This window comes from Pseudomonas rustica, assembly GCF_018336155.1.
Lineage (GTDB): Bacteria > Pseudomonadota > Gammaproteobacteria > Pseudomonadales > Pseudomonadaceae > Aquipseudomonas > Aquipseudomonas rustica.
Genome location: NZ_JAGYHF010000002.1, coordinates 1 through 56,113, shown reverse-complemented (window position 1 = coordinate 56,113; position 56,113 = coordinate 1). Strand labels below are relative to the sequence as shown.

At 58.1% G+C, this 56,113-nt stretch carries 53 protein-coding genes and 3 pseudogenes (1 of these 56 cut by a window edge); 29 read left to right on the top strand and 27 right to left on the bottom strand.

Annotated features, from left to right (window positions below; genetic code table 11):
* The 12 genes from KFS80_RS03375 to KFS80_RS03320 all read left to right on the top strand — a co-directional run.
* A protein-coding gene (locus KFS80_RS03375; protein ID WP_159813800.1) for a CheR family methyltransferase crosses the window boundary here: on the top strand, positions 1 to 103 show its end. 1,169 nt of this gene lie to the left of the window's left edge; the window shows 103 of its 1,272 coding nt (coding positions 1,170–1,272); its start codon lies off the left edge, out of view; its stop codon occupies positions 101 to 103.
* Complete coding sequence (locus KFS80_RS03370; protein ID WP_212543977.1) at positions 100 to 783, top strand: chemotaxis protein CheW; 684 nt, start codon at positions 100 to 102, stop codon at positions 781 to 783. The genes KFS80_RS03375 and KFS80_RS03370 overlap by 4 nt, the downstream gene beginning before the upstream one ends.
* Positions 780 to 3,050, top strand: coding sequence for a hybrid sensor histidine kinase/response regulator (locus KFS80_RS03365; RefSeq protein ID WP_212543976.1), 2,271 nt, complete (start codon positions 780 to 782; stop codon positions 3,048 to 3,050). Before KFS80_RS03370 ends, KFS80_RS03365 begins: the two co-directional genes overlap by 4 nt.
* The gene (gene cheB / locus KFS80_RS03360; protein WP_212543975.1) at positions 3,047 to 4,057 is read left to right on the top strand and encodes a chemotaxis response regulator protein-glutamate methylesterase; all 1,011 of its coding nucleotides are present in this window, start codon (positions 3,047 to 3,049) and stop codon (positions 4,055 to 4,057) included. Before KFS80_RS03365 ends, cheB begins: the two co-directional genes overlap by 4 nt.
* A gap of 48 nt (positions 4,058 to 4,105) precedes the next feature.
* Entirely contained in the window at positions 4,106 to 5,107 is a 1,002-nt protein-coding gene (locus KFS80_RS03355) for a response regulator (protein ID WP_053117527.1), read from the top strand.
* Positions 5,108 to 5,316: 209 nt separating this feature from the next.
* A protein-coding gene (prfB, locus tag KFS80_RS03350) for a peptide chain release factor 2 (RefSeq protein WP_102358477.1) occupies positions 5,317 to 6,412 on the top strand; the annotation gives its coding sequence in 2 pieces (ribosomal slippage) (positions 5,317 to 5,388 and positions 5,390 to 6,412; 1,095 coding nt in all).
* 112 nt (positions 6,413 to 6,524) lie between these two features.
* Positions 6,525 to 8,027: a lysine--tRNA ligase gene (lysS, locus tag KFS80_RS03345; protein ID WP_053117529.1), complete on the top strand. Its 1,503-nt coding sequence runs from the start codon at positions 6,525 to 6,527 to the stop codon at positions 8,025 to 8,027.
* Between the two features lie 105 nt (positions 8,028 to 8,132).
* Positions 8,133 to 8,846, top strand: coding sequence for a TetR/AcrR family transcriptional regulator (locus KFS80_RS03340; protein ID WP_159813794.1), 714 nt, complete (start codon positions 8,133 to 8,135; stop codon positions 8,844 to 8,846).
* 159 nt (positions 8,847 to 9,005) lie between these two features.
* Positions 9,006 to 9,560, top strand: a complete 555-nt coding sequence (locus KFS80_RS03335) for a hypothetical protein (RefSeq protein WP_212543974.1) — start codon at positions 9,006 to 9,008, stop codon at positions 9,558 to 9,560.
* Between the two features lie 60 nt (positions 9,561 to 9,620).
* Positions 9,621 to 10,871 (top strand): flavohemoglobin expression-modulating QEGLA motif protein, encoded by a 1,251-nt coding sequence (locus KFS80_RS03330; protein WP_172680080.1) that lies wholly within the window; start codon positions 9,621 to 9,623, stop codon positions 10,869 to 10,871.
* Positions 10,872 to 11,025: 154 nt separating this feature from the next.
* The gene (locus KFS80_RS03325) at positions 11,026 to 11,931 is read left to right on the top strand and encodes an alpha/beta hydrolase (RefSeq protein WP_212543973.1); all 906 of its coding nucleotides are present in this window, start codon (positions 11,026 to 11,028) and stop codon (positions 11,929 to 11,931) included.
* Positions 11,928 to 12,257, top strand: coding sequence for a PA3694 family proteiin (locus KFS80_RS03320; RefSeq protein WP_212543972.1), 330 nt, complete (start codon positions 11,928 to 11,930; stop codon positions 12,255 to 12,257). Before KFS80_RS03325 ends, KFS80_RS03320 begins: the two co-directional genes overlap by 4 nt.
* Positions 12,258 to 12,492: 235 nt before the next feature.
* Here KFS80_RS03320 and lptF read toward each other — a convergent pair whose 3' ends face one another.
* The 3 genes and pseudogenes from lptF to KFS80_RS03305 form a co-directional block, all read right to left on the bottom strand.
* On the bottom strand, positions 12,493 to 13,281 hold the full coding sequence (gene lptF, locus KFS80_RS03315) for a lipotoxin F family OmpA-related lipoprotein LptF (protein WP_053117547.1): 789 nt from the start codon (positions 13,279 to 13,281) through the stop codon (positions 12,493 to 12,495).
* A 55-nt stretch (positions 13,282 to 13,336) separates the two neighbouring features.
* Positions 13,337 to 13,741 (bottom strand): DUF4398 domain-containing protein, encoded by a 405-nt coding sequence (locus tag KFS80_RS03310; protein WP_034154861.1) that lies wholly within the window; start codon positions 13,739 to 13,741, stop codon positions 13,337 to 13,339.
* 378 nt (positions 13,742 to 14,119) lie between these two features.
* Positions 14,120 to 14,218, bottom strand: a pseudogene (locus tag KFS80_RS03305) (pilin assembly protein); the annotation flags it as partial.
* Positions 14,219 to 14,397: 179 nt separating this feature from the next.
* On the opposite strand from KFS80_RS03305, the gene KFS80_RS03300 reads away from it, so the two are divergent.
* The 4 genes from KFS80_RS03300 (at position 14,398) to KFS80_RS03285 (ending at position 19,975) form a co-directional block, all read left to right on the top strand.
* On the top strand, positions 14,398 to 16,053 hold the full coding sequence (locus KFS80_RS03300) for a hypothetical protein (RefSeq protein ID WP_246541607.1): 1,656 nt from the start codon (positions 14,398 to 14,400) through the stop codon (positions 16,051 to 16,053).
* Positions 16,046 to 17,038, top strand: coding sequence for a hypothetical protein (locus tag KFS80_RS03295; protein WP_246541604.1), 993 nt, complete (start codon positions 16,046 to 16,048; stop codon positions 17,036 to 17,038). Before KFS80_RS03300 ends, KFS80_RS03295 begins: the two co-directional genes overlap by 8 nt.
* A gap of 3 nt (positions 17,039 to 17,041) precedes the next feature.
* Complete coding sequence (locus tag KFS80_RS03290; protein ID WP_212543971.1) at positions 17,042 to 18,811, top strand: hypothetical protein; 1,770 nt, start codon at positions 17,042 to 17,044, stop codon at positions 18,809 to 18,811.
* Positions 18,812 to 18,907: 96 nt separating this feature from the next.
* On the top strand, positions 18,908 to 19,975 hold the full coding sequence (locus KFS80_RS03285; RefSeq protein WP_212543970.1) for a VRR-NUC domain-containing protein: 1,068 nt from the start codon (positions 18,908 to 18,910) through the stop codon (positions 19,973 to 19,975).
* A 33-nt stretch (positions 19,976 to 20,008) separates the two neighbouring features.
* On the opposite strand, the gene KFS80_RS03280 is transcribed toward KFS80_RS03285, so the two are convergent.
* Both KFS80_RS03280 and KFS80_RS03275 read right to left on the bottom strand, forming a co-directional pair.
* Positions 20,009 to 20,323, bottom strand: coding sequence for a hypothetical protein (locus KFS80_RS03280; RefSeq protein ID WP_200600393.1), 315 nt, complete (start codon positions 20,321 to 20,323; stop codon positions 20,009 to 20,011).
* Between the two features lie 137 nt (positions 20,324 to 20,460).
* Positions 20,461 to 20,721, bottom strand: a pseudogene (locus KFS80_RS03275) (pilin assembly protein); the annotation flags it as partial.
* A 213-nt stretch (positions 20,722 to 20,934) separates the two neighbouring features.
* On the opposite strand from KFS80_RS03275, the gene ppc reads away from it, so the two are divergent.
* From ppc to KFS80_RS03240, 7 genes are all read left to right on the top strand, one after another.
* Positions 20,935 to 23,565: a phosphoenolpyruvate carboxylase gene (gene ppc / locus KFS80_RS03270; protein WP_212543968.1), complete on the top strand. Its 2,631-nt coding sequence runs from the start codon at positions 20,935 to 20,937 to the stop codon at positions 23,563 to 23,565.
* A gap of 300 nt (positions 23,566 to 23,865) precedes the next feature.
* Positions 23,866 to 24,516, top strand: coding sequence for an adenylate kinase (adk, locus tag KFS80_RS03265; protein ID WP_053117556.1), 651 nt, complete (start codon positions 23,866 to 23,868; stop codon positions 24,514 to 24,516).
* Between the two features lie 93 nt (positions 24,517 to 24,609).
* Positions 24,610 to 25,284 carry a tRNA (adenosine(37)-N6)-threonylcarbamoyltransferase complex dimerization subunit type 1 TsaB gene (gene tsaB, locus KFS80_RS03260; protein ID WP_212543967.1) on the top strand — a complete coding sequence of 225 codons (675 nt, stop codon included), beginning with the start codon at positions 24,610 to 24,612 and terminating at the stop codon, positions 25,282 to 25,284.
* Positions 25,285 to 25,506: 222 nt separating this feature from the next.
* Positions 25,507 to 25,818, top strand: a complete 312-nt coding sequence (locus KFS80_RS03255; protein WP_159813042.1) for a hypothetical protein — start codon at positions 25,507 to 25,509, stop codon at positions 25,816 to 25,818.
* The gene (locus KFS80_RS03250) at positions 25,818 to 26,678 is read left to right on the top strand and encodes a DUF72 domain-containing protein (protein ID WP_212543966.1); all 861 of its coding nucleotides are present in this window, start codon (positions 25,818 to 25,820) and stop codon (positions 26,676 to 26,678) included. Before KFS80_RS03255 ends, KFS80_RS03250 begins: the two co-directional genes overlap by 1 nt.
* Positions 26,679 to 26,711: 33 nt before the next feature.
* Positions 26,712 to 27,548, top strand: a complete 837-nt coding sequence (locus KFS80_RS03245) for an isocitrate lyase/PEP mutase family protein (protein ID WP_212543965.1) — start codon at positions 26,712 to 26,714, stop codon at positions 27,546 to 27,548.
* A gap of 2 nt (positions 27,549 to 27,550) precedes the next feature.
* Positions 27,551 to 28,243, top strand: a complete 693-nt coding sequence (locus tag KFS80_RS03240; RefSeq protein ID WP_212543964.1) for an extensin-like domain-containing protein — start codon at positions 27,551 to 27,553, stop codon at positions 28,241 to 28,243.
* A 3-nt stretch (positions 28,244 to 28,246) separates the two neighbouring features.
* Here KFS80_RS03240 and KFS80_RS03235 read toward each other — a convergent pair whose 3' ends face one another.
* On the bottom strand, positions 28,247 to 28,867 hold the full coding sequence (locus tag KFS80_RS03235) for an energy transducer TonB (protein ID WP_212543963.1): 621 nt from the start codon (positions 28,865 to 28,867) through the stop codon (positions 28,247 to 28,249).
* A gap of 92 nt (positions 28,868 to 28,959) precedes the next feature.
* Here KFS80_RS03235 and KFS80_RS03230 point away from each other — a divergent pair, with 92 nt between their 5' ends.
* Positions 28,960 to 29,742 carry a class I SAM-dependent methyltransferase gene (locus KFS80_RS03230; protein ID WP_053117963.1) on the top strand — a complete coding sequence of 261 codons (783 nt, stop codon included), beginning with the start codon at positions 28,960 to 28,962 and terminating at the stop codon, positions 29,740 to 29,742.
* Between the two features lie 115 nt (positions 29,743 to 29,857).
* Here the strand turns inward: KFS80_RS03230 and KFS80_RS03225 are convergent, their stop codons facing one another.
* Entirely contained in the window at positions 29,858 to 30,493 is a 636-nt protein-coding gene (locus KFS80_RS03225; RefSeq protein WP_212543962.1) for a TetR/AcrR family transcriptional regulator, read from the bottom strand.
* Between the two features lie 94 nt (positions 30,494 to 30,587).
* On the opposite strand from KFS80_RS03225, the gene KFS80_RS03220 reads away from it, so the two are divergent.
* From KFS80_RS03220 to KFS80_RS03210, 3 genes and pseudogenes are all read left to right on the top strand, one after another.
* Complete coding sequence (locus KFS80_RS03220; protein WP_212543961.1) at positions 30,588 to 31,688, top strand: efflux RND transporter periplasmic adaptor subunit; 1,101 nt, start codon at positions 30,588 to 30,590, stop codon at positions 31,686 to 31,688.
* A 6-nt stretch (positions 31,689 to 31,694) separates the two neighbouring features.
* Positions 31,695 to 34,763: an efflux RND transporter permease subunit gene (locus tag KFS80_RS03215; RefSeq protein WP_212543960.1), complete on the top strand. Its 3,069-nt coding sequence runs from the start codon at positions 31,695 to 31,697 to the stop codon at positions 34,761 to 34,763.
* Positions 34,764 to 35,488: 725 nt separating this feature from the next.
* Positions 35,489 to 36,583, top strand: a pseudogene (locus KFS80_RS03210) (Fic family protein); the annotation flags it as partial.
* Between the two features lie 124 nt (positions 36,584 to 36,707).
* Here KFS80_RS03210 and KFS80_RS03205 read toward each other — a convergent pair.
* The 4 genes from KFS80_RS03205 to plsB all read right to left on the bottom strand — a co-directional run bounded on the left by KFS80_RS03205 (position 36,708) and on the right by plsB (position 41,170).
* Positions 36,708 to 37,397 (bottom strand): DUF4197 domain-containing protein, encoded by a 690-nt coding sequence (locus KFS80_RS03205; RefSeq protein ID WP_053117582.1) that lies wholly within the window; start codon positions 37,395 to 37,397, stop codon positions 36,708 to 36,710.
* Between the two features lie 40 nt (positions 37,398 to 37,437).
* Entirely contained in the window at positions 37,438 to 37,836 is a 399-nt protein-coding gene (locus tag KFS80_RS03200) for a YbaY family lipoprotein (RefSeq protein WP_053117584.1), read from the bottom strand.
* A 51-nt stretch (positions 37,837 to 37,887) separates the two neighbouring features.
* Positions 37,888 to 38,574 carry a hypothetical protein gene (locus KFS80_RS03195; protein WP_212543959.1) on the bottom strand — a complete coding sequence of 229 codons (687 nt, stop codon included), beginning with the start codon at positions 38,572 to 38,574 and terminating at the stop codon, positions 37,888 to 37,890.
* 97 nt (positions 38,575 to 38,671) lie between these two features.
* A complete protein-coding gene (plsB, locus tag KFS80_RS03190; protein ID WP_053117588.1) occupies positions 38,672 to 41,170 on the bottom strand; it encodes a glycerol-3-phosphate 1-O-acyltransferase PlsB in 2,499 nt (832 codons plus the stop codon).
* Positions 41,171 to 41,408: 238 nt separating this feature from the next.
* On the opposite strand from plsB, the gene KFS80_RS03185 reads away from it, so the two are divergent.
* A complete protein-coding gene (locus KFS80_RS03185; protein WP_053117589.1) occupies positions 41,409 to 41,618 on the top strand; it encodes a cold-shock protein in 210 nt (69 codons plus the stop codon).
* A 91-nt stretch (positions 41,619 to 41,709) separates the two neighbouring features.
* Here KFS80_RS03185 and KFS80_RS03180 read toward each other — a convergent pair whose 3' ends face one another.
* The 4 genes from KFS80_RS03180 to KFS80_RS03165 all read right to left on the bottom strand — a co-directional run bounded on the left by KFS80_RS03180 (position 41,710) and on the right by KFS80_RS03165 (position 46,916).
* On the bottom strand, positions 41,710 to 42,087 hold the full coding sequence (locus tag KFS80_RS03180) for a hypothetical protein (RefSeq protein WP_212543958.1): 378 nt from the start codon (positions 42,085 to 42,087) through the stop codon (positions 41,710 to 41,712).
* A gap of 76 nt (positions 42,088 to 42,163) precedes the next feature.
* Entirely contained in the window at positions 42,164 to 42,973 is an 810-nt protein-coding gene (locus KFS80_RS03175; RefSeq protein WP_150646954.1) for a putative RNA methyltransferase, read from the bottom strand.
* Positions 42,973 to 44,124: a succinyl-diaminopimelate desuccinylase gene (gene dapE / locus KFS80_RS03170; RefSeq protein ID WP_212543957.1), complete on the bottom strand. Its 1,152-nt coding sequence runs from the start codon at positions 44,122 to 44,124 to the stop codon at positions 42,973 to 42,975. Before dapE ends, KFS80_RS03175 begins: the two co-directional genes overlap by 1 nt.
* A 203-nt stretch (positions 44,125 to 44,327) precedes the next feature.
* Positions 44,328 to 46,916: a glycosyltransferase gene (locus KFS80_RS03165; RefSeq protein ID WP_212543956.1), complete on the bottom strand. Its 2,589-nt coding sequence runs from the start codon at positions 46,914 to 46,916 to the stop codon at positions 44,328 to 44,330.
* A 226-nt stretch (positions 46,917 to 47,142) separates the two neighbouring features.
* Here KFS80_RS03165 and tcdA point away from each other — a divergent pair, with 226 nt between their 5' ends.
* A complete protein-coding gene (gene tcdA, locus KFS80_RS03160) occupies positions 47,143 to 47,961 on the top strand; it encodes a tRNA cyclic N6-threonylcarbamoyladenosine(37) synthase TcdA (RefSeq protein WP_159813072.1) in 819 nt (272 codons plus the stop codon).
* A gap of 99 nt (positions 47,962 to 48,060) precedes the next feature.
* On the opposite strand, the gene KFS80_RS03155 is transcribed toward tcdA, so the two are convergent.
* From KFS80_RS03155 to KFS80_RS03100, 12 genes are all read right to left on the bottom strand, one after another.
* Complete coding sequence (locus KFS80_RS03155; protein ID WP_212543955.1) at positions 48,061 to 48,465, bottom strand: SufE family protein; 405 nt, start codon at positions 48,463 to 48,465, stop codon at positions 48,061 to 48,063.
* Entirely contained in the window at positions 48,462 to 49,667 is a 1,206-nt protein-coding gene (locus KFS80_RS03150) for an aminotransferase class V-fold PLP-dependent enzyme (RefSeq protein ID WP_212543954.1), read from the bottom strand. The genes KFS80_RS03155 and KFS80_RS03150 overlap by 4 nt, the downstream gene beginning before the upstream one ends.
* A 149-nt stretch (positions 49,668 to 49,816) precedes the next feature.
* On the bottom strand, positions 49,817 to 50,851 hold the full coding sequence (dapD, locus tag KFS80_RS03145; RefSeq protein WP_053117606.1) for a 2,3,4,5-tetrahydropyridine-2,6-dicarboxylate N-succinyltransferase: 1,035 nt from the start codon (positions 50,849 to 50,851) through the stop codon (positions 49,817 to 49,819).
* Positions 50,852 to 50,884: 33 nt separating this feature from the next.
* Positions 50,885 to 51,247, bottom strand: a complete 363-nt coding sequence (locus KFS80_RS03140) for an ArsC family reductase (RefSeq protein ID WP_212543953.1) — start codon at positions 51,245 to 51,247, stop codon at positions 50,885 to 50,887.
* Positions 51,248 to 51,297: 50 nt separating this feature from the next.
* Positions 51,298 to 52,401 carry a phage integrase Arm DNA-binding domain-containing protein gene (locus tag KFS80_RS03135; RefSeq protein WP_212543952.1) on the bottom strand — a complete coding sequence of 368 codons (1,104 nt, stop codon included), beginning with the start codon at positions 52,399 to 52,401 and terminating at the stop codon, positions 51,298 to 51,300.
* Complete coding sequence (locus KFS80_RS03130) at positions 52,382 to 52,624, bottom strand: excisionase (RefSeq protein WP_212543951.1); 243 nt, start codon at positions 52,622 to 52,624, stop codon at positions 52,382 to 52,384. Before KFS80_RS03130 ends, KFS80_RS03135 begins: the two co-directional genes overlap by 20 nt.
* A gap of 46 nt (positions 52,625 to 52,670) precedes the next feature.
* Complete coding sequence (locus tag KFS80_RS03125; RefSeq protein WP_212543950.1) at positions 52,671 to 53,105, bottom strand: hypothetical protein; 435 nt, start codon at positions 53,103 to 53,105, stop codon at positions 52,671 to 52,673.
* A gap of 64 nt (positions 53,106 to 53,169) precedes the next feature.
* Positions 53,170 to 53,412: a hypothetical protein gene (locus tag KFS80_RS03120; protein WP_212543949.1), complete on the bottom strand. Its 243-nt coding sequence runs from the start codon at positions 53,410 to 53,412 to the stop codon at positions 53,170 to 53,172.
* A gap of 49 nt (positions 53,413 to 53,461) precedes the next feature.
* The gene (locus KFS80_RS03115) at positions 53,462 to 53,836 is read right to left on the bottom strand and encodes a hypothetical protein (protein ID WP_212543948.1); all 375 of its coding nucleotides are present in this window, start codon (positions 53,834 to 53,836) and stop codon (positions 53,462 to 53,464) included.
* 4 nt (positions 53,837 to 53,840) lie between these two features.
* Positions 53,841 to 54,404 carry a hypothetical protein gene (locus tag KFS80_RS03110; protein ID WP_212543947.1) on the bottom strand — a complete coding sequence of 188 codons (564 nt, stop codon included), beginning with the start codon at positions 54,402 to 54,404 and terminating at the stop codon, positions 53,841 to 53,843.
* A gap of 91 nt (positions 54,405 to 54,495) precedes the next feature.
* Complete coding sequence (locus KFS80_RS03105; protein ID WP_212543946.1) at positions 54,496 to 55,119, bottom strand: hypothetical protein; 624 nt, start codon at positions 55,117 to 55,119, stop codon at positions 54,496 to 54,498.
* Complete coding sequence (locus KFS80_RS03100; RefSeq protein ID WP_246541602.1) at positions 55,119 to 55,766, bottom strand: DUF4406 domain-containing protein; 648 nt, start codon at positions 55,764 to 55,766, stop codon at positions 55,119 to 55,121. Before KFS80_RS03100 ends, KFS80_RS03105 begins: the two co-directional genes overlap by 1 nt.
* Positions 55,767 to 56,113 lie beyond the last annotated feature (347 nt).

Sequence of the window (56,113 nt, the reverse complement as noted above, 5' to 3'; positions counted from 1 at the left end):
GGCCGCATTGCTGCAGGCCCAGGGTGACAGCGCCGGTGCCAGACGATTGCAGGAGCGCGCTGCCCGCAGCGGCCGCACCGCCGACAGTGAGCGTAAACGATGATCGCGTCCGACACCTTGAACGTCACCCACGAAGACGCCCGGGCCATCGACGATTGCTGGAACCGCATCGGCATCCATGGCGACAAGTCCTGTCCGCTGCTGGAAGAACACATTCATTGCCGCAACTGCGCGGTGTATTCCGCCGCCGCCACGCGATTGCTCGACCGTTACTCGTTGCAGCAGGATGAGCGCGATCCGGTGGCCGCTGCGGTTGAAACCGACGTCAAAACCCGTTCCTTGCTGATGTTCCGTCTCGGCGAAGAATGGCTTGGGCTGGCAACGCGCAGTCTGGTCGAAGTGGCGCCAATGCAGGCGATCCACTCGTTGCCGCACCAGCGCTCACGGGCCTTGCTTGGCGTGGCCAACGTGCGCGGCGCACTGGTGGCGTGTCTGTCGCTGGTTGAGTTGCTTGATCTGGACGCCAATGCCGCGCCGGTCAGCACCGGGCGGGTGATGCCGCGCATGCTGATCATCGCCGCCCATGGCGGGCCGGTGGTGGTGCCGGTGGATGAAGTCGACGGCATTCATGCGATCGACGAGCGCATCCTCGATGCCGCCTCACAATCCGGGGTGCAGGCCAGTGCCAAATACACCCGAGGCGTTTTGCAATTTCGCGGTCGCAGCCTGCGTTGGCTGGATGAAGAACAGTTGCTGTCCGCCGTGACCCGGAGCCTCACATGACCCCCGAGCAAATGCGCGACGCCTCCTTGCTGGAGCTGTTCAGCCTCGAAGCCGAAGCGCAGACCCAAGTGCTCAGCACCGGGCTGCTGGCGCTGGAACGCAATCCGACCCAGGCCGATCAACTCGAATCGTGCATGCGCGCGGCGCACTCGCTCAAAGGCGCGGCGCGGATTGTCGGCATCGACAGCGGCGTCAGCGTCGCCCACGTGATGGAAGATTGTCTGGTCAGCGCGCAGGAAGGCCGATTGTTGCTGCGTCCGGAACACATCGATGCGTTGTTGCAGGGCACCGATCTGTTGATGCGCATTGCAACGCCGGCGAATGCGCCGCAACCGCGCGACATCGAAGCGTACGTGGCGTTGATGGGGCAGTTGCTCGATCCGTCAGCGCTGCCAACTGCCGTTGCTGCGCCGGTGATGGCCGAGTTGCAACTCGAAGCGCCGCCTGCGCCTGCTTTCGAGCCGTCGGTTGAAACGCCCGAGCCCACGCCACAGAAAAGCCGACGCACCACCGAGGGTGGCGAACGCGTGCTGCGCGTGACCGCCGAACGCCTCAACAGCCTGCTCGATCTGTCGAGTAAATCGCTGGTCGAAACCCAGCGCCTCAAGCCGCATCTGGCGACTATGCAGCGCCTCAAGCGCATGCAGAACAACGGCTTGCGCGCGCTGGAAAACCTCAACGTGCACCTCAAGGAACACGCGCTGAGCCTTGAAGCGCTGGAAGCTCTGGAAGACGCGCGGCGCTTGCTCGCTGAATCGCAGCAACTGCTCAGCGAGAAAAACGCCGAACTTGACGAGTTCGCCTGGCAGGCCAGCCAGCGCGCGCAAGTGCTTTACGACACTGCGTTGGCCTGCCGCATGCGCCCGTTCGCCGACGTGCTCACCGGTCAGGTGCGCATGGTGCGTGATCTGGGCCGCAGTCTCGGCAAACAGGTGCGGCTGGAGATCGAAGGCGAGAAGACCCAGGTCGATCGCGACGTGCTGGAAAAACTCGAAGCACCGCTAACGCATTTGCTGCGCAACGCGGTCGATCACGGCATCGAAACCCCGGAGCAGCGCCTGCTCAAGGGCAAATCCGAGGAAGGCCTGATCCGTCTGCGCGCCTCGCATCAGGCCGGTTTGCTGGTGCTGGAGCTGAGCGATGACGGTAATGGCGTCGATCTGGAAAAGGTGCGCCGCAGCATTATTGAACGGCAGTTATCCCCAGCCGAAACCGCTGCGCAGTTGAGCGAAGAGGAACTGCTGACGTTCCTCTTTCTGCCCGGTTTCAGCCTGCGCGACACGGTCACCGAAGTGTCCGGCCGTGGCGTCGGCCTCGACGCGGTGCAGCACATGGTGCGCCAGTTGCGCGGCGCGGTGGAACTGGAGCAAACGGCGGGCGAGGGCAGTCGTTTCCATCTGGAGGTGCCGCTGACCCTGTCGGTGGTGCGCAGTCTGGTGGTAGAAGTCGGCGAGGAGGCCTACGCCTTTCCGCTCGCGCACATCGAACGCATGTGCGATCTGGAGCCCGAAGACATCGTGCAGGTCGAAGGTCGCCAGCATTTCTGGCACGAAGGCCGGCATGTCGGGCTGGTTGCGGCGAGTCAATTGCTCAATCGCCCGGCCAGCCAGAACAGCGGCGAAACCCTGAAAGTCGTGGTGATCCGCGAGCGCGACGCGATTTATGGCGTGGCCGTGGAGCGCTTCATTGGCGAGCGCACCTTGGTGGTCTTGCCACTCGACGAACGTCTGGGCAAAGTGCAGGACATCTCCGCCGGGGCCTTGCTCGACGACGGTTCGGTGGTGTTGATCGTCGACGTTGAGGACATGCTGCGTTCGGTGGACAAACTGCTCAATACCGGGCGCCTTGAGCGCATCGCCCGCCATGGCAATCAGGCTGTGGAAGCGGCGCGCAAACGCGTGCTGGTGGTCGACGATTCGCTGACCGTGCGCGAGCTGCAACGCAAGCTGCTGCTCAATCGCGGCTACGACGTCGCGGTGGCGGTGGACGGTATGGACGGCTGGAACGCCCTGCGCTCCGAGGATTTTGATTTGCTGATTACCGACATCGACATGCCGCGCATGGACGGCATCGAGCTGGTCACCTTGCTGCGCCGCGACAACCGTCTGCAATCGCTGCCGGTGATGGTTGTGTCGTACAAGGATCGTGAAGAGGATCGCCGCCGTGGACTGGACGCCGGGGCGGACTATTATTTAGCCAAAGCCAGTTTTCATGACGACGCCCTGCTCGACGCAGTGGTCGAGCTCATCGGAGGAGCGCGGGCATGAAGATCGCAATCGTCAACGACATGCCGATGGCGGTGGAGGCGCTGCGCCGTGCGCTGGCCTTCGAGCCGGCGCATCAGGTGGTCTGGGTCGCCCGCAACGGCGCCGAGGCGGTGCAACTGTGCGCCGAAAACGCCCCGGATCTGATCCTCATGGATCTGATCATGCCGGTGATGGACGGCGTCGAAGCCACACGGCGGATCATGGCCGAAACGCCGTGCGCGATCGTGATTGTCACGGTTGATCGCCAGCAGAACGTCCATCGCGTCTTCGAAGCCATGGGCCACGGCGCACTGGACGTGGTCGACACCCCGGCGCTCGGTGCGGGTGACGCACGGGAAGCGGCGGCGCCGTTGCTGCGCAAGATCCTTAATATTGGCTGGCTGATCGGCGACAAGGCACCGCGCTCGCGCCCGGCACCGACACCTCCGCGCAGCTCGGGCTCGCGCCAGCGACTGGTGGCGATCGGTTCATCGGCGGGTGGCCCGGCAGCGCTGGAAGTCTTGCTCAAAGGCCTGCCCCGTGATTTTTCGGCGGCGATTGTGCTGGTGCAGCACGTCGATCAGGTGTTTGCAGCCGGCATGGCCGAATGGCTCGCCAGCGCCAGCGGCCTCAATGTGCGTCTGGCCCGCGAAGGCGAGCCGCCACAGGCCGGCGCAGTGTTGCTGGCCGGCACCAACCACCACATTCGTTTACTCAAGAACGGCACGCTGGCCTACACCGCCGAACCGGTCAACGAGATCTACCGGCCCTCGATCGACGTGTTTTTCGAGAGCGTCGCCAGCTACTGGAACGGTGACGCGGTCGGGGTTTTGTTGACCGGGATGGGACGCGACGGCGCGCAAGGGCTTAAGCTTTTGCGTCAACAGGGTTATTTGACCATCGCGCAGGATCAGCAAAGCAGTGCGGTGTACGGCATGCCCAAGGCCGCCGCCGCGATCGATGCCGCCGTAGAAATCCGCCCCTTGGAAAAGATAGCGCCACGATTGCTGGAGATTTTCCCCAAATGAACCGATTTATCCGCAATCCTGGCCCCCGCAGTACTCAGGTGACCGCCCATGACTGATTTACAGATCGACGACATTAAAACCGACGAAAACGCCGCCATGGTGTTGTTGGTGGACGATCAGGCGATGATCGGCGAAGCCGTGCGCCGTGGGCTGTCGAATGAGGAAAACATCGACTTCCACTTCTGCTCCGACCCGCATCAGGCCATCGCCCAGGCGGTACGGATCAAGCCGACGGTGATCCTCCAGGACCTGGTGATGCCCGGCCTCGACGGCCTGAGCCTGGTGCGCGAATACCGCAATCACCCGGCGACCAAGGACATCCCGATCATCGTCCTGTCGACCAAGGAAGACCCGCTGATCAAGAGCGCGGCGTTCTCGGCCGGGGCCAACGATTATCTGGTGAAACTGCCGGACACCATCGAACTGGTGGCGCGGATTCGCTACCACTCGCGGTCTTACATGACGTTGTTGCAGCGCGATGCGGCATACCGCGCGTTGCGGGTCAGTCAGCAACAATTGCTCGACACCAATCTGGTGCTGCAACGCTTGATGAACTCCGATGGCCTGACCGGGCTGTCCAACCGCCGCCATTTCGATGAATACCTGGAACTGGAATGGCGCCGCTCGTTGCGTGATCAGAGCCAGTTGTCGTTGCTGATGATCGACGTTGACTACTTCAAGTCCTACAACGACAGTTTTGGTCATGTGGAAGGCGATGAGGCGTTGCGCAAAGTGGCCACGGCGATCCGTGACGCCAGTGCGCGACCGTCGGACTTGCCGGCGCGTTATGGCGGCGAAGAGTTTGCGCTGGTGCTGCCGAACACTTCGCCGGGTGGGGCGCGGTTGGTGGCGGAGAAGCTGCGCCAGACCGTGGCGTCGCTGAAAATCCCGCACAACACCCCGGCGGAAGGCGTAAGCCTGACCATCAGCATTGGTCTGGCGACCATGGTGCCGCAGTCGGGCACGGATTGCCGGTTGCTGATTTCGGCGGCAGATCGCGGGTTGTATCTGGCCAAAAACAATGGCCGTAACCAAGTCGGCATCGAATAACCACCGCAATCCCCTGTAGGAGCTGCCGAAGGCTGCGATCTTTTGATCTGTTTTTAAAATCAAAGTCAAAAGATCGCAGCCTTCGGCAGCTCCTACAGGTGAAAGGCGTCAAGTGAATCGCCGCCGCAGCCGCCAGACGGGCTGCCGTCACAGCCTGATTACGTTATACTCGCCGGCTTTCAAAAGTTCGCCAACGAGTGCTGCCCGTCATGGAAATCAACCCGATCCTGAACACCATCAAGGACCTGTCCGAGCGCTCCGAAACTATTCGGGGGTATCTTTGACTACGATCAAAAGCATGAGCGTCTGACTGAAGTCAATCGCGAGCTTGAAGATCCGAGTGTCTGGAACAAACCTGAATACGCCCAGGAGCTGGGCCGCGAGCGTTCGGCGCTGGCGCAGATCGTCGATACCCTCGATGAACTGAACGCCGGCCTGGCCGATTGCCGCGATCTGCTGGACATGGCCGTCGAAGAAAACGACGAAGGCGCAGTGGGCGATGTCGTCGCCGAGCTGGCCCGTCTCGAGGAAAATCTGGCCAAGCTGGAATTCCGCCGCATGTTCAGCCATGAAATGGACCCGAACAACGCCTACCTGGACATCCAGGCCGGTTCCGGCGGCACCGAAGCGCAAGACTGGGCCAACATCCTGCTGCGCATGTACCTGCGCTGGGCGGATAAGCGCGGTTTCGACGCGACTATCATGGAACTGTCGGCCGGTGAAGTCGCCGGTATCAAAGGTGCGACCGTGCACATCAAGGGCGAATACGCCTTTGGCTGGCTGCGCACCGAGATCGGCGTGCACCGTCTGGTGCGCAAGAGCCCGTTCGACTCCGGCAACCGTCGTCACACCTCGTTCTCCGCGGTTTTCGTCTCGCCAGAGATCGATGACAAGGTGGAAATCGAAATCAACCCGGCAGACTTGCGGATCGACACCTATCGTTCCTCGGGTGCCGGTGGTCAGCACGTAAACACCACCGACTCGGCCGTACGTATCACTCACGTACCGACCAACACCGTGGTCAGCTGCCAGAACGAACGTTCCCAGCACGCCAACAAGGACACCGCCATGAAAATGCTGCGGGCCAAGTTGTACGAGCAGGAAATGCAGAAACGCAACGCCGCGTCGCAAGCGCTGGAAGACACCAAGTCCGATATCGGCTGGGGTCACCAGATTCGCTCGTACGTGCTCGATGCGTCGCGGATCAAGGATCTGCGCACCAACATCGAACGCAGCGACTGCGACAAGGTACTCGACGGCGACATCGACGAATACCTGTATGCCAGCCTGAAATCAGGGCTGTAAAAGACGCAATACAGGGCGACTGATTCACCTCGATCCCTGTAGGAGCCAGCCTGCTGGCGATCCCCGGGCCGCAAGGCCCGGAGGCAATGAACCTGATGGAATATCTAAAGACATGAGCGACCAACAACTCGACCCGCAAGCCCTGCAACAGGAAGAAAACTCCCTGATCGCCCTGCGCAAGGAAAAGCTGGCTGCCGAGCGCGCCAAGGGCAACGCCTTCCCGAACGACTTCCGCCGCGAAAACTACTGCGAAGATCTGCAGAAGAAATACGCGGACAAGACCAAGGAAGAGCTGGCAGAGGCTGCAATCCCGGTCAAGGTTGCCGGTCGCATCATGCTCAACCGTGGCTCGTTCATGGTGATCCAGGACATGACCGGTCGCATCCAGGTCTACGTCAACCGTAAAACCCTGTCGGAAGACACCCTGGCCGCGGTGAAAACCTGGGACATGGGCGACATCATTGCCGCCGAAGGCACCCTGGCGCGTTCCGGCAAGGGCGACCTGTACGTTGAAATGACCAACGTGCGCCTGCTGACCAAGTCGCTGCGCCCGCTGCCGGACAAGCACCACGGCCTGACCGACACTGAGCAACGCTACCGCCAGCGCTACGTTGACCTGATCGTCAACGAAGAAGTGCGCCAGACTTTCCGCGTGCGTTCGCAAGTGATCGCGCACATCCGCAGCTTCCTGATGAAGCGCGACTTCCTCGAAGTCGAAACGCCGATGCTGCAGACCATTCCGGGCGGCGCCGCAGCCAAGCCGTTTGAAACCCACCACAACGCGCTGGACATGGAAATGTTCCTGCGTATCGCCCCGGAGCTTTACTTGAAGCGTCTGGTGGTTGGTGGTTTTGAAAAGGTTTTCGAGATCAACCGCAACTTCCGTAACGAAGGCGTATCGACGCGTCACAACCCGGAATTCACCATGTTGGAGTTCTACCAGGCGTACGCCGATTACGAAGACAACATGGACCTGACCGAAGAACTGTTCCGTGAGCTGGCGCAGCTGGTTCTGGGCAGTACCGACGTGCCGTACGGCGACAAGGTGTTCCACTTCGGCGAGCCGTTCGTGCGTCTGTCGGTGTTCGACTCGATCCTCAAGTACAACCCTGAGCTGACTGCCGATGATTTGAACGACATCGACAAGGCCCGCGCCATCGCCAAGAAGGCCGGCGCCAAGGTGCTCGGCTTCGAAGGTCTGGGCAAACTGCAGGTGATGATTTTCGAAGAACTGGTCGAGCACAAGCTGGAACAGCCGCACTTCATCACTCAGTACCCGTTCGAAGTGTCGCCGCTGGCCCGTCGCAACGACGACAACCCGAACGTCACCGACCGCTTCGAGCTGTTCATCGGTGGCCGTGAAATCGCCAACGCTTACTCCGAGTTGAACGACGCGGAAGACCAGGCCGAGCGCTTCATGGCGCAGGTGGCCGACAAGGACGCCGGCGACGACGAAGCCATGCACTACGACGCCGACTTCGTTCGCGCGCTGGAGTACGGCATGCCGCCAACGGCCGGTGAAGGCATCGGCATCGACCGTCTGGTGATGTTGCTGACCAACTCGCCGTCGATCCGCGATGTGATCCTGTTCCCGCACATGCGACCGCAAGCGTAAACGTTTCAGTTAAAAAGCCGCCTAAAACAGGCGGCTTTTTATTGCCTGTCTGGTACAAATGTATCAATTGGTTACTTTGGAATTAGCAGAGGAAGTCCGGTCGTGATGGGTGCAATAGCTCAAGAAGGTGCAGCGGGTATCGCCACTGCGGTCGCTGAAAGTGTTCAGTACCAGGGTCGCAAGGCCAGCCGACAGGGCAGTGAGCAGCGTCGACAGGACATTCTCGACGCGGCGATGCGCATTGTCGTGCGTGATGGCGTGCGCGCCGTGCGTCATCGTGCGGTGGCGGCCGAGGCCGGTGTGCCGCTGTCGGCGACTACGTATTACTTCAAGGACATCGATGACCTGCTGACGGACACCTTCGCGCAATACGTCGAGCGCAGCGCGGAATACATGGCCAAGTTGTGGAACAACAACGAAGGCCTGTTGCGTGAGATGGTCGTCAGCGGTGATGGCAGCCCGGAGTCGCGCTCGCAACTGGCGGACGACATTGCGCGGTTGATGGCCGACTATGTGCACCGGCAGTTGGTCAACCGTCGCGAGCATTTGATGGCCGAGCAGGCGTTCCGACAGGAAGCGTTGCTTAACCCGGGGCTGGCGATTCTGGTGCGCTCGCATCAGCAGATTCTGTTGCAGGGCACCTGCCAGTTGTTTCAGGTGCTGGGCTCGCGTGAGCCGCAACAAGATGCCAAGGTGTTGACGGCGATTATCGGACGGATGGAATATCAGGGCCTGCTCAACGAAGCCGAGCCTTTGGCCGAAGAAGACATGCTCGGCATTCTGACGCGCTACATGCACCTGGTGCTCGCGTCGGTCTGAACTGCGCTGATCGTTCCTCACGCTCTGCGTGGGAATGCCGCCCGGGACGCTCCGCGTCCCTTGCCGACATGACGCAGAGCGTCAGTGGATGCACTCCCACGCAGAGCGTGGGAGCGATCGATCACCATGAGGGCGGCGAATGTTCATAGGGAGTATCGAATGAAAGCCTGGCGTGGCGTGCTGATCGCCTTGTCGTTCCTGCTGCTCAGTGGCTGTCTGGTGACGTTCAAGGAGCCGCTGACCGCCAGTGACCCGGCGCCCAAAGGTTTGCTCGGCAAATGGTCGAGCACCAATGCCTGGGGTGAACCGATGAACCTCGAGCTGACGCGCCTGGGCAATGATCGCTATCAGGCGGTCACGTATTTCAAAGCCAAACCCCGCGAACGCGAAGCCTATCCGTTCACCGTCTCGCGCCACGGCAACCGCTGGTACTTGTCGGCAAAAGTCCCGGCGCAGTACGGCGGCCACGTCACCATCGCCGGTTTCGAACTCACCGACAAACACGAATTGGTGGTCTACAACCTCGATCTCGAACAGATCAATCAAGCGATCAAGCAAAAAGCCCTCGACGGTCAGCCATTCCAGACCGACGATGGCGACGGCGTGCAGGTCGACAGCAGCCTCGACAAGGTCTTTGCTTACCTCGATGATCCGGCCAATTCCGATGTTTTCGTCGAGGCCGTGCGCTACCAGCGCCAGGCCCGCGCCAAATAAATTCAGTACGTCACGTATCTACAGGAGTTTCGGGTGGACGATTACCAGCAGACGATACGCATGTTGTCCGACCGCATTGTGCTGGCGCAAACGCCGATCCGTGTCCTCGACGCGGTCAAGTGGGACGAGAACATCCGCAAGGGTTTTCTCAAGGCCAAAGGCAAGGAAATGCCGGCGATCGACCGCGACTACTACCTCAATCGGCCACTGAGTTTCGATTCGAGCAAGGTCAAACTGGAATTCCAGAACATCGAGCGCGACATCACCCGTCAGCTCGGCCAGTTCAACCCGGTCGGGCAGATCATGCGGCGCATGTGCAAGGAATACCGCATGGTCGTGCGCATGCTCGAAGCGCGCGGCACCGAGGATTTCGGTCTGATCTCGCAAGAGCTGTATGGCGCCGCGTCCGATGCGTTCCACGCCGGCGACCCGACCCTGGCCGACCTTGGCCTGATGATGTCCGACTACCTCAACAACATCGACGGCCGTGGCGACTTGAAAGATGAGCCGAAGACCCTCACCGCCAAAGACGCCGTGCACCTGTTGCAGACGCGTCTGAACAAGGTTTTTGGCGAGGCCGAGGAAACCATTCGCGTGTTCGAGTCCGACGGCATCGTCGCTGACGCAGCGGCGGGCGCGGATTACATCAAGATCCGCACCGACGCGATGTTCAACGATCGCGACGTGCGCGCGCTGGAAGTTCACGAAGGGCTGGTGCATGTCGGCACCACGCTCAACGGTTTGAATCAGCCGATCTGCACCTTCCTCTCCAAAGGCCCGCCGTCGTCGACGGTCACCCAGGAAGGCCTGGCGATCCTGATGGAGATCATCACCTTCGCCTCCTACCCGAGCCGCCTGCGCAAACTGACCAACCGCACCCGCGCGATTCACATGGTCGAGGAGGGCGCGGACTTTTTGCAGGTGTTCGAGTTCTTCCGCGAGCAGGGCTTCGAGATGGCGGAAAGCTACGGCAACGCCAGTCGCGTGTTCCGTGGCTCGACGCCGACGGGGCTGCCATTTACCAAAGACTTGTCCTATCTCAAGGGCTTTATCATGGTTTACAACTACATTCAGTTGGCCGTGCGTAAGGGCAAGCTTGAACAGATCCCGCTGTTGTTCTGCGGCAAGACCACGCTGGAAGACATGCGTACCTTGCGTCAGTTGGTGGATGAGGGATTGGTGGTGGCGCCGAAGTACTTGCCGGATCAGTTCCGCGATTTGAACGCGTTGTCGGCGTGGATGTGCTTCTCCAACTTCCTCAATCACCTGAGCCTGGACCGGATCGAAGCGGATTACTCCAATATCCTCTAACCCACTACAGACCGATCGTTCCCACGCTCCGCGTGGGAATGCCGCCATGGACGCTCCGCGTCCACTGTGACGCAGAGCGTCACGGGATGCATTCCCACGCAGAGCGTGGGAACGATCTGAAACCGTACTATCAAATTCTGCGAGGTTTCACCGGATGAGAATCCTCGGCATTTTCTGCCTGCTCCTGACCCTCAGCGGTTGCAGTTCGCTGCTGTTCTACCCCGAACCGGGCCAGATCTTCACCCCGGAAAAAGCCAAACTCGATTACCGCACCGTCACGCTGGTCACCGCCGATGGCTTGAAGCTCAACGCCTGGTGGCTGCCTGCCAAGCCCGGCGTCGAGGTCAAAGGCACCGTCCTGCATCTGCACGGCAATGGCGGCAATTTGCCGATGCATCTGGGCGGCAGTTGGTGGTTGCCGAAGAACGGCTATCAAGTGCTGCTGGTCGACTATCGCGGTTATGGCTTGTCCGAGGGCGAACCGAGTTTGCCGGCGATCTATCAGGACATCGACGCCGCGTTCGCCTGGCTCGACAAGGCGCCGGAAGTCAAAGGCAAACCGCTGGTGCTCCTCGGCCAGAGCCTTGGCGGTTCGATGGCCGTGCATTGGCTGGTGCAGCATCCGGAGCGGCAGAAGCAGCTGAAGGCGTTGGTGCTCGATGGCGTGCCCGCCAGTTACCGCAGCGTCGGCCAATACGCGCTGAGCACGTCGTGGCTGACCTGGCCATTCCAAGTACCGCTGTCGTGGCTGGTGCCGGATGGCGACAGTGCGATCAACTCGATGCCGCAGCTGAATGGCGTGCCGAAGCTGATCTTCCACAGCATCGACGATCCGCTGGTACCGCTTTCCAACGGCATCCGTCTGTATCAAGCTGCGCCGCCACCGCGCGTGCTGCAACTGACTCGCGGCGGCCATGTGCAAACCTTCGGCGACCCGGTGTGGCGCCAGGTGATGCTGCGCTATCTGGAAGATCCCGAGCATTTCAACGGCCTGCGCCGCCTCGGTGAAATCCCCAATTACCCGACACCCCCGAATTCTGAAGATGAGAGTCCGCAATGACTGAAGAACGCAACGCCATCCCGCTGATCATCACCGGTATCTGCAGCATCCTCGGCACCGTCGGGGCGCTGTGGTACTACGGTTACCTGCACTTCGCCAAACCCGAGGATGCGTTGCTGCTCAACGAATTCACCATGCTCAAAACGGTGCCGGGGGAGGATTACAAAGTTTCGCTGGAGCCGGCAGCGCAAGTGGCGCAGTGCATTGATGGCGTGCTGGTGTTGTTTGATACCGAGCAGAAAGGTTTGACCGGTGTGCTGATCAATGCGCAGAAAAAAGCCGTGCGCTGCATGGGTGAAGAGACCCCGCAGAAGCTGCAAGAGTGATTCTGCAGGTTCAGCCCTCGCCCTAACCCTCTCCCAGAGGGAGAGGGGACTGATCGATGCGTTCTTTCGCTATACGCCGACCTGATCCATCGCGTCGAACACAAATTCTGAAGGCGACGCAAATCGGCTCCCTCTCCCTCGGGAGAGGGCTGGGGTGAGGGGCCGCCATTTCAGCCCGTACAAAAAAGCCCCGCCTGATCACTCAGGCGGGGCTTTTTGCGTTACAGCCTACAGCTTAGTTCGAGCTAACAGCCGAACGTGGCACAACCGGCTGGTTGTCGTTGGAAATGGTCACTTCCACACGACGGTTTTGCGCACGGCCCGAAGCGTTGCTGTTCTCGGCAACCGGGTATTCCTTGCCATAACCCTGAGCGACGATGCGCGCTGGATCAACGCCCATTTTCACCAGTGCGGTACGCACGGAGTTGGCGCGACGCTCAGACAGGGTCTGGTTGTGGCTGGCAGTACCGGTGCTGTCGGTGTAACCCTCGACGATCACTTTGCGATCCGGGTTTTCCTGAAGGAACTGCGCCAGTTTGTTGATGTTGACCAGACCGCTGGATTTCAGGTCAGCACGGTCGGTAGCGAACAGTACGTCACCGAAAGTCACCAGCGTACCGCGATCTGTCTGCTTGGCGTTCAGGCTGTCCTGCAGTTGTTTGATCTGCTGATCACGGGCATCCAGACGCGCTTGAGCACGTTGGGCAGCGGCGTTTTTCAGGTTGTTTTCAGCGGTGCGCAGGGCGATGGTCTGCTTGGCCACTTCTACGCGCTGATTGGTCAGGTAAGCCAGTTGGTCAACCTTGGCCGCGTCTTGCTTGTCCAGATAAGCCTTGTCGGCTTTGTCCAGGTAATCGCTGGCGTCTTTGGTTTCCAGCGCTGCGACTTTGCTCGCCTGCGGGTTGGCTTGCAGGCCGGCGTAGTTGGTGCGCGCGTTTTCCAGATTCGGGTTAGGCGGAGTGGAGCAGGCAGCCAGGGCAACGCTTGCGGCCAGAAGAGCTGGGATCATCAGTTGCTTACGCATAATTTGTCGTCCTTTCTATCGATAGAAGTTTCAGCTTTGCGGTCGGGATGCGCGCTTATTGCACGGTGCGCTGACTTTCCTGACGCAGTTCCTGAACACCTTTCTGGGAATCCTTCACGGCTTGTTCAGCCTTGGCTGCCTGAGCTTTGCGTTCGGCTACGCGAGCGTCCCACTCGGCTTGCTCGGACAGGGTGCGGGCTTCGTCATACTTCTTGTCGTGCATGGCGATTTCGGCTTGTTTCAGTTTGTCCTGCGCTTGCTTCATCTCGACCGCTGCGAACTCGGTACCGCCAGCGCTGACGGCGCTGTTCACGGCCGATTGCGTCACGGCGTATTGCTCGGTCGGTGGATTACCGGCGCAACCGGCCAGAACGAAGCTGGTGCCGATCGCCAGAGCAGCCAGTTTCAGACCGCGCAGGTGGGTAAACGAGGTTTGGTTTTTCATGGTCTTCAACTCCATTAGGCATCTCCTGAAAACATCTAAATCCATCCTGGTCGAGGAGCCGAAAAGCGTCGTGTGAAAGGCGTTTTTGAAACGCTCGTTCCAGGCGTGGTTACAGCTTCCGACCGGAGTGATTTTTCAAAAGTTCAGAAAAGATGGCTAATCGCCAAAATAATTTTTGACTGAATGGACAAGGCTCTAAAGCGGGAACTTTGGCGGGATAGAGCGGTACGCGCGGGGTTTTAGAAGCCAGGTAACACGTCAATTTCAAGATGCAAATACAGTCAGTGTGGGAGCGGGCTTGCTCGCGAAAGCGCTGTGTCAGTCACCTTCAATGTCGACTGATCCAGCGCATTCGCGAGCAAGCCCGCTCCCACAATTTTGATCCAGGTTGTGTCAGTGTTTTTGCTTGCCTTCAACAGCCGAGAGGTCATGCAAATGCCGTCGCGACAGCGCCAGAAAACGCGGCGTAGGTCCGACGTCCTCAGATATAGGTTATACGAAGGAAAATTTCGTGGCCGAGGTTGTCCCTCACAGCCCAGCTCAGTTCAAATCGGTCGAGGGTAGTGGTCGTATCCGGGTGGCAATCCCAGCACCATTACTTGGTGTGCTTGAGCGTTCGATGTTAAAACGCCTGTACAGGATTCCGCTCATACGATAGCGAGTTATGAACGATGGCACCACGGAAGAACAGAGCACCAAAGGTTGTTGAAGAAGGAACCAGCGTAAGCACCCGCGACGACTTTTCTGATGTGACTAAGATCGAGCTGCTTGTGAGAGCGGCGAACCTCTGTTCGCGTTGCCATGTCTTCACCGTTGGCTCAACAGATGCTGGTGACAGGAAAAATAGCATTGGTGTCGCTGCACACATCTGTGCGGCTGCGAGTGGGCCGGGTGCCAAGCGGTTTGACGCGAGCCAAACGAAAGCCCAGAGAAGACATTTCGATAACGGTATCTGGCTTTGCTATTCGTGCTCAAAGCTGATCGACAACGAAGAGACATTTCACACAGTAGCTCATTTAAAAGAAATGAAGGCCCGCCATCAAGTCTATGTGTCTGGGTGGGTCGGTGTAATGCCAATGGCACCATTCGAAGCTAAATCTGAAATTCGTGCGGGGATTCTTGAAGCAACCATCTTCCTGATTACAAAGGCAGGCAGTCCGGCAAATTTCGATGTCTCTGCTGTCGTAGAAGGCTATGAACAAACAATAAACTGTATCGATCCAAATTTTAAGGTTGTCGTCACTGCAACAAGCGGTTCTGTCGTGCATCAGTTGGTTCCGGTCGCTGACCCTGCACCAGCAATTCAGATAGTTTTTAATGATGATGAGGCTAATGCTTCTGCTGATCAAGCATGGCAAGTCATGACTGAAGTGGGGCAGCCTATTCACATTCCTACAAAGGATTTCAAATTCGTAGGATCTAAACTATTTGAACACCTTAATGAAGTGATGGTTGGGGGAACGCTGACGCTCACTCCCAGTAAACGACGACTAGAAACGTGTATCTATTTTGTCAGTGATGATTCGGAGTTCGAGCTTGCTGCTACTGAATCATTCATGGGGAAAGGTTCAAAACAGTTTGATATTGAAGGTTCAGCTTTAGACGGATTCTTGACTTATCGGTATTTCATTTATGACCGCTACAAGGTAGAAGCAACCTATACTTTCGACGTTGCTGGTTGGTTAGGGCAGCCGTTCAATAATTTAAGGCATTATCACCGTATTAAACGAGCCTATGATTTCGTTGTAAAATATCCCAAGTCTAGGATTTCAGTTGAAATAGTTTTTAATGGTGAGCCTATGCGTCTTTGGGATGGGACGTATGGTGACTACACTGAGATTTTTGGTCGATTGAAAAAGATAGTAGAAATTGCTGAGTGCTCTAGAATTATTGCCTCGAAAATCCCTGAACAGCTCAGATTGAAGACCTTAGACTTGACGCTGCAGGATGAACGATACATCGAACTCTATGCCCAGCTTTTCAAAGGTGATGTGATTCGAAGGCTCGATTATGGGGAGAGCATTTTCAGTGCTCGTATTGATGATAAAGACAGCAAGGCTATAAAGGCTTTGTGCTCAAGAGAACGCAATGAAATTATCATTGCAAAGTCTCCTGCAATAGATTTTTTTGGTAATGTCATCCAATTGCCTAGAATGTCGAAAAAAGTAACATGTTTCGATATTGTTTTTCTTTCAAGTATTAGGAAGGAAGACTGGCAATCTTTGTGGTGTGTTGGAAGGGCAAACCATTCTAGTGATTCGGTGATTTCCATTGCACCCGATGAAACTCCGCTGCTTTGCAGTGATGAGGACGTTATACATGGATGAGCTTATGCTGATGGATCGGAGTCGAATTCTTCATGAGGCACTTGAACAGTGTGGGTGGGAAAATGCTGATCAAGTGGTTCAGCGGGTTCTGCGTCTAGATCTCGGTTTGCCCGCAGAAGACGAATTCGCCGTAATCTGTAGCTGGCTGGGCAAATGTTCGCTTGTCCATAAATTGGATCAACAACAAATTCCGAAATCTTCTAAAGATACCTTTCAGGTTCCTGATTTGTTGGCCGTTTTCAACACGGATAATAATCAATACAGAGTTTTGGTTGAAGTAAAAACTAAGCAGGATGAAAACCTAACTCTTAGAGCGAAAGATAGGGAAAAACTAATCAAGTATGCTGAGTTGTTGGGTATGCCGATATTGTTTGCTTGGAAGCGTCACAGCATTTGGACGCTTTTCGATATTTCTCTATTTGAGAGATTTAATAAAAACTATCGTGTGAATTTCTTTTCAGCTTTGTCGAATAGTTTGATGAGTCTGCTAGCCGGTGACATGCATTACCAGTTAGGTGATGGCGTGGGGCTGCACCTGAAATTGCGAAAAGATGGAATTCATGGAAGTGATGGTGATACAGAGACTTGGAAAACTAGAATAGAAGATATCTATTTGCAGGATTACAATGGAGAAAAAAATCACACGTTTTCGCCTAGGACTCTCTCGATATTAAATACCTGCGAGCTAGATGAGAATACTGAAATTGATGATGAAACTATCAAGCAAAGTTTTACTGTGCGTTCTGATGTTGGCAATGTCGCACATAGAGCAATAGAGACTTTGTTGAAGCTGAAAAAGTCTGATGCTGAAAATAATATACATTGGCGATCTTTGCTTGTTGATGAATCGCCCCTTCATTCCATTTCCAATTTTCAGAAAGCGTTGGACGAGGCTCTTAATCTCAAATTTGTTAAATATATTTTTATTCTGCAACCACAAAAATATCCTTCATTCATTAAGGATAATGACAAGGCCGGAGGCTAATTGATGTCAGTGAGTAAAGTTAAGTCGGCCCTTGTAGATTTCGTCAAGGGAGAAAAAGATAGGGCAATTGTTCTGAAAGGGGATTGGGGAACGGGTAAGACCCACCTTTGGAAACAAGTCGTGCTTGAAAGCCGGGATTCGTTCCATAAACGTAATTACTCATACGTCTCTCTCTTTGGGCTGAATAGTCTGAAAGACTTGAAGAAATCAATCTACGAAAACAAGGTTTATCGGGAGCGTGCCCATATCGCTTCTGATGAAAGCTCGTTTGAAGATAACCTCAAAGACATTTCAGGTCGATTCGCAGGGTGGATGCGTAAAGGTTCATCCCTGTTCAATGATGTATCAGCGATGGGCGTTAAAGGTATTGGCCCAATCGTTGAGAGTCTTCAGTTCCTCCGCGTTACTGATACGCTTGTCTGTCTCGATGATTTCGAGCGGAAGGGTTCAGGGCTACACGACAGAGAAGTATTAGGTCTAATCTCCCTGTTAATTGAAAGCAAAAACTGCCGCGTTGTAATGCTCCTCAACGATGGAACGCTAAAATCTGGCGATGATTTTTTCTCGTATCATGAGAAAGTATTTGACTATGAGGTGACGTTCAATCCTTCTGTAGAAGAATCTGTAAGGCTCGTTTTTTCTACTAATAGTAAATTACATGAAATTCTTACAAAGAATGTCACTAGGTTGGATATTAATAATATTCGCTTGCTCAAGAAGATTGATTATTTTGCTGGTCTACTTAAAAAAACTTTGGAGGGTGCTAACGATCATGTCATTGAACAGGCTCTTCATGTTTTGCCGTTAGCTATTTTGTCAAAATATAGCGGTGATGCTGCGAAGGTCGATCTCGATTTTATTCTGAATTATGGAGGAGGGTATATTGATACTGGCCTTCCCGGCGATGAAGTGAATGAAGTCGAAGCCAAGTTGAAAAAATCTATCGAGGAAAAGACTAATTACCTTGACGACTATGGCTTTACTCGCTGCGATGAATTTGATGTTGCTATCATTGATTTGGTGAAGAAGGGGTATGCTGACGAAGAGTCTTTGAAGGAAGTTATCAAAGCTCTTGAAGCTAAAATCAAGCATGACTCAGAAATCGCTTTGCTGCAGAATGCTTGGAATATCTATCATGCGTCTTTTCTTGATAATGAAGATAAAGTGTTTGAAGCTTTCGATTTGGCGATTGAAAAGTCTCTTGTCAATTTTGAAGTTAGTAATTTGGATGGTGTCGCTTGTGTTTACACTGAGGCCGGACGTGATGATAAAATCAAGCCAGCTATTGATAAATACTTTGATACGATTGTATTTAATAAAAATATCCAGAAGAAGAGTGATTTGTTTCGTTGGCCGGAACACGACTACGTTCAGCAAAAACTTGACGAATACTTTGATGGTTTGGTAGTTGAGAAAAGCTTAGCTGAGCTTATTGAGCATGCCTACAAGGTGTCTGGATTTAACAGTACAGATGTCAGAAACAGTGCCGCAAAAAAAACCGAGGCTGAATATTATGATTATTTCAGCTCGCTTGATGATTACAATCTCACTCACTACGTCAGAATGTGTCTGAAATGCGGTCAAGTCAGCTCACCTGAGCAGCACATTCAGAATTCCTACAACGAAATCTTCGTTAAGACTTATCGTTGTCTGATGAAACTGTCTGAGGTTTCTCTGCTCAACAAGTCAAGAATGGGTAAATTCAAAGGTTACGAAAAATTATTTGCTCAGGCAGAGGAAGAGTTGCGGCTTCAACAGGATCAAGCTGAATAGCCTTTCGGTAGGCTATATTCAAGATAGCTGGCCTTTACAAGCGGGTTCTTGTAAACATGTTGTCTCTTATATCAATCTAAATGGTGAGGGGGTTAAATGAGGGGTATTCGCACCAATTATTCTATTTACTCCAAGTATCTAATTCTCAATGCCGTCGATGAGATGGGTGAGAGCGAATTCTTTGATAGGACTGGTGATCGCATCGTAAAAAGTAAGTCGTCCCTTAAACAATGGCGAATACAGCTCATGTCTGTTGTACTGCCATTGCCGAAAGGCGAACATTTTAAGCAAGCTCTAATGACGGTTCCGGGGTACTACGAAAAATTAATCGGTCTGGCACGTAAAGATTTTTTAGTAAATGTCAGAGGGCCACAAGATCTTAGCAATTTTATTCAGCCGATTTTTAATAAAAAAATTACTGGTGCGAAGCTCACGAAATCTGAAAACAAAAATCTTTATTTGAAAGGTCTTATAGATGAGTGCGGTTTTTTAACTCGATTAGGTGTAGCTCAAAAGCTCTCTTCCTCGTCGTGTAGGAAGCAATGCATTGAATTGAATGTCCCTTATTCAAAGTTGGATATTTCGACTGATGCAGCTTGCGTTGAGCTATCTGTAATTAGGTATCTCAATGAGACGACAGAAATTAATTGGTTTTACATTGAGAACGGAATCTACGAGCTTTTTATACGCAAGATGTTGTCACCGATTTGCCAGAAACTCGGAATTGAGCCTTACTATCATTGCATGGGGGTTGTAGATCGAGATCTGGAAACCCAGTTTTTGGGCGAGTTTACAGAAGATTATTTTCACACCTATGTTCGATCAATCGAAAGCTCCGGCACAATTTTTCAAGATGTGCGTGAACCAAAATTCTCAACTATGGATGCCGATGATGTGGCGATTGTGTATCGAGCGTTCGGGTACGACAGGTTCCTATCCATTATCAAGCACGATTTCATCGAGCCAAACGTCTATGCACGGGGATGGCCTGACCTGCTGGGTTTGGATGGTCAAAATCTGAAGTTTCTGGAAGTGAAAAGGACAGACAACCTCACTATCAGTCAGATCGAGACATTCCCAAGGATCGTTGAAATGGGTTTTGAGGTGGAAGTGGTCATGGTTCAGACCAAACGCCCTCAGCCGTTCCAACCTGCCATTTTATAGAGTCAGAACCTCTTTTTATGTTCAATCCTTGAATCAAAGGGTATTTGACAATTTCTGTTCAGCCTCAACGTATGCAGGTGTTTTACCGGCATCTGCATAAATCTCTTCACCTTCTTCAACCCTGATGACTTGTGAACCCTTCACATAAGGCATGGCCTGCTCAGCTTCCTTAATTGCCGAGTGGATCAAACCTTCGGTAATGGTGGCTTCGTCCAGCCCGTAGGCTTCTGCGAAAGCTTTGATTTTGACTAGATCATGCTTATCCAAAGTGAGGGTGTATTCCACCCTATCACTGGCTTCCTGCGACTCAGATTCCCAGTCGTTGAGCATGTTCTTGAAGGTGTCCATGGGGTATCTCCGGCTTGGCTAGATGTGTTCGTAAATCTGTGACTGTATTTGCCATTCATGGTTCGCTGAAATGACCGCAAACCCATGTGCTACGCGGCTTTAAAGAGACCTTGAGTTTTTCCTATTGCGTGCTCGCTTTCTTCGTACAGCGGATCACCTTCCTCATCCGTCGCCACTACCGTCGAACCTTTCACATACGGCAGGCTCGCTTCGAACTCCTCAAGCGCTGCGCCAATCAGTTCGCCAAGCAATTCTTCGGCATGCCGTTTGGGGTACATCTCGGCAATCGCGGCCAGTCGCGCAGCCGCCTCAACGTCCAGATGAATCGTGTAGCCAGTGTCAGTCAGGCGACCTTTGGCGTTTTCTTCCCAATGCTGGGCGAGTTCACGAATTTTCATGATGACCTCATTTCGCACCTGCTCATGGCAGGTCTGGGTGAGTGTCCGCCGGGGCCGGCGGCAAGCCGTTGTACGGCTTACTGTTGAGACTAGCTTTCGGCCACAAGGTTTAAAGTCCCTTGGTCGGATGCTTGTAAGAAGCGCCGTAGAGCGGCACTCTCTAGGTCATGCACTCGTTTCTAAGCTGTCCGGATTACTGCTGGGGAATTGCTGATGACCGATATTGATGCACGCTTGCGCGAAGACGTTCACCTGCTCGGAGAGCTGTTGGGCAACACCATTCGAGATCAATACGGCGAGGCGTTTCTCGACAAGATCGAGCAGATTCGCAAGGGCGCCAAGGCCGATCGCCGTGGCTCGATGGACGCTGAACTGAGCGCCAGCCTCAATCAATTGAGCGAAGACGAACTGCTCCCGGTGGCGCGCGCGTTCAACCAGTTTCTCAATCTGGCGAACATCGCCGAGCAGTATCAGTTGATCCATCGGCGCGAAGAGTCGCAGCCGGCGCCGTTCGAGTCCAGCGTGTTGCCCGAGTTGCTCGCACGTTTGCGCAACGAAGGCCACAGCGCCGAATCGCTGGCCCGCCAGCTATCGCGACTGGAAATCGAACTGGTGTTGACCGCGCACCCGACCGAAGTGGCGCGGCGCACGCTGATCCAGAAGTACGACGCGATCGCCGCGCAACTCGCCGCGCAGGATCATCGCGACCTGACCAGCGCCGAACGCGAGCAAATTCAAAACACTCTGCAACGGCTGATCGCCGAAGCCTGGCACACCGAAGAAATCCGCCGCACGCGACCGACGCCGGTCGACGAAGCCAAGTGGGGTTTCGCGGTGATCGAGCATTCGCTGTGGCAGGCGATTCCCAACCATATGCGCAAGGCCGACAAGGCTTTGTTTGAAGCGGCCGGCCTGCATTTGCCGCTGGAGGCGGCGCCGATTCGCTTCGCGTCGTGGATGGGCGGCGACCGTGACGGCAACCCCAACGTCACCGCCGCAGTGACCCGCGAAGTGTTGCTGCTGGCGCGCTGGATGGCCGCCGATTTGTACCTGCGCGATGTCGATCATCTGGCGGCCGAACTGTCGATGCAGCAGGCCAGCGATGCGCTCAAAGCCAAGGCTGGCGACAGCGCCGAACCGTATCGCGCAGTCCTTAAGCAACTGCGCGAACGCCTGCGTGCCACGCGCAACTGGGCACACGCCGCACTGACCGCGCCGACGCCTGCGCCGGCCGATGTGCTGAGCAACAATCGCGATCTGCTCGATCCGCTGGAACTGTGTTTCAACTCGCTGCACGAATGCGGCATGGGCGTGATTGCCGACGGGCCGTTGCTCGATTGCCTGCGTCGTGCGGTGACCTTCGGCCTGTTCCTCGTGCGCCTTGATGTGCGTCAGGATTCGTCGCGGCACAGCTCGGCGATGACTGAAATCACCGACTACCTCGGCCTCGGTCGCTACGAAGATTGGGATGAAGAACAGCGCATCCGTTTCCTCACGCAAGAACTGACTAATCGCCGGCCATTGCTGCCAGCACATTTCAAACCGTCCGCCGACACCGCCGAAGTGCTCAACACCTGCAAGGAAATCGCTGCCGCACCGGGCGCTTCGCTCGGTTCCTACGTGATCTCCATGGCTGGCGCCGCTTCCGATGTGCTCGCCGTGCAACTGCTGCTCAAAGAGTCCGGCGTGTTGCGGCCGATGCGTGTGGTGCCGCTGTTCGAAACCCTCGCCGACCTCGACAACGCCGGGCCGGTGATGGAGCGACTGTTGCTGTTGCCGGGCTACCGCGCACGGCTGCAAGGCCCGCAGGAAGTGATGATCGGTTACTCCGACTCGGCCAAGGACGCCGGCACCACGGCGGCGGCCTGGGCGCAATATCGCGCGCAGGAACGCTTGGTGGAAATCTGCCGTGAGCAGCAAGTCGAACTGCTGCTGTTCCACGGTCGCGGCGGCACCGTCGGCCGTGGCGGTGGCCCGGCGCACGCGGCAATTCTGTCGCAACCGCCGGGGTCGGTGGCGGGGCGTTTCCGTACCACCGAGCAGGGGGAAATGATTCGATTCAAATTCGGCCTGCCGGACATCGCCGAGCAAAACCTCAATCTGTACCTGGCAGCGGTGCTTGAAGCGACGCTGCTGCCACCGCCGCCGCCAACGCCGCAATGGCGCCATCTGATGGATGAATTGGCGGCCGATGGCGTCAGTGCTTACCGTCAGGTGGTGCGAGAGAATCCGCAGTTCGTTGAGTATTTCCGTCAGTCCACACCGGAGCAGGAGTTGGGCCGCTTGCCGCTCGGCAGTCGTCCGGCGAAACGCCGCGCGGGCGGTATCGAAAGTCTGCGGGCGATTCCGTGGATCTTCGGCTGGACGCAAACGCGGCTGATGCTGCCGGCGTGGCTCGGCTGGGAATCGGCGTTGAGCAAAGCGCTGGAGCGCGGCGAAGGCGAGTTGCTCGGGCAGATGCGTGAGCAGTGGCCGTTCTTCCGCACGCGCATCGACATGCTGGAAATGGTGCTGGCCAAGGCCGACGCGGACATCGCGTTGTCCTACGACGAGCGTCTGGTCGAGGCGGATTTGCTGCCGTTGGGCGCGCAGTTACGCGACCTATTGTCGCAGGCGTGCGCGGTGGTGCTTGGTCTGACCGGTCAGTCGCAGCTGCTGGCGCATAGCCCGGACACCCTCGAATTCATCCGTCTGCGTAACACTTACCTCGACCCGCTACATCTATTGCAGGCCGAGTTACTGGCCCGTTCACGGCAGCAGAATGTCGAGCAGGGCAGCCCGGTGGAACAGGCGTTGCTGGTGTCTGTGGCGGGGATCGCCGCCGGTTTGCGCAACACCGGCTAACAGTTTTGGCGTGGCATGCGGCACCGGCAACAGGCGCCGGTTGCCGCTTTGCCTGACGGGTGAAAGTGCCGCCAGGCGACAGTTAATGATGGGGTTGCGACTTGGGTCACCGCGTCGCAGGGTCGCGGCGGGCGAAGGTTTCTCCGACTTTTGGCGTCTTGTGTGGGCGCAGCCTGCTGTGTATCTTGATCAGCCTTTGGCCGTTTCTGCGGCCACGTCCCGTATTTTCAGGATTCGTCCCAAGAGGCGAATCCTTTGTTTTGTAAAAGCTTTTTATAAAAAAATTGAGGAGCACATCTAATGCGCGTCATTCTGCTGGGAGCTCCCGGGGCCGGTAAAGGTACTCAGGCAAAGTTCATCACCGAAAAATTCGGCATTCCACAAATTTCCACCGGTGACATGCTGCGTGCAGCGGTCAAGGCCGGTACTCCGCTGGGCGTGCAAGCCAAGAGCATCATGGATGCCGGCGGCCTGGTGTCGGATGACCTGATCATCGCACTGGTCAAAGATCGTATCGCTCAGCCTGATTGCGCCAACGGCTTCCTGTTCGACGGCTTCCCGCGCACCATTCCGCAGGCGGAAGCACTGGTTACCGCCGGCGTCGAGCTGGACGCTGTGGTTGAAATCGCTGTTGAAGACGAAGAAATCGTTCAACGCATCGCCGGTCGTCGTGTTCACGAAGCCAGCGGCCGCGTTTACCACATCGTCTACAACCCGCCGAAAATCGCTGGCAAAGACGACATCACCGGCGAAGAGCTAGTACAGCGCAAGGACGACACTGAAGAAACCGTGCGTCATCGCCTGTCGGTTTACCACTCGCAGACCAAGCCGCTGGTGGAGTTCTATCAGAACCTGTCCGCCAAAAACGCAGGCAAGCCGAAGTACAGCCACATTCCAGGCGTAGGTTCGGTTGATGCAATCACCGCCAAGGTGCTGGCAGCGCTGAGCTGAAAAGTCTGAATCGCAGCATCATCCACGGCCCGCTTGCGGGCCGTAGTTGTTTATACTGACGCACTTTTTCCCACCCCTGTTTTGGAAACATCGATGAGCACCTTGCTGGCCCTGGACACCGCGACTGAAGCTTGCTCCGTTGCCTTGCTGCATGACGGCAAGGTCACGAGCCATTACGAGGTGATCCCGCGTCTGCACGCGCAGAAGCTGCTGCCGATGATTCAGCAACTGCTGGCCGACGCCGGCACCACGTTGCAAGCGGTCGATGCGATCGCTTTCGGTCGCGGGCCGGGTGCGTTTACCGGGGTGCGGATTGCCATTGGTGTGGTGCAGGGCCTGGCGTTTGCGCTGGATCGCCCGGTGTTGCCGGTGTCCAATCTGGCGGTGCTGGCGCAGCGTGCGTTGCGTGAACATGGTGTGAGCCAGGTCGCTGCGGCCATCGATGCGCGCATGGATGAAGTGTATTGGGGCTGCTACCGCGAGACGGCGGGGGAGATGCGTCTGGTCGGCGCCGAAGCGGTGCTGCCGCCGGAAGTGGTCGCGCTGCCTGCGGATGCCAGTGGCGACTGGTTTGGTGCCGGCACCGGTTGGGGTTATGCCGAGCGCATCGCCGTCAATCTGACGGGTTCCGACGCAGGCATGCTGCCCCACGCCGAAGATCTGCTGACGTTGGCGCGCTTCGCTTGGGAACGCGGCGAATCAATCCCGGCAGATGACGCGCAACCGGTTTACCTGCGCGACAAAGTCGCCACCCCCAAGGCTCGTTGAGCCTTTAAAAGATCGCAGCCTTCGGCAGCTCCTACAGGGATCACATTCCAACTGTAGGAGCTGCCGAAGGCTGCGATCTTTTGATTTTAAAAACACCAATCGTCAGTTTCCACCCCCTCGCTTTAAACCTTTTGCGCTTTATGTGTTCTAGTTATCACTCGGCAGTTTGCTAAGTCGGCCCGGTGCCGCTAAATTGCCATCATCGATACCGAGCATGAATTTATGCGTATAGACGGCCTCTCCTCTCAGTCCTATCCCATCAAGCGCAAGCCTCGCAAAGGCAATGTGACGGTGGATGAATCCGTCGACGATATCGACGGCGAGCTGGAATTCCCGACTGAAGAGCAACTGGCTGCACGTGCTGCCGCCAAAGCCACCGCGCAACGCCTGAGCAATCTGCCCGCCCGCCAACAAGACATGATTTACCACCGCGCCATGAGCAAAAGCGTAGCGATGGCCCTCGCCAGCTACCTGAGCACCGCCGGTTTTGTCGATTGGGATGCAGACGTGCTGGGCCTCGATCTGTACATCTGATGGATTTGCCTTACTACCTCGGTTGCCCGTCCTGGAGCGAAAACGCCTGGCGCGAGTATCTCTACCCGGTAGACGCAAAAACTTCTGACTTCCTCGGTCTCTATTCTCAAGTATTCAACGCCGTCGAAGGCAACACGACCTTCTACGCCAGCCCGTCGCCGGCCACTGTGCAGCGATGGGCCGAAGTCATGCCAGAACACTTTCGCTTTACCGCCAAATTCCCCGGCGACATCAGCCACAGCGGCGACTTGCGCGAGCAACTGACTGCCGCCGAAACCTTCCTGCAATTACTCAAACCCCTCGGTCAGCGTGTTTCGCCGTTGTGGCTGCAATTATCGAAAAGCTTCACGCCACATCGGCTGCCGGAACTGGCGGCGTTCATTGATGCGCTGGATTGCCCGCTGGCGGTGGAAGTGCGCCATGAACAGTTCTTCGCCAAGGGTGAGAGCGAACGCCTGCTCAATCGCTTGTTGCTCGACCGTGGCGTCGAGCGCATCTGCCTCGATCCGCGTGCGCTGTTCAGTTGCCTGTCGACCGAATCCTCGGTGATCCACGCGCAATCAAAAAAGCCCCGCGTGCCGACGCGCCCGGCGGCGTTCACGCAATTCCCGCAGGTGCGCTTCATCGGCCATCCCGAGCTTGAAGCCAACGATACGTTCCTCGTGCCGTGGGTGGCGAAAATCGCCGAGTGGATCGAAGAGGGGCGCACGCCGTACATCTTCCTGCACACCGCCGACAACCTGTTGGCGGCGAAGCTGGCGCAACGTTTTCACGCACAATTGATGCAACGTTTGCCTGGCCTGCCACCGCTGCCTGAGCTATACAGAGAGCCCGCCGCCGAGCAACTTGGCCTGCTCTGAGGCGGATTCGTTTTCCTGCCCGGGAGCCAGCCGATGGACGCCTCAGACCTTCAAGCACAAACCCGTAAAGCCCACGCCTTCAAAGCGCTGCATGAGCGTACGCAAGTCTTCGTCATTCCCAATCCGTGGGATGCCGGCTCGGCGAAGATGCTCGCCAGCCTCGGCTATCAGGCCTTGGCCACGACCAGTGCCGGTTATGCGTTTTCCCAGGGCAAGGCCGATGGCGCGTTGAGTCTTGATGAGACCTTGGCCAACGTCCGCGCGATTGTCGCTGCGACCGATTTACCGGTGGCGGTGGATCTGGAAAACGGCTTTTCTGATGACCCGACCGAGTCCGCGAAAAGCTTGTTGCGTGCCGCCGAAGCGGGCGCGGTCGGTGGTTCGATCGAAGACGCGACGGGCCGCCCGGATGCGCCGATCTATTGTTTTGAACATGCCGTGGCGCGCATCGAAGCCGCCGTCGCTGCCGTGCGCACGCTGCCATTTCCTTTCATCCTCACCGCGCGTGCGGAGAACTATCTGCACGGCAATCCTGACCTCGATGACACCATTCGCCGCTTGAAAGCCTTCGCCGACGCTGGCGCCGACGTGCTGTACGCGCCGGGTTTACGCAACGCCGAAGAAGTGCTGGCAGTGGTACGTGCGGTGGCGCCGAAACCGGTCAACGTGTTGATGTCCGGCGGTTTGAAACTGACCGTGCAGGAATTGCAGGACATGGGCGTACGCCGCATCAGCACCGGTTCGGCACTGGCGCTGGCGGCGTTCGGCGAGTTCTTCCGCGCCGCTGAAGAAATCCAGCAATCCGGCACGTTCGGCTTCACCTCGCAGTCGATGCCGTACGCCAAAGCCAATCAGTTCTTCAAAGGCTGAACATGGGGCGATGGATATTTTGCCTGGTGCTGTTGATGATCGGTGGTGCCGCGTTCAGTGTCTGGCGCGGCTGGCTGCAGGTGCCGCCGCAATCGAATCCGTGGGCGCCGCTGGACGTGAAAGCCGCGCCCAATTGGCTCACCGGTTACAAGCTGATGCGCTTGCGCAGTGAGCCAGAACTTTGTGCACAGGCATTGAGCAGTTCAGATCTGCGCGTCACCCGGCAATCCGACAGCCCCGACGCCAAGTGCCCGCTGATCGGCGCCTTGCGCGTGCAGGGCGGTGAGGTGGCGCTGAGCAGCAGTTTCCTCGCCAGTTGTCCGCTGGCGGTGGCCTACGCGATGTTTGAACACCACACCCTGCAACCGGCAGCTCAATCGATCTATGGCCAGAAGGTCACGCGCCTCGATCACCTCGGCAGCTTCGCCTGCCGCAATGTCTACAACCGCGAGAGCGGCGCACTCAGTCGTCATACCAGTGCCGATGCGCTGGACATCGCCGGCTTTCGTCTGGCCGACGGCCGCAGCATCAGCGTGCTCAAGGACTGGCCGAAGCAAAATCAGGACGCGAAATTTCTACGGCAGGTGCGCGACGGCGCCTGCGAAGCGTTCAGTGTGGTGTTGAGTCCGGATTACAACGCTGCCCATCGCAATCACTTTCATGTCGATGTCGGGCGCTGGAGCGTGTGTCGCTAGAGGTTACGCGGCGAGGCGCAGGTTCTGCAGAACGATTGGGCGTGCCCAACCGTTATCGAAGTCCAGCGCCTTCTGTTGCTCGACGATTTCTTCTGGCGGGAATGGCGGATATGGTTTCTGCATCAGGTCGAGGTCGAACTCGGCAATCGGCAGGTACAGAGGCTTTTTCTGCGGCGCCGGGCCCGGTTCTGGCATTGGCTGGCCGTTGTTGATAACCACAGGGCGAACCCAGCTGCTGTCGAAATCCTGCTGCTCTTGCTGCGCTTTCAGTTCTTCTGCCGGAAACGGTGGGAACGGCTTGTCGAGCAGATCGGTTTCGAATTCGGCGATCGGCAGGAACAGTGGCTCCGGCGGACGCACTTGAGTTTCCACCACATCGCATTCGCGCTGGCTGACGATGTGCGCGTGCAGGTCGCTGCCGACGGTCGGCTCTTCGCTGCTGCTCAGGTCAACCGGTGGAAACGTGCCGCAGGCCGGCACCACATCACTCGTCTGTTCGGCCAGCGCCTGGGCAAAAAAATCCTGCCACAGGTGACTGACGCCGCTCAGTGCTTGAGTGTTTTGACGGCTAAAGTCGCCATGGGGCGAAATGTAGCCAATCGATGTGGGAAGAATGCCTGACATTTTTTTCGGTTGACGCTCAGCTCTGGCAAAATGTGCGTTGAATGAGTTATCGGCGGTTTTTGCCGCTCCTTGAATTTTTGAGCGTGTTTTCCATGATTGAGCAACCCGCGGCCTGCCGCATCCATGTCGAAGCCCTCGGCGCGACGTTTGAAGCGCAAGCTGCGCAGTGGGCCGAGCGTCTCGGTCTGCCGCGCGAGGTGGCTGACGGCGAATTCGCCTTGCAGGTCGGCGAGCAGGGGTTGCAGCTGCAACAGCTCGGCCCGGACGCACCGGGGCCGGTGCGGGTCGACTTCGTTGAGGGCGGCGCGGCGCATCGGCGTTTATACGGTGGCGGCAGCGGGCAGATGATCGCCAAGGCTGTCGGCGTCGCTCAAGGCGTGCGCCCGCGCGTGCTGGATGCGACGGCGGGGCTGGGCAAGGATGCGTTTGTGCTGGCCAGTCTGGGTTGCGAGATGAGCCTGATCGAGCGCCAGCCGCTGATCGGCGCGCTGTTGGAGGATGGGCTGGCGCGTGGTGCGGAAGATTTCGAAGTAGCGCCAATCGTGGCGCGGATGAAGTTGCTCAAGGGCAATTCCATCGAGGTCATGCAGAACTGGGAAGGTGAGGCGCCGCAGGTGATTTATCTCGACCCGATGTTTCCGCACCGCGAGAAGACTGCGCTGGTGAAAAAAGAGATGCGCCTGTTTCGGCCGTTGGTCGGCGATGATCCGGATGCACCGGCGCTGTTGCAGGCTGCGCTGGCACTGGCGACGCACCGGGTGGTGGTCAAACGACCGCGCAAGGCGCCGTGCATTGAAGGGCCGAAACCGAGCCATGCGCTGGATGGCAAATCGAGCCGATACGACATCTACCCGAAGAAAGCGCTCAAGCCTTAAAACCGCGTCGCCCTTATCGCGAGCAGGCTCACTCCTACAATTGATCTGTGGTGCACACAAATCCACTGTAGGAGTGAGCCTGCTCGCGATAGGGCCAGCCCAAACAGCGCAAAAGCTAAGGTTTGTAAGCCCGCATAAACAACCCCACCACTTCCTCAATATGGCTTTCCGCAGCCTCTTCGCTCAACGGCTCCCCGCAACCAAACATCAGCCGGAAATTCCCCGCACCTTTGATCAGGCAAAAGAAATGCTCGGCCGCATTGCGCGGCAGATCAATGTTCAGCGCGCCGCTCTCATGGATGCGCGTCAGCAAGCGCTCCATCCCTTGCACCATGCGCTGTGGGCCGGCTTCGAAGAAGATCAGTGAAAGCTTCGGATCCTGCACCCCCAGCGCCATGATTAAACGGTGCAAATTCACCGATTCATCGCTGTTGATCAGGTGATGAAAGCCTCGGGCAATGTTCAGCAACACATTTTCCACGGCGATGCCTTCCGGCAATTCGAAGATCAGTGTGGGTAATTGCTCCTCGCATTTGGCCATCACGGCGGCGGAGAACAGCGTCTCCTTGTCGTTGAAATGGCTGTAGACCGTCAGCTTCGACACGCCAGCCTCGCTGGCGACCGCGTCCATGCTGGTGTTGGCGTAGCCATGACTCAGAAACAGAATTTTCGCCGCGTCGAGGATCGCCTGGCGTTTGGCCAGATCCTTGGGGCGGCCCGGGCCGTTTGGAGCTGAAAGATTGTTCGACATTCTTCGCTTTTATTACTGGACTGGTGAGTTTGCTATTAATAACATACCCGCCAGTATAATTATTCCAAGCACCATTAGCGAAAGGTCCGTCACCATGTTCCGCCATGCGTTGTCCTGTGCGTTGCCAGCGAGTCTGGCGTTCCTTTTGTCAGCGTGCGGTCAGGAAGAAGTGACGCAAGTCACCGTGCGACCGGCCATGGTGGTGCAGCCAGAGCCTTCGGCGCAGGCGATGGAAAGTTATCCGGGCGAGGTGCGCGCCCGCTACGAACCTGATCTGGCATTCCGCATTGGTGGCAAAGTCAGCCGACGACTGGTCGATGAAGGTCAGCGCGTGAAGGCCGATCAACCGCTCGCCGAGCTCGATCCGCAAGACGTGCGCCTGCAACTGGAAGCCACCCGTGCGCAAGTCGCTGCCGCCGAAGCCAATCTCAATCTGGTGCGCGCCGAGCGCGATCGCTACAAGACCCTTATGGATCGGCAGATGGTCAGCCGCTCGGCTTACGACAATGCCGAAAACCTTTACCGCTCAGGTGAAGCCCGCCTCAAACAAATTAAAGCTGAATTCAACGTCTCGACCAATCAGGCCAGTTACGCGGTGCTGCGTGCGCCGCAGGACGGCGTGGTGGCCAAGCGTTCGGTGGAAGTCGGGCAAGTGGTTGCCGCCGGACAGACCGTGTACACCCTCGCCACCGATGGCGAGCGTGAGGTGTTGATCAGCCTGCCCGAGCAAAGCTTCGGCCGCTTCAAGGTCGGTCAGCCAGTGTCCGTCGAATTGTGGACGCAGCAGAACCAGCGCTTCTCCGGACAAATTCGCGAACTGTCGCCCGCCGCCGATCCACGCTCGCGCACCTTTGCCGCGCGCATTTCGTTCACCGCCGGCAAAGTCCCGGCCGAACTGGGCCAGAGCGCTCGTGTGTTTGTGCAATCGGCCGATGCCGTGTCGCTGGCGGTGCCGCTCTCGGCACTCACCGCTGAAAACGGTGCGACCTACGTCTGGGTGGTCAACGGCAACAACACGTTGAAGAAAACCCCGGTGCGCGTTGGCCCGTTCGGCGAAAAAACCGTGCCGGTGCTTGAAGGCTTGAACGCCAGCGACTGGGTGGTGGCGGCCGGCGTGCATGTGCTTTTGGAAGGTCAGCAGGTGCGTCCGGTGGATCGCTCCAACCGTGTGGTCAATCTGGCGGACAAGGAGTAAGTCCCGATGCGCTTCAACCTTTCCGAATGGGCGCTGCGTAATCGCCAGATCGTACTGTTCCTGATGCTTTTGCTGGCCATCGTCGGGGCGTTGTCCTACACCAAACTCGGCCAGAGTGAAGATCCGCCGTTCACCTTCAAAGCCATGGTCATTCAGACCCGCTGGCCGGGTGCGACCGCGCAGGAGGTCTCGCGCCAAGTCACCGAACGCATTGAAAAGAAACTGATGGAAACCGGTGAGTACGAACGCATCGTCTCGTTCTCGCGTCCCGGTGAATCGCAGGTCACGTTTATCGCCCGCGACTCGATGCATTCCAAGGAAATCCCCGATCTCTGGTACCAGGTGCGCAAGAAGGTCGCCGACATCCGCCACACGTTGCCGCCGGATATTCAGGGGCCGTTTTTCAACGATGAATTCGGCACCACGTTCGGCAATATCTATGCGCTGACCGGCGACGGTTTCGACTACGCGGTGCTCAAGGATTACGCCGACCGCATCCAGATCCAGCTGCAACGGGTCAAGGATGTCGGCAAGGTCGACTTACTCGGTTTGCAGGACGAAAAAATCTGGGTCGAGTTATCCAACGTCAAGCTGGCGACCCTCGGTTTGCCGTTGGCGGCGGTGCAACAGGCGCTGCAAGAGCAGAACGCCGTATCGACCGCCGGGTTCTTCGAAACCGGCAGCGAGCGATTGCAGCTACGGGTGTCAGGGAATTTTCAGACAGTCGATGAGATAAGAAACTTCCCGATCCGTGTCGGTGATCGCACGTTCCGCATCTCCGATGTCGCCGATGTGCGCCGTGGTTTCAACGATCCACCGGCGCCGCGCATGCGTTTTATGGGCGAGGACGCGATCGGTCTGGCCGTGGCGATGAAGGACGGCGGCGATATTCTGGTGCTCGGTAAAGCGCTGGAAGTGGAGTTCTCGCGGATCCAGAAAAACCTTCCGGCCGGCATGCAATTGCGCAAGGTTTCCGATCAGCCAGCGGCAGTGAAAACCGGGGTCGGCGAGTTCGTCCAGGTGTTGGTCGAAGCGCTGGCGATTGTCTTGCTGGTGAGCTTCTTCTCCCTCGGCGTGCGCACCGGCATGGTCGTGGCGCTGACCATTCCGCTGGTGTTGGCGATGACCTTCGCCTGCATGTATTACCTGAACATCGGTCTGCACAAGATTTCCCTCGGCGCGTTGGTATTGGCGCTGGGCCTGCTGGTGGACGACGCGATCATCGCCGTGGAAATGATGGCGATCAAAATGGAGCAGGGTTTCGATCGCATCCGCGCGGCGAGTTATGCCTGGACCAGCACCGCGTTTCCGATGCTCACCGGTACGTTGATCACCGCTGCCGGGTTCCTGCCGATTGCCACTGCGCAGTCGGGCACCGGCGAATACACCCGATCAATCTTTCAGGTGGTGACCATCGCGCTGCTCGCTTCGTGGGTGGCGGCGGTGATGTTCGTGCCGTATCTGGGGGAAAAACTCCTGCCGGATCTGGCGAAAATTCACGCCGCCAAACACGGCACGGGCGATGGTCAGCCGGATCCGTATGGCACGCCGTTTTATCAGCGTGTTCGGCGGCTGGTCGAGTGGTGTGTGGTGCACCGCAAAACCGTGATCGTGCTGACGGTAGGGCTGTTTATCGCCTCGGTGATGTTGTTCCGTTACGTTCCACAGCAGTTCTTCCCGGCCTCCAATCGACTGGAATTGATGGTCGATCTGAAACTGGCCGAAGGCGCATCGCTGGCCAATACCACCGGTGAGGTCAAACGCCTGGAGGCGATGCTCAAGGATCACGCCGGCATCGATAATTACGTGGCGTATATCGGCACCGGTTCGCCGCGTTTCTATCTGCCGCTGGATCAGCAGTTGCCCGCGGCGAGCTTCGCGCAGTTTGTGGTGTTGGCGAAAACCATCGAGGAACGTGAGGCGCTGCGCAGCTGGTTGATCAGCACATTGAACGAGCAATTCCCGGCGATGCGTTCGCGGGTCACGCGTCTGGAGAATGGCCCGCCGGTAGGTTACCCGGTGCAGTTCCGCGTCACCGGCGAACACATCGAAGAAGTCCGTGCGCTGGCGCGCAAAGTGGCGACCAAGGTTCGCGAGAATCCGTATGTGGTCAACGTGCATCTGGATTGGGAGGAACCGAGCAAAGTCGTGTACCTGAACATCGATCAGGATCGTGCCCGGGCGCTCGGTGTGAGCACGGCCAATCTGGCGAAGTTTCTGCAGAGTTCGCTGACCGGCGCGAGTGTCAGCCAGTACCGCGAAGACAACGAGTTGATCGAGATTCTGCTGCGCGGCACGGTGCATGAGCGCACCGAGTTGTCGTTGCTGCCGAGTCTGGCGGTGCCGACGGACAACGGCCGCAGTGTCGCGTTGTCGCAGGTCGCGACGCTGGAATATGGTTTTGAGGAAGGGATTATCTGGCACCGCAATCGGTTGCCGACGGTAACGGTGCGCGCGGACATTTATGGCAAGGAGCAGCCGGCGACGTTGATCAAGCAGATCATGCCGACGCTCGATCCGATTCGGGCGGAGTTGCCGGATGGGTATTTGCTGGATGTCGGCGGCACGGTGGAGGATTCCGAGCGTGGGCAGAAGTCGGTGAATGCCGGGGTGCCGATGTTTATCGTGGTGGTGCTGACGCTGTTGATGGTGCAGTTGCGCAGTTTTTCGCGCACGGCGATGGTGTTTTTGACGGCGCCGCTGGGGTTGATCGGGGTGGTGCTGTTTTTGATGGTGTTCCGTCAGCCGTTCGGGTTTGTGGCGATGTTGGGGACGATTGCGTTGTCGGGGATGATCATGCGCAATTCGGTGATTCTGGTGGATCAGATTGAGCAGGATATCAAGTCGGGGCTTGGGCCTTGGCAGGCGATTATTGAGGCGACGGTGCGGCGGTTTCGGCCGATTGTGTTGACGGCGCTGGCGGCGGTGTTGGCGATGATTCCGTTGTCGCGCAGTGTGTTTTTTGGGCCGATGGCGGTGGCGATTATGGGCGGGTTGATTGTGGCTACGGCTTTGACGCTGTTGTTTTTGCCGGCGTTGTATGCGGCTTGGTTCAGGGTTCGGCGGGAGGCTTGATCTTTCGGTTACTTGGCGGCCTTTGGGCCGACCATGTTCTTGGGGTTTTGGGTGAATATCCGTTTCTGCGGGGGTTGCTGACTGTGGTTTCGCCCTTACGGCGAGTCCCTTTGGCAAACGCCGGAGTGCCGGCCCAGCCCAAAGGAACCAAAGGTCTGTGCCCTGACGTCCGGCCCTCGCTAAGGCTCGGGTTCCTTCGTTCCGGGTTCATCCGGGGGCATCGCCTACGGTTTGCTTCGCTGCACCTCCTCTCGATGCTTTCCCCGTATGAATCCCTCCACTCAGCCTCCCGACGGGCTCTAAGATCAAAATCAAAAGCAGGCGAGCTGACACTCGGCCTAGTGGTTGGCGTGGGTGCGCCACGATTCCTTGTAGGAGCTGCCGAAGGCTGCGATCTTTTGATCCTGCTTTTGTAGGAGCAGAGCTTGCTCGCGAAGGCGGCCTGACAGCCGACCTGTTTCTGCCCGGATGTACACCATCCAATTGTAGGAGTGAGCCTGCTCGCGATAACGGCCTGCCATCCAACCATGCTCTGTCTGATTCAACACGATCCAACTGTGGGAGCGGGCTTGCTCGCGAAGGCGGCCTGCCAGCCGACCAATCTCTGCCTGAGTTGCCTCTATTTCCTTCCTACATCTTTTTCAGAAACCTCCGATATTGAGCCTTTCCCCCCTCGGGTGTTGTACTCCAGCGTCTGTTTTCAACCGCCTCGAGTTCACCCTTTCATGAAAAACCCACCCGTCTTCAAAGGCCGATCCGATCCCGTGTTCAATCTTCTGCTGCGCTCGCCGCACAAGCAGCGTCTGGAGGATCATCTGGCGTTGCTCAAGCCGCTGGATGATCAGGGCCGTTATCTGCCTTTCGAGGCGTTGCGCTATCGCTGGGCGTCCGGGTTGGATGTGAAGGTGTGCTGGGCGTTGGTCAAGAAGGCGCGGGTGGCGCAGTACGTCAATCTGTTGCCGTTGGGCGAGCCGGTGCAGTGGGGCAAATATGTGCTGACGCCGTTGGCTCAGATCACGTTGTCGTTGGTGGATCGGCAGACGACTTTTGCCGCTCTGGATTACATGACTCGGCAAATTGGAGAGCAGGCGCATTGCAGTTATTTGCTGAATGATTTGATCGAGGATGAGGCCATCGCCAGTAGTCAGTTAGAGGGCGCGGCGACGACTACGCGTGTGGCCAAGGACATGCTCAGGCATCGGCGTCAGCCGCGTACGCCGGATGAGCGGATGGTGATGGGCAACTACCGGATGATGAATTTCGCGTGGGAAAAACGCGATGAGCCCATGAGTGTGGATTTGATCGCAGCGATGCATCGGGTGGGGGTGGAGGGGATTGCTGACGAAGATTATTCTCCGGGCGTTTTCCGGGCGAATGATGAGGTGGTTGTTCAGGACGGCGCGGGCAATACGGTGCATCGTCCTCCGCCTGCTGCCGGATTGATTTCGCGGCTGGGGAGGTTGTCGGACTGGATCAATTTGCCTGAGGGATCACCTCAAGAGAAGGGTCATGTGCATCCGCTGATCAAGGCGATCACGCTGCATTTTGCCTTGGGTTACGAGCATCCCTTTCGCGACGGTAACGGGCGGGTTGCGAGGGCGTTGTTTTACTGGTTCATGTTCAAGAATGAGTTTGCGGCGTTTCGTTACATTGCGATCAGTTTGCTGTTGCGCAATGCGCCGGTGAAGTATGGGCGCTCTTATTTGCATAGCGAAGCGGATGAGCTGGATCTGACGTACTTCATCGAGTTTCAGTGTTCGGTGATTCAGCGAGCGGTAAGCCGGTTCACCGACGTGTACCGCAAGAGCGTGGTTCACACGACCCATGCAGCCTGACAGAAAACCCTGTAGGAGCTGCCGAAGGCTGCGATCTTTTGATCTTCAATGTTCGACAGCAAAGACCAGATCAAAAGATCGCAGCCTGCGGCAGCTCCTACACGTGACGTTACAGCGTGCCGAAGACTTTTTTCGCCAGACTCGTCGCCGCAGCGGCCGGGTTCTGGCGGATGGTTTCTTCTTGTTTGCCGATCATTTCGAACAAGCCATTCAGCGCTTGTTCGGTGACGTAGTTTTCGACATTCGCGCTTTTCGCATCGACCACACCGAACGCCGCAGCCTGGCCGGCGAACGAGTTGTACTTCTGCGCCACGCCGACTTTGTCGGTCGCCTGTTTGACGATCGGCAGGAACTTGGCGCGGATTTGTTCGCGGCTGGATTTGTCGAGGTATTGCGTGGCTGAATCCTGGCCGCCGCTGAGGATGCCTTTGGCGTCGGCGACGCTCATTTTTTTCACGGCGTCGACGAGGATTGGCTGGGCCTGGGTCACGGCACTTTCCGCCGCTTTGTTCATCGCGGTTTCGAGTTCTTCAACCTGGGCGCCCATGCCGAAGGCTTTCATTTTGCTCGCGGCTTTGCCGAGTTTGCCCGGAAGTTCGATTTTCACCTCGGGGTTGTTGCTGAAGCCGCCCGGGGTGCCCAGTTGTTTGACGGCGATTTGCGCGCCTTGGGTCAGGGCATCCTTGAGGCCGCCGGTGGCGTCTTGTTGCGACAGGTCGCTGAGTGACAGGGCCAGAGCGTTGGCGCTGATCATCAGGCCGGCGCACAGGCCGGCGAAGCGAAGGGTAGGGCGGAGCATGGCGGCTTCCTTGTTGTGGAAATGAGTGGCGGAGAATGAATTAACGAATCGCGTCGACGCGGATTTTCAGCGGCTGCGGGTCGTTGCCGTCGAGTTGCACGGCGTGGTTTTCGGTGGTGATGAACATCAGCTCGCCGTTGACTTCGATACGCGCGCTGACCGAATAACGGTGGCCGGGTTTGACCTGCGCCGGATCGTAGCTCAAGTGGAACGGCAGCGGCACCTGGCCTTTGATCGGGCCTTTCTGCTCGTCGAGCACGACCGCTGGGGCGTCGGCGAGGGAAACGTCTTGCAGGCTCACGCTCAGGGTCGCGCTCGGTGGCAGGGCGATGCGTTGCAGGTAGAACACTTCGCCATCAAGGCTGGCCTTGCCGGCGGGGGTGGTCGATTGGCAGGCGCTCAACAGCGTGGCGGCGGCGAGAAGGGTGAGTTTTTTCATCGGAACCTCTAATACTTTTGCGCCGGAAGAATCCCGGCGCCGAAGAGAAATCTAGCGGATTTTGCCATCAACGTCAGTGAACAAACGTAATGGTTTCTCCAGCCACTGCGAGATCCACTGCGATAGCCGCGAACTCAACGTAGGCGAAACCGGCGCAAGTTCGACATGCCAGGGCGTGACTGCAATGGATTGGTGATAGCGGTTTTCCACACCGCTTAACGCATAGCGCTTGCCGGGTATGACGCTGTCTGGATCGTATTGCAGATAAAACGAAGCGGCGGTTCGTTCATCTTGAGTGACGCGGGTAAGTTGGGTATTCGGGTCATCAGCATCGTGCAGACTGATCGTCACGGCTTCATGTTCAGCAACGACACTGGGCTCCTGAACTTCCACATACAGAAAGCCGATCGGACTTAGATGCAGCGTCTGCCGGTGCGGGGCTGTGTTGACGATAACGAAGTAGTCCAGCGCCACCAGCAAAGGCTGTTGGTCATGGAACATTTGAACGTTGATCTGATACTTCACGCCGACATCGCTGTACTGATGCGGAAATGAGAACTTCCAGTCGACATCAAAGACTGACGAGTGCCGCCAGTCTTTAATGTTGATCGGAGAAGTGGAGTTAACCACTTTGACGCTGACCACCGTTTCATTCTCACCGCCCTCAGGAGCGCGGAAGTTTGGGGGCAAACGAAAGTCGACGGTGACGATGGGAGTTGGTTCGTGCAGCAGGCTCATCTCGATATCCTTATCGCGATTTTTAAAGTGAGCCTATTTATCCACGAATCAACTAACGGGAGAACCCGGCGGGCTCTCCGTTAGTTATCGGCAAGTTTCAGCCTTCGGCGGTTACCGCGCTTTCAGCCGCATCTTCACTGCGATGCAAGGCGACCTGGCGGATCGACAAACGAATGTCCGCTGGCAGTACGCGCTTGGCCGCACCTTCGGCCAATTCACCGAGCAGTTCGTGGTAGCTGAGCTTGCCGGCCTCGTCGCGACGCAGCACGTCAAGGTCGAGCAAGGTCTGGATGAAATGACGGAACAGGCTCTTGTCGAAAAACTCCGGGGCGTTGAGGCCGTGGAGGATCGACAGGCGCTGGGCCATGACGGTGCAGAGGTCTTCCAGTTCTTCGGCGCTGATGCTGTTCTGGCCGCTGTTGAGCAGCAAGGACACGGTCATGTAGAAACGCTGCAAGGTCTGCGCGATGCTTTTCGACAGCAATGTCAGCAGCACAAAATGCCGCGAACTTGGCGCCGGACGCAGGTAGACGTCTTTCTCGAAACGCAGCAGACCTTGCTCGACGAATGCTTCCAGCCACTGATCGACCACGGCATCCAGTTCGTCCAGCGACCAGCGGATGAACAGCTCCGATTGCAGGTACGGATACAGCGCGCGGGTGTAGCGCAGGATCTGTTCGCGGCTCATGCGCGAAGCACTCTGGAAGAAGCTCGCGAGCAACGCCGGCAGGGCGAAGATGTGCAACACGTTGTTGCGGTAGTAGGTCATCAGGACGGCGTTCTGCTCGTCGAGATAGAGAATCTTGCCCAGCGCATCGTTCTGCTCGGACAGCAGATCCATGTCCTTCACGTGCTCGATCAAGGCACGACCATCGCCTTCCGGCAGCGTGGTGTGTGGCGAGTACGGGACTTTGCGCAGCAGCGCCAGATACAGATCCAGCACCCGCGCCATCGCCCGATCGTCCAGCGCCAGGCGCGTGGTCGACAGCAGCGCCAGTGCCACCAGGTTGACCGGGTTGATCGCCGCCGCTTCGTTCAAATGCTGCGCGACTTTCTCGCCGAGACGATTGGTGGTTTCGTTGAGCCACGCCGGTTTGAACTGTGGGCCGAGTTCCTGTTGGCGCCAGTCCGGTTGCTCGGCATCGAGGAATTCCGCCAGTTTGATCGGCTCACCGAAGTTGACGGCGACCTGACCGAAGCGCTGCTTCAGCGCGCCGATAACTTTGAAAATATCGAAGATCGATTCTTTCTTCTTGCTCGCGCCGCGCAATTCGCCGAGGTAGGTACGCCCCTCCAGCACGCGCTCGTAGCCGATGTACACCGGTACAAACACGATCGGCATGCGCGACGAACGCAGGAAGCTGCGCATCGTAATGGCGAGCATGCCGGTTTTCGGTTGCAGCATGCGTCCGGTGCGCGAGCGGCCGCCTTCGACGAAGTACTCGACCGGGAAACCTTTGGTGAACAGCGTGTGCAGATATTCGTTGAACACCGAGGTGTACAGCGGATTGCCCTTGAACGTGCGGCGCATGAAGAACGCGCCGCCACGCCGCAGCAGGCTGCCGATCACCGGCATGTTGAGGTTGATCCCGGCAGCGATGTGCGGCGGGGTCAGGCCGTTGCGGAACAGTAAGTACGAGAGCAGCAGATAGTCGATGTGGCTGCGATGGCACGGCACGTAGATCACTTCGTGACCCTGCGCGACTTTCTGCACGCCTTCGATGTGGTTGACCTTGATGCCGTCGTAAATCTTGTTCCAGAACCAGCTCAGCACCACTTCGAGGAAGCGGATCGCGGTGTAGGTGTAGTCCGAGGCGATCTCGTTGCCGTAGCGCAAGGCCTGAGCCTTGGCTTTTTCCGGGGAGATGTTTTCGCGCTCGGCCTCGTCGAGGATCGCTTGCTTGACCAGTGGCTGGTTGAGCAGACCTTTGACCAGATTGCGACGGTGAGAAATGTCCGGGCCGATCACCGCTGCTTTCAGATTGCGGAAGTGCACGCGCAGGATCCGCTGGGCCATGCGCACGGTGCGTTCATGGCCCTTGTTGTGGTCGATCAGCTCGCGCAGGTGAATCGGTGCGGAGAATTGCACGCGGGTTTTGCGGCCGAGGACGATGATGCTCAACAAGCGTCGCAGGCGCCCGGTGACCGCCCAGCTGTCAGCGAATAGCAGCTTCCACGGACTGTTTTCGCTGTCCGGCGATTGGCCCCAGAACACGCTGACCGGAATGATCTGCGCGTCTTCGGCAGCGTTCTGGGTGAGGGCGCTGACGAGGCGAGTCAGGGTCGGCGGTGCGCCACGTTTGTCCTGGCGACCGAGCCAGTCTGGATCCGGCGTCAGGTAGAAAAACGCCGCCGGTTCAATCAGCGAACCCACCGACACCGGCAGCACTGGACGCGGCAGGCCGGCCTTGGTGCACTCAGTGTCGAGCACGGCCAGATCGGTCAGCGAAGGGTTTTGCAGGACGTAGAACACCGGACGACTGCGGTCGAGGTTGAGGGTGAACGACGACTGGTTGATCGTCTCCGAGCGAACCCAGAGGTACAACAGTCGGCGCAGGGTGCCAAACACAAGACGGCGGAACGGGGAACGGGTCATACGGCTTCTGCGTGAGTGAATAAAACCGAGCGTTTGCTCGGGCGGTCGATAGTGTGCCGTATTGGACGAAAATCGGCAAAAAAGCGGCGAAGTAATCTCCTGTTGAGACTTTTCGCACCTGTCATATACTCGGCGGTCTGTCGCCGGGGCCCTTTTATGGACGTCGGATGCAGGCTGACGTTCCTCAAAGGCTTTCCTGCGAAAAGCCTGTTCAATAATAAAAAAGGAGTATGAACAGATGGCAACACGTGAAACCGGCAACGTGAAGTGGTTCAACGACGCCAAAGGCTACGGCTTTATCCAGCGCGAAGACGGGGTGGACGTGTTCGTGCACTACCGCGCGATTCGCGGCGAAGGGCACCGGTCGCTGGCTGAAGGTCAGCAGGTTGAGTACGCGGTGATTACTGGCGAGAAGGGTTTGCAGGCTGAGGATGTGGTAGGCCTGTAACCTTGAAGATCAAAAGATCGCAGCCTTCGGCAGCTCCTACAGGTGTACACATGACCCTGTAGGAGCTGCCGAAGGCTGCGATCTTTTGTTGTTAAGCGGTTTTCCAGGTGATTTCTTCTTCACCGTCTGCGCTGATGCGCATCCAGCGATCAGCCGTCTCTTCACCTTCTTCCTCGACCCACGTGCCCGGCGCGCAACGCACTTCGACGTTCAGCGCGGCAAACGCGGCACGGGCGCAGGCGATGTCGTCGTCCCACGGCGTCTGGTCGCTTTCCAGGTACAGGCTATTCCACTTGCCCACGGCTTTCGGCAGCCAGGTGACCGGCACGCTGCCGGCCTTGCACTTCCAGGTCTGGCCTTTCTGAATCCAGTCGGTGCACGGGCCCAACGCTTCGCCCAGCCAGGCGGAAATGGCCTTGTGGTCGACGTCGGCGTCTTTCAGGTAAATCTCGATATCCGGTTGGCGCATGGATGTCCTCACTGCGGGTCTGAAAAATCCATTCGCGGATTTAGCCGGCCCCGGGCATTTGCCCGAGACCAAAAGTTTATTGAAGAACGAAATAATCGTAGCGCATCGACACGGTGGTCTCGAACGGCTCGGCCTGTTCGATCACCGCCGCGCGACGCTCGGCACTGGCGCGCCAGCCGTGGGGCGTCATCGCCAACAGGTTGGCGCGATCCTCGGGCTTGTCCAGCGTCAGCTTGAATTCCAGGGTTTCACTGTGCGCCAGCGCCATGCCTTGCGGCACCAAGGCCAGATGCTTGTCGTCGGTGTACTCGCGCACTTCGTCGTACAGACGCTCGCGCAGTTCCATCAGGTGGCCGCTGGTCGGGCCGACTTTCATCAGACCGCCGCCAACGCTGAGCAACCGTTTGGCTTCTTCCCAATCCAGCGGACTGAAAACACTGGCGAGAAACTGGCAACTGCCCGACGCCAACGGCACGCGAGCCATGCTGGCGATCAACCAGCTAATCGCCGGGTTGCGTTTGCACGCGCGTTTGACCGCCTCGCGGGAGATGTCCAGCGCGTAGCCATCGGCGTTCGGCAGGGCCTCGGCGATTTGCGCGGTGTAATAACCCTCGCCACAACCGATGTCGACCCAGCGCCCCGGCGCATAACTCGCCGCCAGCTCGGCCAGACGCTTGGCCACCGGCGCGTAATGGCCGGCGTTCAAAAAATCGCGGCGCGCCTCGACCATGGCCTGATTATCGCCAGGGTCGCGGCTGTTCTTGTGCTGCACCGGCAGCAGGTTCAGGTAACCCTGGCGCGCACGGTCGAAGCGGTGGCCGGCGGGGCAGACCACGCCGTTATCCACCGCATTCAGCGGCTCACTGCAGATCGGACACGCGAGCATCAGGCGAGCAACTTGATCATGGTTTGGTAGTAGATCTCGGTCAGTACGTTGAGATCCGCTGCCAGCACGCGTTCGTTGACCTGGTGGATGGTCGCGTTGACCGGGCCCAGTTCAACCACTTGCGTGCCCATGGTCGCGATGAAACGGCCATCGGAAGTACCGCCGCTGGTCGACGCCTTGGTTTCGCGACCGGTGATGTCCTTGATGCTCGCCGACACCGCGTCGAGCAGTGCGCCCGGTTCGGTGAGGAACGGCAGACCGGACAGCGCCCAGTCGATGTGCCAGTCCAGATCGTGTTTGTCGAGAATATCGGCCACACGTTTCTGCAGGCCTTCGACGGTCGATTCGGTGGAGAAACGGAAGTTGAACACCGCCACCAGATCGCCCGGAATCACGTTGGTCGCGCCGGTGCCGGAGTTGACGTTGGAAATCTGGAAGCTGGTCGGCGGGAAGAAATCGTTGCCGTGATCCCAATGCTCGGCGGCCAGTTCGGCCAGTGCCGGAGCGGCGAGGTGGATCGGATTTTTCGCCAGATGCGGATAGGCGACGTGACCCTGGATGCCTTTGACGGTGAGCTTGGCGCCCAGCGAGCCACGACGGCCGTTTTTCACCACGTCGCCCACCAGCGTGGTGCTCGACGGTTCGCCGACGATGCACCAGTCCAGACGTTCGTTACGCGCGGCCAAACGCTCGACCACAGCCTTGGTGCCGTGGTGCGCCGGGCCTTCTTCGTCGCTGGTGATCAAGAACGCGACTTTGCCCTTGTGGTTCGGGTAGTCGGCGACGAAGCGCTCGGCGGCCACGGTCATCGACGCTAGGCTGCCTTTCATGTCTGCCGCGCCACGGCCGCAAAGCATGCCGTGTTCATCGATCAGCGCGTTGAACGGGTCGATCTGCCACGCGGTGACCGGGCCGGTCGGCACCACGTCGGTGTGACCGGCGAAGCACAGCACCGGGCCGTCGTTGTTGCCGTGGGTGGCCCAGAAGTTATCCACATCTTCGATGCGCATCGGCTCGAGGGTAAAACCGGCATCGCCCAGGCGCTGCATCATCTGCTTCTGGCAATCGGCGTCGACCGGCGTCACGGATGGACGGCGGATCAGGTCGATGGCGAGTTGGAGGGTCGGCGAAAGGTCGGCGTGGGCCGTCATGTAATAACTCCGGGTGCGCACGGTAAACCTGTAGGAGCTGCCGCAGGCTGCGATCTTTTGATTTTGTTTTTTAAAATCAACAGCAAGATCAAAAGATCGCAGCCTTCGGCAGCTCCTACCGAGTTTGTTGGCATTGAAAAAGGCGGTCATTCTAAAGCAAAACGGCGGCCCGAAGGCCGCCGTTTGACGTTATCCGTTACCGATTATGCTGTTGCCGGCTCAGGCTTGGCCGCAGGTTTCGGTAGCGACGACAGGAACGCCATGATCAGCGCCGCCAGATACGGCAGCGATTGCACCAGTAGCATCACCACCCAGAAGCGCATGTCGTTGCTCGGGATGCCGTTGACCAGATAGATCCCCAGCGCCGCGCCCCACAACAGCAGCATGATGAACAGCTCTTCCCGCGCTTCGGAAATCGCCACCCAGAAACCATGGTTGTCGGCGTTTTTCGGGGTGCGGAAGAACGGAATGCTGGTGGTGAAGAAGCCGTACAGCACCGCTTTGGCGATGGTGTGCGACAACGCCAGCCCGGCCAGTGCCGCGCAGAAGGCATCTTTCAGGTTCACGCCGACGGCGCGACGGTAGAGGAAGATGATCTTGCCAACCTTGAACACGAACAGCGCCAACGGCGGGATTGCGAAGATCAGCAGCGGCGGATCGACCCGTTGCGGCACGATGATCATCGCCGCCGACCACAACAACGCGCCGACGGTGAAGAAGATGTTCATGCCGTCCGCGACCCACGGCAACCAGCCCGCGAGGAAGTGGTAACGCTGGCCACGTGTCAGTTCGGTGTCCTTGCCGCGCAGCAGGCTGCGGGTGTGGCGCTTGATGATTTGAATCGCGCCGTAGGCCCAGCGGAAACGCTGTTTTTTGAAGTCGATAAACGTATCCGGCATCAGACCCTTGCCGTAACTGTCGTGGTAATACGCCGCCGACAGGCCTTTTTCGAACACGCGCAGACCGAGTTCGGCGTCTTCACAGATGCACCAGTCAGCCCAACCCAATTCTTCCAGCACCGAACGACGGGTCATGGTCATGGTGCCGTGCTGAATGATCGCGTCACGGTCGTTACGGGTGACCATGCCGATGTGGAAGAAGCCTTTGTATTCGGCGTAGCAGAGTTTCTTGAAGGTGCTTTCGTTCTGATCGCGATAATCCTGCGGCGACTGCACCACGGCGATTTTCGGGTCGGCGAAGTGCGGCACCATGTGCTTCAGCCATTTCGGGTGCACGCAGTAATCGGAGTCGATCACGGCGATGACTTCGGCGTCCTTGGCGGTGTGCGGAATCAGGTAGTTCAGCGCGCCGCCCTTGAAACCGGCCAGGGGCGAAACGTGGAAAAACTTGAAGCGCGGGCCGAGGGTTGCGCAGTAGTCACGCACCGGTTCCCACACCGCCGGATCCTTGGTGTTGTTGTCGATGATCAGGACTTCATAGTCCGGATAATCCAGCGCGGCGAGGGCGTCGAGGGTCTGTTTGACCATCTCCGGCGGCTCGTTGTAGCAAGGCACATGAATCGAGACTTTCGGGCGGTAGTTGGAGTCGCCCTCGACCGGCAGGAATTCGCGCCGGCGTTTGTGAATCCACACCGCTTCGGCCAGTTCATGCGCCTCCGTCAGCAAGACGATAAATACCCCAAGCGCACCGAGCGCCAAGAGGAACCCGACCGTCAAACTGAACCACGTGCTGTATTGCAGGCTGTAGTCGTAACCGATCCACACCAGCACCGAACCGCAAAGGAAGGCGATAAAGGTCAGGAAGATCCGCCCACGTTGACGCAGGGCCGAACCGTCGATCATCAGCAAAGTCAGCGACAGCAGCGCCAGCACCACCGAGCCGATCGCCAGCACGCGCCACTGCGGGATCGCGACCACCGGGCCTTCGAAGTTGAATTTCTGCTGACGCGCGGCGTTGAACACGCCCCAGTACGCGCCGACCGAACCTTCGTCGCTGGCTTTCCACGGCTGGTCAAACGCTTCGATCACGAAGTAGTTGAAGCCTTGGCGGTTAAGCTTGTTGACCAGCGTGCGCAGGTAAATCGCTTGATCCGCCGGCGATGCATCGGCGCCACCGCGCATGCGACCGTTGCTCGGCCAGCCAACCTCGGAGAGCAGCAGCGGTTTCTTCGGAAAGAGTTTTTTCAGGTCGCGGGCGCGATCGAAAACGAACTGGCCAGCCTTGTCGACCGGAATGAATTCCCAATAAGGCAGAACGTGCGCAGCGATCAGATCCACGTGCTTGGCCAGCTCCGGGTGTTCTTCCCAGACGTGCCATTGCTCGGAGGTGGTCACCGGCACTTTCACCGCCGCGCGCACACGATCGAGCAACACGCTCAGCTCTTGCGCAGTGATTTCCTTACGGAAGATCGCTTCGTTACCAACCACCACGCGAACCACGCTGCGCGAGGTGTTGGCCAGTTCGATGGCGCGCTGGATTTCCCGTTCGTTGCGTTCCTGATCGGGGCTGATCCAGATCCCCAGCGTCACGCGCAGGCCGAATTCTTCAGCCAGTTTCGGAATGTCTTGCAGCGAACCGTCGACCGAGTAGATGCGGATGTTGTCCGTCAGCTTGCTCATGATCTCCAGGTCGCGGCGCATTTCTTCGTCAGACGGATACTGATCCTTCTGCGGATATTGTCCCTGCTGGAACGGCGAATAGGAGAAACCGGAGATCTGCTCCGGCCAGTTCGGCGCGGAAACCGGGCGATTGATCAGCGCCCAGAAACCGGTGAACAGGGCAGCGATTGCCAGAACCACCACCAGGTTGAGTCCAAATTTACGCGATGACATAGCTATTTCGGGTTCCAAAGGCTGTGGAACGAAGGAGTCGGTTGGCGTTGCGCCTTTCTTATTGCAAAAGGGCGCGCATCCTACACCGGCAGTCCGCCAGTCGTACATCTGACAGGGAAATGCCCGACATTGGGCAGCCGACTTTGACTTAAGTTCTTACACTTGTAGCTCGAAGCTTAAAACTTGTCGCTGTGTAGCCCTATAATGCGCGCCGGTTTTTGGGGTAATGGTCATGAGTACAGAAGATCCGCGGTTTGCAGGCATCGCCCGTTTGTATGGCATCGAAGGTCTGGCGCGTTTGCGCGCGGCCCACGTGGCGATCGTCGGCGTCGGTGGCGTCGGTTCCTGGGCGGCGGAAGCCATGGCCCGTTGTGGCGTCGGCGAGATTTCGCTGTTCGACCTCGATGACGTCTGCGTCAGCAACGCCAACCGCCAGTTGCACGCGCTGGACAGCACCGTCGGCAAACCCAAGGTCGAGGTGATGGCCGAGCGTCTGCGCGGGATCAACCCGGATTGCACGGTGCACGCGGTGGCTGATTTCGTCACCCGCGAGACCATGGCCGAATACATCACGCCGAACATCGACTGCGTGATCGACTGCATAGACGCGGTCAACGCCAAAGCTGCGCTGATTGCCTGGTGCAAGCGTCGCAAGATTCAGATCATCACCACCGGCGGCGCGGGCGGGCAGATTGATCCGACGCTGATTCAGGTGTGTGACCTCAACCGCACGTTCAATGACCCGTTGGCCTCGAAAGTGCGTTCGACGTTGCGTCGTGATTATGGTTTTTCGCGCACCGTGACCCGCCATTACAGCGTGCCGTGTGTGTTTTCCACCGAGCAACTGCGTTATCCGAAGCCGGATGGCAGCATTTGTTTGCAAAAGAGTTTTGTCGGTGACGGCGTGAAGCTGGACTGCGCGGGTGGGTTTGGTGCGGTGATGATGGTGACGGCGACGTTCGGGATGGTTGCGGCGACCAAGGCTGTGGACAAGATTGTCGCGGGTGTTCGGCGCCCGGCGGAGCGAGTTAAACCTCAGGCTTGATGTTGTGGCTGCTGGCCCCTTCGCGAGCAAGCCCGCTCCCACATTGGATCTGTGGTGTTCACAAATCCCCTGTGGGAGCGGGCTTGCTCGCGAAGGCGATTAACCGGCCAACTCATTCATTCGCTTGAGCACGGCGTTAAGGCCATTGCTGCGCGAGGGCGATAGCTGGCGCGAAAGGCCTAGCTGATTGAACCAGTCCGGCAGATCAATTTGCTGCAACTCCGCCGCTGACAGTCCGTTCACTCGCAACAGCAACAACGCCACCAACCCGCGAATCATCCGCGCATCGCTGCTCGCCGCGAACTGCCAGTGACCATCACGCAATTCCCCAATGAGCCACACCTGACTTTCACAGCCATGCACCCGGTTGACTTCGCACTTGTCGGCGTCACTTAGCGGTGGCAACCGATCACCAAACTGCATCAATAACCGCGCGCGCTGTTCCCAACCCGCCGCATTCTGAAAAGTCTGCAACGCCTCGGCAGCCTCGACCGGCAAGCTCATCGCAACAGCTCCAGCGCCTGATCCAGCGCTTCAAAGAACCGTTCCAGATCCTCCGAATCGTTGTACAACGCCAGCGACACGCGAATCGCCCCGGCCAGCTCGAAGCTTTTCAACAGCGGCATCGCGCAATGATGTCCGGCGCGCACGGCAATACCTTGTTCTGTCAGCAAGTGCGCCAGATCAGCGTTATGCACACCTTCAACGACAAAACTCGCCAGCGCCAATTGCGGCTTGCCCAACAAACGAATGCCATTACGAGCAGCGAGGCCACGCAGCAGATAGTCATGCAGCGCCGCTTCATGCGCCGACACTTCGTCCTGATCCAGACCCGCCAGATAATCCAGCGTCGCACCGAGGCCGATCACACTGGCAATCGGCGGTGTGCCCGCTTCAAAACCCAGCGGAGCAGGGCGGAAGCGCGCGTCGTGGTAGTTGGCTTCCAGCACCATTTCGCCGCCAAACTGCCAAGGCTTCAATTGTTCAAGCGCAGCATTGCGCCCGAACAGAACGCCCAAACCATCCGGCCCATACAGCTTGTGGCTGGAAAACACGTAGAAGTCGCAACCCAGCGCCTGCACGTCATGCCGGCCATGCACTACGCCTTGCGCGCCATCGACCACGGTCAACGCGTTCTGCGCCTTGGCCATGCCCAGCAGCGCCGGCAATGGCTGCCAGGCACCGAGCACGTTGGACAACTGACTGATCGCCAGCAAACGCGTGCGCGGGCCGATCAGATGCACGGCGGCGGCGAGATCGATCAAGCCGTCGGCATCCAGCGGCAGGATCACCAGTTTCAGATTGCGCCGTTGCGCCAGTTGCTGCCACGGCAGCAGGTTGGCGTGATGCTCCAGGGCGCTGATAACAATCTCATCGCCCGGGTGGAAAAGATGTTCCAGGCCATAAGCCAGGAGGTTCAGCGCACTGGTGGCGCCGTGGGTAAAGATGATCTGCCCGCTGTCTCCGGCATTCAGCCACTGCGCAACCTTGAGCCGACTGTCCTCGAACGCCTGCGTGGCGTGGGCGCCGGGCAGGTGTTGGGCACGGTGCACATTGGCTGCGCCATTGGCGTAGTAATGCGTCAGCGCGTCGAGCAGGGCCTGGGGTTTTTGCGTGGTGGCGGCGTTGTCCAGATAGGTCTGGTCTTGCCGTTGCAGCGCGGCGATGGCCGGGAAATCGGCACGCCAGGGGGAGGGAATCATCATCTGTTCAGCCCTGTGAACTTGGGCGGGATGTACACCGAACCTTGTGGGAGCGGGCTTGCTCGCGAAAGCGTCGTGTCAGTCGACATCAAGGGTGACTGACACACCGTCTTCGCGAGCAAGCCCGCTCCCACAGGAGGTCATAGCGGCACTTAGTTGTGAGCGTGCAGCGCTTCGTTCAGTTCGATCGCCGATTTGTGGGTTTTGCATTCCACAGCACCGGTTTCCGAATTGCGACGGAACAGCAGGTCAGCCTGACCGGCCAGCTCACGCGCCTTCACAACCTTAACCAGGTTGTTGTTTTCGTCGAGCAGCGCAACCTTGGTGCCGGCGGTCACGTACAGGCCCGACTCAACAGTGTTGCGGTCGCCCAATGGAATACCGATACCGGCGTTGGCGCCGATCAGGCAGCCTTCGCCAACCTTGATCACGATGTTGCCGCCGCCCGACAGAGTGCCCATGGTCGAGCAACCGCCGCCCAGATCGGAGCCCTTGCCGACGAAGACGCCAGCAGAAACGCGGCCTTCGATCATGCCCGGGCCTTCGGTGCCGGCGTTGAAGTTGATGAAACCTTCGTGCATCACGGTGGTGCCTTCGCCGACGTAAGCGCCCAGACGCAGACGTGCCGCGTCAGCGATACGCACGCCGGCCGGAACCACGTAGTCGGTCATTTTCGGGAACTTGTCCACCGAGAACACTTCCAGCAGCTCGCCACGCAGACGGGCTTCCAGTTGCATTTCGGTCAGTTCGCTCAGGTCGATGGCGCCCTGGCTGGTCCAGGCCACGTTCGGCAGCAGCGGGAAGATGCCGGCCAGGCTCACGCCGTGCGGCTTGACCAGACGGTGCGACAGCAGGTGCAGCTTCAGGTAAGCCTCAGGCGTCGAGGTCAGCTGTGCATCTTCGGCCAGCAGGGTGGCGACCAGCGGCTTGTGGCTTTCGGCCAGACGGGTCAGCAGCTTGCCTTGCACGGCGTCGATGCCTTTCACGGCTTCAGCCAGTTGCGCGGCTTGGGCGGTGGTGAAGGTGATGGCCTGGTTGCCTTCGGTATAACCGAGGATCGGCGCAACGGCGGCGACCAGTTCGGCCGAAGGATTGAGCAATGGCTGGGCGTAGAACACTTCCAGCCACGCGCCTTGACGGTTCTGAGTGCCGACACCAAAGGCGATGCTGAACAGGGAATTGGACATGTAAATACACCTCTACAAAGAGTGACGGGCTGCTTACTTCAGAGCGGCCGCGTAGATATCTGGCTTGAAGCCAATCAGGGTTCGGTCACCGAGATCGAGCACCGGGCGCTTGATCATCGAGGGTTGAGCGAGCATCAGTTCGATGGCTTTCGATTGGTCGAGATCGGCTTTGCGTTCGTCGTCGAGTTTGCGAAAGGTCGTGCCTGCGCGGTTCAACACCGTTTGCCAGCCGTGCTCGTCACACCATTGGGTCAGGTGCTCACGGTCGATGCCGGCGCTTTTGTAATCGTGAAAGTCGTAGCTGACAGCGTGCTCATCAAGCCAGGTGCGCGCCTTTTTCATGGTGTCGCAGGCTTTGATGCCGTAAAGCTTTAAGTGCTTGATTTCATTGGGCATAAAATCCTCCCCAAAACTTCCCCAATATCGCCCAAAAATTCAGCCGTGGATTATGCCACGTCGATCCACTCAGCGCCTCGACTGTCTCGATACAGGTCGGTCATTGCGGCCGAACGGTGACCGAGCAGTTTCTGCGCATCGCGACCTTCGTCTTCGTGGAGGCGCGCGGCGAGCGATCGCTGTTCGTGGAAGCTCGGCGGTTGCCGGCCAAAAGTTATCCCCAGCTTGGCGCCGGCTTTGTCCCGGGCCTCGGCAAATGCCGAGCTGAGTGTGTCCAGCACGACAGGCTGGCCAGCCTTCGCCCGGCCCGACGCTTGCGCATGATGCACCAGGTGTTGTGACAGAACGCGATCGCGGCATTGTTTGATGACGGTGGCGAGATCAAGCCCGACTGACTCCAGGCGAAGTGCAGTGCTGATTCGGAGTCGCGCGCCAGTCTTCGATTGGACGACGTGTAGGAAGCCGTCGTGCACGTCCTTGAATAGGATCGAGGCGATATCATCGCGGCGCTGGCCAGTGAGCACCGCTAACTCCATCGCCCGGCGAAGCCACGGTTTCGTCGCTTCCGCATAAATTGCCTTCCACAGTTCCAGCGTCAGCCGCTCGCGCTTGATGTTCACCCGCGCCGCTTTAGTCACCTCGACCGGGTTGGTGTCCGCCCATCCCCTCGCCTGAGCCTCGGCGAATACGTCTCGCAATAGCGAGCGCATCGCACGGGCCATCTGAGCTTTCCCCTCTTTGGCCATACCTGTCAGGTAATCGGCCACATCCATCGTTGTGATTTCCTTGATTCCCTTTGAGCCGAATTCAATCTCCAAGCGGTTGATCCGCATGCGAACGTTTTTGTTGCTGCTGGCGGATAGCTTGCGCTCGGCGAAAAGCTCGCGGTATTCATCAAGCCATTGCGAGAACAGCTTGCCCGGTGCTGGCGCTGGGGTGCTGATGCGTTCGGTCAGTGTTGGCTTGATGGTGTCTGCGTGGTTGGCGGCAACAGCCTCGCGAATGGCGGCCTCCTTGTCTTTGCCCAGACCAAACACGCGACCACTGATCGGGTCGCGGTAGGTGTAATAAGTGACGCCGTTGCGGGCGTCAGTCTTGCGGTAGAGATTCGGGGGAAGATCCTTTGACCCTGTGTTACGCGGCCTGGGCGCCATTGCGTGCTCTCTCTATTCTGCTGATCAGGCTGCCGCCGACAATGCGGATTGGCTGCTGGTCAGGTTCCTGATAATGGGCGTGGGATTCTACATAGTAGCTCCGCCCATGCTTCACTGGCGCCGGCGCGATTCGGCCTTCACGCGCCCATTTGCGGAGCGTGTTGGGGCTGGGCGGCGTCTTGAACTCGGCCGCCGCCCATTCATCCAGGGTGACTTTGCTCATTATGATGCTCCATGCCGCGCGTGGCGGCAGAAGGTGGTGATGGGATTTATTCGTCTTCATCCAGATCGAGGTCGTCATCGTCGTCACGGCTGACACTGATCGGGAGTTTGCCCAGGCGTTCGAGGGCAATCACGAGACCAATACGCAGCCCTTTCGCCATGTCGTTCGTGAGAATGATCTCCACCGGATCATCGACTCCGAGTTGCAGGGTCACGCCTTCCTTTGCGTTGTCGCTGACCAGTTGCAACTGGTTGGCCTGTCGCTTGTGCCATGCAAGCAGCGACTCGATCATCTCGCCGACGTCTTGCGGGGCGCTGACCGACCCCTCAAGCGCGCAGGTGACCAGCTTCTGCAGTTCCACTTTTTCTTCTTGTGCGCGCTCGAGCTGGTCGTCTGCGGCGAACGGCCCGCCGACCATTGACCAACTGCTGGCGAATACCTGCGCTTGATCCATGATGGCTTTGATATTTTTGTCAGACATGCGAGTTCCTCGCCCGCCGTACACCGGCAGGCTGTTGAGTTGGGGGAGGGAGTGAAGCGGTAGGTCAGTGCTTTACTTCTGAGCCAGACTTGATGCTTTCGACTTGCTGCGCGATTGCTGCGAGCACATTCATGGTGTAGTCGTGGCCGGTATTGGTCAGCATGGCGCCGCACGCCGCCGCGATAAATCCTGCGAAGGCCTGAGCTTTCTCCGGGTGAGTTCCAAAACCATCGAGCGCGGTCGCCTGATCGAACGTCGGGGCGAGAAGCAGCCACAGCTCCTGTCCGTATTTGGTTGCGTCACTCATCGCCACGGCCCCTTGTAGATGAGGTAGATGATGTTGAGCGGGGCGAAGATCATAGTAGGTGCGCCCCTGTTTCGAGTAGGCCGTCGCGGTCTTCGCGCAGGTTGTCGCGCTCATGCCTAAGTTCGTCTCGCTCCCTGATCAAAGCCTTGATGGCGGTCGAGATATTCCGGTGACCGAGGGTGATGGTGATGGCCTGTGCTTCGTCGAACAGCTTGACCTTCTTGTCTCGGTCGTCCGCCGCCCGCGCCGCCAGTTCTTTTTCCCGAATCGTCAGGCAGCGCTTGCAGGTGACGTACTGCCAGTAATTGGTGAGCTGGTCGTCGGTCATGACGCCGTCGGTGCCGCAGTAAACGTGCTCTGGCGGATCCTGATCAGACTCGGTTCCGCCGTCCCACGGGTAAAGGTGAATCGCTCGTTTGCTCATGGCGTCACTCCACCCCGTTCAGGTAGCAAGGTTCCGTGGCTTCAGCCAGCCACTGCCGGAGAGAACCCGCTGGAGTACCGGGTGAATCTTCGTCCTGCCACTGCTGGTCGAGCTCCGAATCGCCAGTCAGAACCACGTCGTAATCGTCGGAGTGCTCGTGCAGCCAATCGCCGTTGTATTCAGCCAATACCGCTAAAGCCTGTTCCGGGTTCTGCGCGGCAACCCAATCCTGATCGCCGACCTGATAGCAGAGCAGCGGCCCATCCTCCGGCTCGAAGGTGTAGCTTTTGGAGTTCATGGCGTTGTCGATGGCCTTGTCCAGCGCGGCGCCGGTCAGCACGTCTTCATGGCTGGCCAGGCCAACGACAATCCATTGTTCTTCCGGGAGCGTTACAGGCGCGCTGGCTTTTGGCTCGCGCAGGAAGCGGTACCGATCAGCAAGCGAGCGATCTTCGTCATGATTTCGCTTGAGTCCCTCGACGTTTGCAAGCAGGGTCGACAAGGAGTGATTGGTGCTCAGGCCGAATACGTTGTAGATGCGGGCCAACTCTGGGTGAATTTGAGACATGCCGGTTCCTTGCCGCTATAGCGGCTGACTTTGAAGGGGGAGGGAGTAATGTTGCGGGGTGGAGTACAGATGTACTCCTTTCGAGACGGAGCTAATCGGCCAGGCGGCGGAAGCCCATGGAGTAGATGAGCTCGGCGCGGTTCTGGCCAATGCCATCAATTCGCTTCAGCCATGCAATCGAGTCGTCACGGGATGCGAAGGCGCCAAACGCCAAATAGGCAACCCACAGCCCTTGCACGTACTCATCGGCATAGCCGGTGCGGTCATCGCCGCGGGCCAGGGATCGGCCATCAAGGAAGCCGAACACGGGATGTTTGGTCGCCATCACCCACTTCTGGAAACGCTCGCGCTTGCCTTCCAGATGGTCGCTTAGGCGCGGAGTCAGCTCATCAATCCGCTGATCCGCTGCGTTCAGGCGCTGCTGCAGGGCTTGTTCGCGAGCCTTCGAATCCTCGAGCGCCCGGGACAGCCAGCGGATCCGATCTTTGCCAGCGGTGAGCCAGACAACCGCCGAGTGATAGCCGGGTGTCTTGCGAAGCAGCGCGTTCACATTCAGCGGCTCATTGCCATGCAGGAACACACCGTTAGCCAACTCGTCGTCCGTGAGCTCACCAAGGGTTAGCGCCGCCCGCTGGCAGTTGTAGTGGTCACCGTGCGGATCGACCTGGCCTTCCTGCCGCCACTTCGCCGCTGGTGTTTTGAGTATGTCGCTCATCATGCAACCTCCATCGATACCAGGTCATGGGCATTCACTAACGGCATTCCGAGCTCGCGGGCAATGTGCACTTCGAGCCGGGCGCCTTTCGAGTTCTCCCAGCCGGGCAGCACTGCCACTTGACCGCACAGGCCAAGGCGGGTCAGGTCGTAGGCCATGTAGTCGGCCCAGTCCGCACCGTCAACGGTGCCGTGGTCGGCCGGGTTCTCAACGTCGTAGCCAGCGGCGCGAAGTCTTTCGGCCATGGCATTGAAGGCGGGGTAGTTGAAATCCTCGATGCCGGTCATCGGCCCGGCCAAGTACAAGCGATTGGCGCGGTCGGTGGCGAGCGTCACTCCAGACGCTGCTGGCGCCGGCGCCAGGTCGTGCCAGGTGTAAACCTCGAACTCTCCCGGGCGCAGCCCAAGGTGACGCCCATCAGGCATGACCGCTGCGACCGCGCCATGGCTGTTTGTCCACGCCTGATAGATGTCGTTTTCATTCGCCACCGGCACGGAGCCTTTGATGTAGGCAAGGCCGATCCCGGGCATAGGGTCGGCAGTGACCGTCTTCACCATTTGCACTGTGCAGGGCACGCGATCGCCAAACGGATAGCTGTTGCTGCGCTTGTGTAGGGCTGGGCAATCGATACTGTTTTCTGTGGGCATGGGGCGTCCTATGCCGGGGCATGCCCGGGCGGCGGGGGGGGGAGGGATCAGCTACAGTTAGCGATCGGCTAAAGGAGGTGCGTATGAACTGTTACATCTGCGGGAAAGATGTTGAGGTGATCAAACTTTCAGATAGTGAGGAAATCCCGTGTCCCGACTGTTCGCTCTACAGAATTTCCGGAACGGCGATCGCTTTATTCAAACGGCACAACTGGAGATTCAACATGGAACTGGCGCGCCGATGGATCGCGTCTCAGCAGGGTTCCGGTACTGTTCCTCTGATTGATTCGAGCAGAGCCGCGATACTGCTTTAGGTCGCGGATTTCAGCGTTGCGGACATAGGTGAT

Bases quoted from the DNA above. Each gene is read 5' to 3' on its own strand.
- KFS80_RS03230 (WP_053117963.1), top strand. From the start codon at position 28,960: ATGATTGAGCAACCCGCGGCCTGCCGCATCCATGTCGAAGCCCTCGGC.
- tsaB (WP_212543967.1), top strand. From the start codon at position 24,610: ATGAGCACCTTGCTGGCCCTGGACACCGCGACTGAAGCTTGCTCCGTT.
- KFS80_RS03135 (WP_212543952.1), bottom strand. From the start codon at position 52,401: ATGGCGCCCAGGCCGCGTAACACAGGGTCAAAGGATCTTCCCCCGAAT.
- KFS80_RS03100 (WP_246541602.1), bottom strand. From the start codon at position 55,766: ATGCCCACAGAAAACAGTATCGATTGCCCAGCCCTACACAAGCGCAGC.
- KFS80_RS03235 (WP_212543963.1), bottom strand. From the start codon at position 28,867: ATGTCAGGCATTCTTCCCACATCGATTGGCTACATTTCGCCCCATGGC.
- KFS80_RS03320 (WP_212543972.1), top strand. From the start codon at position 11,928: ATGACTGAAGAACGCAACGCCATCCCGCTGATCATCACCGGTATCTGC.
- KFS80_RS03195 (WP_212543959.1), bottom strand. From the start codon at position 38,574: ATGAGCCTGCTGCACGAACCAACTCCCATCGTCACCGTCGACTTTCGT.
- KFS80_RS03125 (WP_212543950.1), bottom strand. From the start codon at position 53,105: ATGTCTGACAAAAATATCAAAGCCATCATGGATCAAGCGCAGGTATTC.
- KFS80_RS03175 (WP_150646954.1), bottom strand. From the start codon at position 42,973: ATGCTCGCGTGTCCGATCTGCAGTGAGCCGCTGAATGCGGTGGATAAC.
- lptF (WP_053117547.1), bottom strand. From the start codon at position 13,281: ATGCGTAAGCAACTGATGATCCCAGCTCTTCTGGCCGCAAGCGTTGCC.
- KFS80_RS03180 (WP_212543958.1), bottom strand. From the start codon at position 42,087: ATGCGCCAACCGGATATCGAGATTTACCTGAAAGACGCCGACGTCGAC.
- KFS80_RS03155 (WP_212543955.1), bottom strand. From the start codon at position 48,465: ATGAGCTTGCCGGTCGAGGCTGCCGAGGCGTTGCAGACTTTTCAGAAT.
- dapE (WP_212543957.1), bottom strand. From the start codon at position 44,124: ATGACGGCCCACGCCGACCTTTCGCCGACCCTCCAACTCGCCATCGAC.
- tcdA (WP_159813072.1), top strand. From the start codon at position 47,143: ATGGTCATGAGTACAGAAGATCCGCGGTTTGCAGGCATCGCCCGTTTG.
- dapD (WP_053117606.1), bottom strand. From the start codon at position 50,851: ATGTCCAATTCCCTGTTCAGCATCGCCTTTGGTGTCGGCACTCAGAAC.
- KFS80_RS03245 (WP_212543965.1), top strand. From the start codon at position 26,712: ATGGACGCCTCAGACCTTCAAGCACAAACCCGTAAAGCCCACGCCTTC.
- KFS80_RS03335 (WP_212543974.1), top strand. From the start codon at position 9,006: ATGAAAGCCTGGCGTGGCGTGCTGATCGCCTTGTCGTTCCTGCTGCTC.
- plsB (WP_053117588.1), bottom strand. From the start codon at position 41,170: ATGACCCGTTCCCCGTTCCGCCGTCTTGTGTTTGGCACCCTGCGCCGA.
- KFS80_RS03310 (WP_034154861.1), bottom strand. From the start codon at position 13,741: ATGGAGTTGAAGACCATGAAAAACCAAACCTCGTTTACCCACCTGCGC.
- KFS80_RS03215 (WP_212543960.1), top strand. From the start codon at position 31,695: ATGCGCTTCAACCTTTCCGAATGGGCGCTGCGTAATCGCCAGATCGTA.
- KFS80_RS03105 (WP_212543946.1), bottom strand. From the start codon at position 55,119: ATGAGCGACATACTCAAAACACCAGCGGCGAAGTGGCGGCAGGAAGGC.
- KFS80_RS03140 (WP_212543953.1), bottom strand. From the start codon at position 51,247: ATGCCCAATGAAATCAAGCACTTAAAGCTTTACGGCATCAAAGCCTGC.
- KFS80_RS03120 (WP_212543949.1), bottom strand. From the start codon at position 53,412: ATGAGTGACGCAACCAAATACGGACAGGAGCTGTGGCTGCTTCTCGCC.
- ppc (WP_212543968.1), top strand. From the start codon at position 20,935: ATGACCGATATTGATGCACGCTTGCGCGAAGACGTTCACCTGCTCGGA.
- KFS80_RS03255 (WP_159813042.1), top strand. From the start codon at position 25,507: ATGCGTATAGACGGCCTCTCCTCTCAGTCCTATCCCATCAAGCGCAAG.
- KFS80_RS03185 (WP_053117589.1), top strand. From the start codon at position 41,409: ATGGCAACACGTGAAACCGGCAACGTGAAGTGGTTCAACGACGCCAAA.
- KFS80_RS03285 (WP_212543970.1), top strand. From the start codon at position 18,908: ATGAGGGGTATTCGCACCAATTATTCTATTTACTCCAAGTATCTAATT.
- KFS80_RS03130 (WP_212543951.1), bottom strand. From the start codon at position 52,624: ATGAGCAAAGTCACCCTGGATGAATGGGCGGCGGCCGAGTTCAAGACG.
- cheB (WP_212543975.1), top strand. From the start codon at position 3,047: ATGAAGATCGCAATCGTCAACGACATGCCGATGGCGGTGGAGGCGCTG.
- KFS80_RS03280 (WP_200600393.1), bottom strand. From the start codon at position 20,323: ATGGACACCTTCAAGAACATGCTCAACGACTGGGAATCTGAGTCGCAG.
- adk (WP_053117556.1), top strand. From the start codon at position 23,866: ATGCGCGTCATTCTGCTGGGAGCTCCCGGGGCCGGTAAAGGTACTCAG.
- KFS80_RS03300 (WP_246541607.1), top strand. From the start codon at position 14,398: ATGGCACCACGGAAGAACAGAGCACCAAAGGTTGTTGAAGAAGGAACC.
- KFS80_RS03340 (WP_159813794.1), top strand. From the start codon at position 8,133: ATGGGTGCAATAGCTCAAGAAGGTGCAGCGGGTATCGCCACTGCGGTC.
- KFS80_RS03325 (WP_212543973.1), top strand. From the start codon at position 11,026: ATGAGAATCCTCGGCATTTTCTGCCTGCTCCTGACCCTCAGCGGTTGC.
- lysS (WP_053117529.1), top strand. From the start codon at position 6,525: ATGAGCGACCAACAACTCGACCCGCAAGCCCTGCAACAGGAAGAAAAC.
- KFS80_RS03370 (WP_212543977.1), top strand. From the start codon at position 100: ATGATCGCGTCCGACACCTTGAACGTCACCCACGAAGACGCCCGGGCC.
- KFS80_RS03220 (WP_212543961.1), top strand. From the start codon at position 30,588: ATGTTCCGCCATGCGTTGTCCTGTGCGTTGCCAGCGAGTCTGGCGTTC.
- KFS80_RS03205 (WP_053117582.1), bottom strand. From the start codon at position 37,397: ATGCTCCGCCCTACCCTTCGCTTCGCCGGCCTGTGCGCCGGCCTGATG.
- KFS80_RS03200 (WP_053117584.1), bottom strand. From the start codon at position 37,836: ATGAAAAAACTCACCCTTCTCGCCGCCGCCACGCTGTTGAGCGCCTGC.
- KFS80_RS03290 (WP_212543971.1), top strand. From the start codon at position 17,042: ATGTCAGTGAGTAAAGTTAAGTCGGCCCTTGTAGATTTCGTCAAGGGA.
- KFS80_RS03365 (WP_212543976.1), top strand. From the start codon at position 780: ATGACCCCCGAGCAAATGCGCGACGCCTCCTTGCTGGAGCTGTTCAGC.
- KFS80_RS03355 (WP_053117527.1), top strand. From the start codon at position 4,106: ATGACTGATTTACAGATCGACGACATTAAAACCGACGAAAACGCCGCC.
- KFS80_RS03295 (WP_246541604.1), top strand. From the start codon at position 16,046: ATGGATGAGCTTATGCTGATGGATCGGAGTCGAATTCTTCATGAGGCA.
- KFS80_RS03150 (WP_212543954.1), bottom strand. From the start codon at position 49,667: ATGATGATTCCCTCCCCCTGGCGTGCCGATTTCCCGGCCATCGCCGCG.
- KFS80_RS03240 (WP_212543964.1), top strand. From the start codon at position 27,551: ATGGGGCGATGGATATTTTGCCTGGTGCTGTTGATGATCGGTGGTGCC.
- KFS80_RS03115 (WP_212543948.1), bottom strand. From the start codon at position 53,836: ATGAGCAAACGAGCGATTCACCTTTACCCGTGGGACGGCGGAACCGAG.
- KFS80_RS03165 (WP_212543956.1), bottom strand. From the start codon at position 46,916: ATGTCATCGCGTAAATTTGGACTCAACCTGGTGGTGGTTCTGGCAATC.
- KFS80_RS03225 (WP_212543962.1), bottom strand. From the start codon at position 30,493: ATGTCGAACAATCTTTCAGCTCCAAACGGCCCGGGCCGCCCCAAGGAT.
- KFS80_RS03110 (WP_212543947.1), bottom strand. From the start codon at position 54,404: ATGTCTCAAATTCACCCAGAGTTGGCCCGCATCTACAACGTATTCGGC.
- KFS80_RS03330 (WP_172680080.1), top strand. From the start codon at position 9,621: ATGTTGTCCGACCGCATTGTGCTGGCGCAAACGCCGATCCGTGTCCTC.
- KFS80_RS03250 (WP_212543966.1), top strand. From the start codon at position 25,818: ATGGATTTGCCTTACTACCTCGGTTGCCCGTCCTGGAGCGAAAACGCC.